At 72.4% G+C, this 57,097-nt stretch carries 44 protein-coding genes and 4 pseudogenes (2 of these 48 only partly in view); 20 read left to right on the top strand and 28 right to left on the bottom strand.

Annotation, left to right across the window (positions count from 1 at the left end):
- Positions 1–273 carry the 3' portion of an aminotransferase class I/II-fold pyridoxal phosphate-dependent enzyme gene (locus ACIBTS_RS36375; RefSeq protein ID WP_399324955.1) on the top strand. It extends 1,047 nt beyond the left edge of the window, so only the last 273 of its 1,320 coding nucleotides appear in the window; the start codon falls outside the window, past its left edge; its stop codon occupies positions 271–273.
- A 24-nt stretch (positions 274–297) separates the two neighbouring features.
- Here the strand turns inward: ACIBTS_RS36375 and ACIBTS_RS36370 are convergent, their stop codons facing one another.
- Positions 298–2,265 carry an acetoacetate--CoA ligase gene (locus ACIBTS_RS36370; protein WP_399324954.1) on the bottom strand — a complete coding sequence of 656 codons (1,968 nt, stop codon included), beginning with the start codon at positions 2,263–2,265 and terminating at the stop codon, positions 298–300.
- Between the two features lie 214 nt (positions 2,266–2,479).
- Between ACIBTS_RS36370 and ACIBTS_RS36365 the strand changes: the two genes are divergently transcribed.
- The gene (locus tag ACIBTS_RS36365; protein ID WP_399324953.1) at positions 2,480–4,846 is read left to right on the top strand and encodes a TIM-barrel domain-containing protein; all 2,367 of its coding nucleotides are present in this window, start codon (positions 2,480–2,482) and stop codon (positions 4,844–4,846) included.
- A gap of 2 nt (positions 4,847–4,848) precedes the next feature.
- Here the strand turns inward: ACIBTS_RS36365 and ACIBTS_RS36360 are convergent, their stop codons facing one another.
- Positions 4,849–5,385, bottom strand: coding sequence for an NUDIX domain-containing protein (locus tag ACIBTS_RS36360; RefSeq protein ID WP_399324952.1), 537 nt, complete (start codon positions 5,383–5,385; stop codon positions 4,849–4,851).
- A gap of 47 nt (positions 5,386–5,432) precedes the next feature.
- Entirely contained in the window at positions 5,433–6,242 is an 810-nt protein-coding gene (locus ACIBTS_RS36355) for a M15 family metallopeptidase (protein ID WP_399324951.1), read from the bottom strand.
- 98 nt (positions 6,243–6,340) lie between these two features.
- On the opposite strand from ACIBTS_RS36355, the gene ACIBTS_RS36350 reads away from it, so the two are divergent.
- The 5 genes and pseudogenes from ACIBTS_RS36350 (at position 6,341) to ACIBTS_RS36330 (ending at position 11,795) form a co-directional block, all read left to right on the top strand.
- Entirely contained in the window at positions 6,341–6,766 is a 426-nt protein-coding gene (locus ACIBTS_RS36350; RefSeq protein ID WP_399324964.1) for a Zn-ribbon domain-containing OB-fold protein, read from the top strand.
- Positions 6,763–7,953 (top strand): lipid-transfer protein, encoded by a 1,191-nt coding sequence (locus ACIBTS_RS36345; RefSeq protein ID WP_399324950.1) that lies wholly within the window; start codon positions 6,763–6,765, stop codon positions 7,951–7,953. The genes ACIBTS_RS36350 and ACIBTS_RS36345 overlap by 4 nt, the downstream gene beginning before the upstream one ends.
- A 131-nt stretch (positions 7,954–8,084) precedes the next feature.
- A pseudogene (locus ACIBTS_RS36340) lies at positions 8,085–9,759 on the top strand (EAL domain-containing protein).
- Between the two features lie 427 nt (positions 9,760–10,186).
- Positions 10,187–10,315, top strand: a pseudogene (locus tag ACIBTS_RS36335) (aquaporin family protein); the annotation flags it as partial.
- Positions 10,316–10,362: 47 nt separating this feature from the next.
- Positions 10,363–11,795: pseudogene (locus ACIBTS_RS36330) on the top strand (FGGY family carbohydrate kinase).
- A gap of 150 nt (positions 11,796–11,945) precedes the next feature.
- On the opposite strand, the gene ACIBTS_RS36325 reads toward ACIBTS_RS36330, so the two are convergent.
- The 5 genes and pseudogenes from ACIBTS_RS36325 to ACIBTS_RS36305 form a co-directional block, all read right to left on the bottom strand.
- Positions 11,946–12,551, bottom strand: coding sequence for a GTP-binding protein (locus ACIBTS_RS36325; protein ID WP_399324949.1), 606 nt, complete (start codon positions 12,549–12,551; stop codon positions 11,946–11,948).
- Positions 12,532–16,187: pseudogene (locus tag ACIBTS_RS36320) on the bottom strand (hydantoinase B/oxoprolinase family protein). The gene ACIBTS_RS36325 and the pseudogene ACIBTS_RS36320 overlap by 20 nt, the downstream one beginning before the upstream one ends.
- 24 nt (positions 16,188–16,211) lie before the next feature.
- Positions 16,212–16,607, bottom strand: a complete 396-nt coding sequence (locus tag ACIBTS_RS36315; protein WP_399324948.1) for a DUF742 domain-containing protein — start codon at positions 16,605–16,607, stop codon at positions 16,212–16,214.
- A 9-nt stretch (positions 16,608–16,616) separates the two neighbouring features.
- Positions 16,617–17,048 carry a roadblock/LC7 domain-containing protein gene (locus ACIBTS_RS36310; protein WP_399324947.1) on the bottom strand — a complete coding sequence of 144 codons (432 nt, stop codon included), beginning with the start codon at positions 17,046–17,048 and terminating at the stop codon, positions 16,617–16,619.
- Positions 17,045–19,966: a nitrate- and nitrite sensing domain-containing protein gene (locus ACIBTS_RS36305; RefSeq protein ID WP_399324963.1), complete on the bottom strand. Its 2,922-nt coding sequence runs from the start codon at positions 19,964–19,966 to the stop codon at positions 17,045–17,047. The genes ACIBTS_RS36310 and ACIBTS_RS36305 overlap by 4 nt, the downstream gene beginning before the upstream one ends.
- A 420-nt stretch (positions 19,967–20,386) precedes the next feature.
- On the opposite strand from ACIBTS_RS36305, the gene ACIBTS_RS36300 reads away from it, so the two are divergent.
- Complete coding sequence (locus tag ACIBTS_RS36300; RefSeq protein ID WP_399324962.1) at positions 20,387–21,028, top strand: hypothetical protein; 642 nt, start codon at positions 20,387–20,389, stop codon at positions 21,026–21,028.
- Positions 21,029–21,108: 80 nt separating this feature from the next.
- On the opposite strand, the gene ACIBTS_RS36295 is transcribed toward ACIBTS_RS36300, so the two are convergent.
- The 4 genes from ACIBTS_RS36295 to ACIBTS_RS36280 form a co-directional block, all read right to left on the bottom strand.
- On the bottom strand, positions 21,109–25,731 hold the full coding sequence (locus ACIBTS_RS36295) for a hypothetical protein (protein WP_399324946.1): 4,623 nt from the start codon (positions 25,729–25,731) through the stop codon (positions 21,109–21,111).
- An 87-nt stretch (positions 25,732–25,818) separates the two neighbouring features.
- Positions 25,819–26,697, bottom strand: a complete 879-nt coding sequence (locus ACIBTS_RS36290; protein ID WP_399324945.1) for a hypothetical protein — start codon at positions 26,695–26,697, stop codon at positions 25,819–25,821.
- Positions 26,698–26,785: 88 nt separating this feature from the next.
- Positions 26,786–28,315: a hypothetical protein gene (locus ACIBTS_RS36285; protein ID WP_319671793.1), complete on the bottom strand. Its 1,530-nt coding sequence runs from the start codon at positions 28,313–28,315 to the stop codon at positions 26,786–26,788.
- 132 nt (positions 28,316–28,447) lie between these two features.
- Positions 28,448–29,149, bottom strand: a complete 702-nt coding sequence (locus ACIBTS_RS36280) for a GntR family transcriptional regulator (protein ID WP_079663587.1) — start codon at positions 29,147–29,149, stop codon at positions 28,448–28,450.
- 136 nt (positions 29,150–29,285) lie between these two features.
- Between ACIBTS_RS36280 and ACIBTS_RS36275 the strand changes: the two genes are divergently transcribed.
- From ACIBTS_RS36275 to ACIBTS_RS36255, 5 genes are read left to right on the top strand one after another with little or no spacing between them, the layout of a single operon-like run.
- Positions 29,286–30,587: an MFS transporter gene (locus ACIBTS_RS36275; protein WP_399324944.1), complete on the top strand. Its 1,302-nt coding sequence runs from the start codon at positions 29,286–29,288 to the stop codon at positions 30,585–30,587.
- Positions 30,584–31,438 (top strand): putative hydro-lyase, encoded by an 855-nt coding sequence (locus ACIBTS_RS36270; RefSeq protein ID WP_399324943.1) that lies wholly within the window; start codon positions 30,584–30,586, stop codon positions 31,436–31,438. The genes ACIBTS_RS36275 and ACIBTS_RS36270 overlap by 4 nt, the downstream gene beginning before the upstream one ends.
- A gap of 19 nt (positions 31,439–31,457) precedes the next feature.
- The gene (locus ACIBTS_RS36265; protein ID WP_399324942.1) at positions 31,458–32,234 is read left to right on the top strand and encodes a LamB/YcsF family protein; all 777 of its coding nucleotides are present in this window, start codon (positions 31,458–31,460) and stop codon (positions 32,232–32,234) included.
- 2 nt (positions 32,235–32,236) lie between these two features.
- A complete protein-coding gene (locus ACIBTS_RS36260; protein ID WP_399324961.1) occupies positions 32,237–32,890 on the top strand; it encodes an allophanate hydrolase subunit 1 in 654 nt (217 codons plus the stop codon).
- Positions 32,887–33,756, top strand: coding sequence for a biotin-dependent carboxyltransferase family protein (locus ACIBTS_RS36255; RefSeq protein WP_399324941.1), 870 nt, complete (start codon positions 32,887–32,889; stop codon positions 33,754–33,756). Before ACIBTS_RS36260 ends, ACIBTS_RS36255 begins: the two co-directional genes overlap by 4 nt.
- Positions 33,757–33,786: 30 nt before the next feature.
- Here the strand turns inward: ACIBTS_RS36255 and ACIBTS_RS36250 are convergent, their stop codons facing one another.
- The 5 genes from ACIBTS_RS36250 to ACIBTS_RS36230 all read right to left on the bottom strand — a co-directional run bounded on the left by ACIBTS_RS36250 (position 33,787) and on the right by ACIBTS_RS36230 (position 39,460).
- Positions 33,787–34,686: an SGNH/GDSL hydrolase family protein gene (locus tag ACIBTS_RS36250; RefSeq protein WP_399324940.1), complete on the bottom strand. Its 900-nt coding sequence runs from the start codon at positions 34,684–34,686 to the stop codon at positions 33,787–33,789.
- Positions 34,683–35,978 (bottom strand): glycosyltransferase, encoded by a 1,296-nt coding sequence (locus ACIBTS_RS36245; RefSeq protein WP_399324938.1) that lies wholly within the window; start codon positions 35,976–35,978, stop codon positions 34,683–34,685. Before ACIBTS_RS36245 ends, ACIBTS_RS36250 begins: the two co-directional genes overlap by 4 nt.
- Entirely contained in the window at positions 35,975–37,102 is a 1,128-nt protein-coding gene (locus ACIBTS_RS36240) for a glycosyltransferase family 4 protein (RefSeq protein WP_399324937.1), read from the bottom strand. The genes ACIBTS_RS36245 and ACIBTS_RS36240 overlap by 4 nt, the downstream gene beginning before the upstream one ends.
- 219 nt (positions 37,103–37,321) lie before the next feature.
- The gene (locus tag ACIBTS_RS36235) at positions 37,322–38,743 is read right to left on the bottom strand and encodes a HEAT repeat domain-containing protein (protein WP_399324936.1); all 1,422 of its coding nucleotides are present in this window, start codon (positions 38,741–38,743) and stop codon (positions 37,322–37,324) included.
- Between the two features lie 324 nt (positions 38,744–39,067).
- Positions 39,068–39,460: an ankyrin repeat domain-containing protein gene (locus ACIBTS_RS36230; RefSeq protein WP_399324935.1), complete on the bottom strand. Its 393-nt coding sequence runs from the start codon at positions 39,458–39,460 to the stop codon at positions 39,068–39,070.
- Between the two features lie 261 nt (positions 39,461–39,721).
- Here ACIBTS_RS36230 and ACIBTS_RS36225 point away from each other — a divergent pair, with 261 nt between their 5' ends.
- Positions 39,722–39,916, top strand: coding sequence for a hypothetical protein (locus ACIBTS_RS36225; RefSeq protein ID WP_319334652.1), 195 nt, complete (start codon positions 39,722–39,724; stop codon positions 39,914–39,916).
- 44 nt (positions 39,917–39,960) lie between these two features.
- Entirely contained in the window at positions 39,961–41,523 is a 1,563-nt protein-coding gene (locus ACIBTS_RS36220) for a hypothetical protein (RefSeq protein ID WP_399324934.1), read from the top strand.
- 457 nt (positions 41,524–41,980) lie between these two features.
- On the opposite strand, the gene ACIBTS_RS36215 is transcribed toward ACIBTS_RS36220, so the two are convergent.
- On the bottom strand, positions 41,981–43,480 hold the full coding sequence (locus ACIBTS_RS36215; RefSeq protein ID WP_399324933.1) for a PLP-dependent aminotransferase family protein: 1,500 nt from the start codon (positions 43,478–43,480) through the stop codon (positions 41,981–41,983).
- A 99-nt stretch (positions 43,481–43,579) separates the two neighbouring features.
- Between ACIBTS_RS36215 and ACIBTS_RS36210 the strand changes: the two genes are divergently transcribed.
- The 4 genes from ACIBTS_RS36210 to ACIBTS_RS36195 all read left to right on the top strand — a co-directional run bounded on the left by ACIBTS_RS36210 (position 43,580) and on the right by ACIBTS_RS36195 (position 47,053).
- Positions 43,580–44,233: a YitT family protein gene (locus ACIBTS_RS36210; protein WP_399324932.1), complete on the top strand. Its 654-nt coding sequence runs from the start codon at positions 43,580–43,582 to the stop codon at positions 44,231–44,233.
- Positions 44,230–44,997: a glycerophosphodiester phosphodiesterase gene (locus tag ACIBTS_RS36205; RefSeq protein WP_399324931.1), complete on the top strand. Its 768-nt coding sequence runs from the start codon at positions 44,230–44,232 to the stop codon at positions 44,995–44,997. Before ACIBTS_RS36210 ends, ACIBTS_RS36205 begins: the two co-directional genes overlap by 4 nt.
- 53 nt (positions 44,998–45,050) lie before the next feature.
- A complete protein-coding gene (locus tag ACIBTS_RS36200) occupies positions 45,051–46,400 on the top strand; it encodes an MFS transporter (RefSeq protein WP_319676277.1) in 1,350 nt (449 codons plus the stop codon).
- Between the two features lie 278 nt (positions 46,401–46,678).
- Positions 46,679–47,053, top strand: a complete 375-nt coding sequence (locus ACIBTS_RS36195; protein ID WP_020128921.1) for an RNA polymerase-binding protein RbpA — start codon at positions 46,679–46,681, stop codon at positions 47,051–47,053.
- A 195-nt stretch (positions 47,054–47,248) separates the two neighbouring features.
- Here ACIBTS_RS36195 and fxsA read toward each other — a convergent pair whose 3' ends face one another.
- The 4 genes from fxsA to ACIBTS_RS36175 all read right to left on the bottom strand — a co-directional run bounded on the left by fxsA (position 47,249) and on the right by ACIBTS_RS36175 (position 51,385).
- Complete coding sequence (gene fxsA, locus ACIBTS_RS36190; protein ID WP_399324930.1) at positions 47,249–47,788, bottom strand: FxsA family membrane protein; 540 nt, start codon at positions 47,786–47,788, stop codon at positions 47,249–47,251.
- Between the two features lie 46 nt (positions 47,789–47,834).
- The gene (locus ACIBTS_RS36185) at positions 47,835–48,725 is read right to left on the bottom strand and encodes a polyprenol monophosphomannose synthase (protein ID WP_399324929.1); all 891 of its coding nucleotides are present in this window, start codon (positions 48,723–48,725) and stop codon (positions 47,835–47,837) included.
- Positions 48,726–49,293: 568 nt separating this feature from the next.
- The gene (locus tag ACIBTS_RS36180) at positions 49,294–50,895 is read right to left on the bottom strand and encodes an amidohydrolase (protein WP_399324928.1); all 1,602 of its coding nucleotides are present in this window, start codon (positions 50,893–50,895) and stop codon (positions 49,294–49,296) included.
- A gap of 49 nt (positions 50,896–50,944) precedes the next feature.
- Positions 50,945–51,385: an Lrp/AsnC family transcriptional regulator gene (locus ACIBTS_RS36175; RefSeq protein WP_079663570.1), complete on the bottom strand. Its 441-nt coding sequence runs from the start codon at positions 51,383–51,385 to the stop codon at positions 50,945–50,947.
- 230 nt (positions 51,386–51,615) lie between these two features.
- On the opposite strand from ACIBTS_RS36175, the gene ACIBTS_RS36170 reads away from it, so the two are divergent.
- Positions 51,616–52,080: a hypothetical protein gene (locus tag ACIBTS_RS36170; protein ID WP_399324927.1), complete on the top strand. Its 465-nt coding sequence runs from the start codon at positions 51,616–51,618 to the stop codon at positions 52,078–52,080.
- A gap of 28 nt (positions 52,081–52,108) precedes the next feature.
- On the opposite strand, the gene ACIBTS_RS36165 is transcribed toward ACIBTS_RS36170, so the two are convergent.
- From ACIBTS_RS36165 to ACIBTS_RS36140, 6 genes are all read right to left on the bottom strand, one after another.
- On the bottom strand, positions 52,109–53,218 hold the full coding sequence (locus tag ACIBTS_RS36165; protein ID WP_399324926.1) for a phosphotransferase family protein: 1,110 nt from the start codon (positions 53,216–53,218) through the stop codon (positions 52,109–52,111).
- Positions 53,219–53,249: 31 nt separating this feature from the next.
- Positions 53,250–54,365 (bottom strand): hypothetical protein, encoded by a 1,116-nt coding sequence (locus tag ACIBTS_RS36160; protein WP_399324925.1) that lies wholly within the window; start codon positions 54,363–54,365, stop codon positions 53,250–53,252.
- Positions 54,366–54,773: 408 nt separating this feature from the next.
- Positions 54,774–55,946, bottom strand: coding sequence for an acyl-CoA dehydrogenase family protein (locus ACIBTS_RS36155; RefSeq protein WP_399324924.1), 1,173 nt, complete (start codon positions 55,944–55,946; stop codon positions 54,774–54,776).
- A 106-nt stretch (positions 55,947–56,052) separates the two neighbouring features.
- Positions 56,053–56,712 (bottom strand): TetR/AcrR family transcriptional regulator, encoded by a 660-nt coding sequence (locus ACIBTS_RS36150; RefSeq protein WP_079663565.1) that lies wholly within the window; start codon positions 56,710–56,712, stop codon positions 56,053–56,055.
- A gap of 74 nt (positions 56,713–56,786) precedes the next feature.
- On the bottom strand, positions 56,787–56,927 hold the full coding sequence (locus ACIBTS_RS36145; protein ID WP_107472667.1) for an SCO1431 family membrane protein: 141 nt from the start codon (positions 56,925–56,927) through the stop codon (positions 56,787–56,789).
- Between the two features lie 90 nt (positions 56,928–57,017).
- On the bottom strand, positions 57,018–57,097 hold the final stretch of the coding sequence (locus tag ACIBTS_RS36140) for a peptidase C39 family protein (protein WP_399324923.1). 1,312 nt of this gene lie beyond the right edge of the window; the window shows 80 of its 1,392 coding nt (coding positions 1,313–1,392); the start codon falls outside the window, past its right edge — the gene reads right to left on this strand; it ends in the stop codon at positions 57,018–57,020.

The raw sequence follows: 57,097 nt of genomic DNA, 5'->3' as shown, positions 1-57,097 counted from the left end.
AGGGATGTGCTGCTCCGGGAACTCGCGGCCCGGGGCATCGACGGCCACGGTGTGAGTGGGATGAACCTGTGGGTGCCGGTGCGGGACGAGTCGGCCGTCGTGAACGGGCTGCGGTCGCACGGTTGGTGGGTCGCGGCGGGAGCCCGGTTCCGGTCGGCGTCCGGTCCCGGGGTGCGGATCTCCGTCGCCGAGCTGGAGCCGGCCGACGCGGTGCGGTTGGCCTCGGACTTCGCGGCCGTGCTCGGCGAGTCCGAGGCCACCTACGGCGGCTGAAACGTCGTCTCTCGCGAGGTGCTCTCAGACTCGCTTGCGGGCGAGGTCTTCGTAGAAGTGCAGGAGTTCCAGGTTGTCGACGGAACCCGGGTTGACGGCCTTTTCCAGTGGGGTGCCCTGGAGGAGGCGTTTGACCGGGACCTCGATGCGTTTTCCGGTGAGGGTGTGCGGGATTCCGGGCACCTCGATGACCTCGTCGGGGACGTGGCGTGGCGAGAGGTGTTCGCGGATGGACTGTTTGATGCGGCCCAGCAGTGCCCCGTCGAGGACAGCCCTGGGCGCGAGGTGCACGAAGAGGGGCATCCAGTAACCGCCGTCGGCCTGTTCGATGCCGATGACCAGGGATTCCTTGATCTCGGGGAGCCGTTCGACGACCTCGTAGATGTCGGCCGAGCCCATGCGCACGCCCTGCCGGTTGAGTGTGGAGTCGGAGCGGCCGTGGATGACGAGGGAGCCGCGCGAGGTGACGGTGATCCAGTCGCCGTGCCGCCATACGCCCGGGTAGGTGTCGAAGTAGCTGTCGTGGTAGCGGCTGCCGTCGGGGTCGTTCCAGAAGCGGACCGGCATCGACGGCATGGGGTTGGTGACGACGAGCTCACCGACCTCGTCGATGACCGGGTGACCGTTCGGGTCCCAGGACTGCAGGTCGGTGCCCAGGCAGGGGGCCTGGAGTTCGCCTGTGTGGACCGGGAGCGTCGGGACCGCCCCGGCGAAGCAGGAACACACGTCCGTGCCGCCGCTGACGGAGGCGATCCACAGGTCGTCGCGGACCTCGTCGTGCAGCCAGCGGAAGCCGTCGGGCGGGAGCGGCGAGCCCGTGGTCGCGACGCACTGGACGCGGGAGAGGTCGAATGCGCGGGCCGGGTGGACCTCCGCCTTGCGGCAGGCCATGACGTACGCCGCCGAGGTGCCGTAGAGGGTGGCGCCCGTGCGTTCGGCGATGCGCCACTGGGCGCACGTGTCGGGGTAACCGGGACTGCCGTCATAGAGGATGATCGTCGTACCGGTCAGGAGACCGGAGACGAGGAAGTTCCACATCATCCAGCCGGTCGAGGTGTACCAGAAGAAACGATCCTCGGGGCCCAGGTCGCAGTGCAGGCCGAGCTGCTTGAGGTGTTCGACCAGGATGCCGCCCTGGGAGTGGACGATGGCCTTGGGCAGGCCGGTCGTGCCGGAGGAGTAGAGCACCCAGAGGGGATGGTCGAAGGGGACCGGTTCGAAGACGGGTTCCTCGTCCGCGGCCGTCAGGGCCGACCAGTCCAGGGCTCCCTGGGGCGGTTCGGTGCCCAGGAGGGGGATGTGGATCACGGCGCGCAGGGTGGGCAGTCCGGCTCGGAGTTCGGCGACGACGTCACGGCGGTCGTGCTCCTTGCCTCCGTAGCGGTAGCCGTCGACGGTGAACAGGACGACGGGTTCGACCTGCTGGAAGCGGTCCAGGACGCTGCGGGCGCCGAAGTCGGGGGCGCAGGAGGTCCAGACGCCGCCCACGGCGGCCGTGGCGAGGAGGGCCACGACGGCCTGCGGGACGTTCGGGAGGTAGCCGCTGACCCGGTCGCCGGGGCGCACGCCGAGGGCGCGCAGTTCGGCCGCCAGCGAGCCGACCTGGCGGCGCAGCTCGGACCAGGTCACCGGACTGGGTTCGTGGGTCTCGTCGACGTACAGCAGGGCCGGTTCCGCCGGACGGGTGGCCGCGGCGCGCAGGGCGTGCTCGGCGTAGTTCAGCGTCGCTCCGGGGAACCACTGGGCGCCGGGCATGGCGCGATTGCCCAGCACGCGCGCGTAGGGTGTCGAAAACCGTACGTCGAACCACTCCGTGACGGCTTTCCAGAACGTCTCCAGCTCGTCGACGGACCAGCGGTGCAGTGCCGGATAGCCGCCTTCGGAGGGGGCTCCGTGTTGCTCGGCCGCCCAGGTCTGGAACTTCGCGACCTGGGTCTGGGCGATGCGCTGCGGATCGGGCCGCCAGAGCGGCTCGGGGTTCACGGTCGGCATGGGGCGGCTCCCGGACTCTGCGCGTCGTGTGCGTCGCCCGCGCACGAGCTGGGGTGGAGCGCGTGACGCGGCTGACACGGACGATGCCATGTGATCGACTTCTGCACCAGGGTGGGTTGCGCACAGTCCGTGTCGTGAAGATGTGGCCCCACCCCGGGTGAACGCAAGTTGAACGACCCGCGCGCGTGGCGCGGTCAGTGACAGGGTGAACAGCATGGACGGTCGTGACCTGGTGCGTTCGATGAAGCGGGTCGGTCCCGCGGGTGCGGGCCGGGGGTTGCGCACGGTGCGGGCCGCGTGGCGCAGGAGGCGCGCCGATGCCACCGGGCTGCCGGTGCGGGGTCCCGAGCGGGCACGGGTGCCGGGTCTCGTGCAGGAGGTGGAGCCGGGACCCGGCGGTGGGACGCTCCGGTTCAGCCGCTCGGAGCTGACGATCCGCGTCGCGGTGAACGGGGCCGTGTTCTGGGGCTGGGACGGTGCCGGGCCGGAGCCGTCGTACGCGCTGGCCGGCCGCTGTCCGGAGCCGGATCCCCGGGCGGTGCTGGAACCGGACAAGGACGGTGGATGGCGGGTCGTCGCCGAGCGGGTGACGGTCGTGGTCTCGCGGCACGGCGCCGTGGAGGTGTGCACGCCGGGAGGCGTGGTGCTGCGCCGTGATCTGCCGCCCCGGTGGTGGGAGCCGCAGGGCGGAGGACCGGCGCGCTGGATGCAGCGCTCGGAGGTCGCGGCCGACGCGCGCTTCTTCGGTCTCGGCGGGCGGGCGTCCGGGCCGCGTCTGCGCGACGGGACGTACCGGCTGTGGAACACGGATCCCGGGCACGCGTTCGATCGCGAGGACGATCCGCTCTACCTCACGATGCCGGTGCAGCTGGTGGTGGCCGACGCGGGCACGCACCTGGTGTTCCACGACACCTCCTGGGACGGCTCGGTCGCGCTGCAGGAGGGCGAGGAGGGAGCCGGCTCGGGACATGACCGGTCCGGTGGGTGCGAGGTGCGGATGGACGGCGGACCGTTGCGCTGCTGGGTGATCGTGGGCACCCCCGCGCGCGTGCTGCTCGCCTGGGCCTCGCTCACCGGGGCGCCGGCGCTGCCGCCCGCGTGGGCGCTCGGACACCATCACGCGCGCTGGGGCTTCGGCAGCGAGCAGGAGGTGCGCCGGATCGTGGCGGGCTATCACGAGCACGGCCTGCCGCTCGACGCGGTCCACCTCGACATCGACCACTACGACGAGCACCGGGTGTTCACCGTCGACGAGGACCGCTTCCCGAAGCTGTCGGTGCTCGCCGAGGAGTTGCGGCGGGACGGGATACGACTCGTGTCGATCGTCGACCCGGCGGTCAAGGCCGCGCCTGGCAACGCCGTGTACGACAGTGGGCTCGCAAAGGACGCGTTCGTGCGGGACGCGTCGGGGCGGCTCGTCGAGGGCGTCGTGTGGCCGGGGGAGGCCGTTTTCCCGGACTTCACGCACGCGCGCGTGCGGCAGTGGTGGGGAGGTCTCTACGCCGAGCGGCTCGCCCAGGGGTTCGCAGGCTTCTGGCACGACATGAACGAGCCGACGTCGTTCGCCGCTTTCGGGGAGTCGACGTTGCCCCGGTCGGCCCGGCACTCCCTGGAGGGGCGCGGTGGTGATCATCGCGAGGCGCACAACGTGTACGGGCTGTGCATGGCCCGGGCGGCCTACGAGGGGCTGCGGGAGCTGGTGGCGGACCAGCGTCCGTTCGTCTTCTCCCGGTCCGGCTGGGCGGGCCTGCAGCGCTACGGCGGCACCTGGTCCGGGGACGTCGCCACGGGCTGGCCGGGACTGCGGGCGTCGCTGTCCCTGGTGATGGGGCTCGGGCTGTGCGGGGTGCCGTATTCGGGGCCGGACGTGGGGGGTTTCGACGGCAGTCCGTCTCCGGAGCTGTATCTGCGCTGGTTCCAGCTGGGCGCGTACCTGCCTCTCTTCCGCACGCATGCGAGTCTGCGGGCGGGACGCCGGGAGCCCTGGGAGTTCGGTCCCGAGGTGTTGGAGCACGCACGCGTGGCGCTCGTCGAGCGTCGGCGGCTGTTGCCGTATTTCATGACGCTGGCGCATCTGGCCCGGCGTACGGGAGCCCCTTATGTGCGCCCGGTGTGGTGGGGAGCGCCCGGTATCCGGGCGTTGCGGGACTGCGAGGACGCGTTCTTGTTGGGTGACTGCCTGCTGGTGGCGCCGGTGCTCGACCCGGGCGCCGACCGACGTGCGGTGCAGCTGCCGCGGGGGCGCTGGTACGACACGGCGACGGGGCGGGCGTACGAGGGACCGGGGCAGGTGCTCGTGGACGCTCCCCTGTCGCGTATTCCGGTGCTCGCGCGCGCGGGTGCCGTCATGCCCGTGCGGGGAGACGACGGCGCTGTGGAGCTGGAGGTGTGGGCGCCGGTCCGGGGGCGGACGGGTGGTGGTCTGGTGGTGCGGGACGCGGGCGACGGCTGGGCGGAGCCGGAGATCGAGCGGTACGTGGCCCGCTGGGAGGGCTCGCGGGTCGTCGTCGAGCAGGAGGGCGAGGACGGCGTGCGCGTGCCGTCCCACCCGGTGCGCATACGCGGGCTCGACGAGCGTTGAGCTCAGATGTAGCGGCCTTCGAAGAACGCCCGCACGGCGTGCGTGTGCAGGGGGAAGGCGAGCTCCTCGGCCCTGCGCAGGAGGTGCCAGCCCTCGGTCTCGTCCGTGGCGGCGGACGTCGGGAGGCGGTCCGCGGGACGCTCCGGAAGGAGCCCGAACAGCAGCAGATGGCCGTCGGGGGAGCTCATGGCGTCGGCCAGCCGCACCTCACGTGGCGTCGCGGCTATGCCGGTCTCCTCCATGAGTTCGCGGACGACTGCCTGCCGCCAGTCCTCACGGTCGTCGATGTAGCCGCCGGGCAGTGCGACGCCCCCGCGCGCGGGGGCGATGGTGCGGGTGATGACGACCAGGGCGGTGCCCTTGGTGTCGTACACCGGCTGGAGTGCGACGGCCACCGGCAGCGGGTTGCGGTAGGCCACGGCGGCGCAGGCCCGACAGGTGCGGGGCCAACCGGTGGCGCCCTCCCCGTAGGGCGATCCGCAGCTCGAACAGTGGGAGTCGCGCGCGGAGTTCGAAGTGGAGTGCAGAGTTTCGGACACGCGGCGGAGCGTATCCGATCTTGGGGAGGGCGTCGTACGGAGGCGGTTCAGTGCTCCCTGGGGAGGGAGCCGGCGGACACGGGGAAGTCGAAGTAGGTGTCCGGATAGGGCTCGGGTTTGAAGGTGTAGTGCCACCACTCCTCGGCGAGGTTCACGAAACCGAGGTGCTCCAGGGTGCTTTTGAGGAGCAGCCTGTTGGCGCGCTGTTCGCCCTGGATGCGCGGGTCGAGGGTGTGGGCGAGGGTGTCGAAGCAGTCGAACCCCGTGCCCATGTCGACCGTGTTGTCGGGGAAGCGTTGCTGTGGTGGGGCGTAGCAGGGAACGAGGGGTTCACCGGGGACATAGGGCCTGGTCGGTGTGGCCGGGAGCCGCACGATGGTGAGGTCCGTCGTCGAGCCGCGGCTGTGACCGGACTTCTCGGCGATGTAGCCGTCCTCGAACAGACGGGATTTGTCGACGTTCGGGTAGAACTCCCCCTTCATGCCCTGGGCGTTCAAGTCCTCCGCCCAGCGGACGAAGTGGTTCACGGCGCGCTGGGGCCGGTAGCAGTCGTACACCTTGAGTGTGTATCCCTGGCGCAGCAGCTTCGTCTGGGCCCGGTGGAGCGCCTCGGCCGCCGACCGGGTGAGGATGCAGATCGGCTGCCGGTAGCCGTCGATGGTCTCTCCGACGAAGGTGTGCGGGGTGACGTAGCGCATCTCCTGAAGGATCGTCGGGTCCACGGTTCTCAGGGTCACGAAGTCCGCGGGGGCCTTGGGGGCGGTGTGGGCCCGCGCGGTGACGGTGGCGGTGGTCACGGCCAGCAGGGCAGCCACTGCGGCGACCACACCGCGTACTGCGCTCGAGAGTCGTGTCATGTCTCCTCCCTGCCCAATTCCGGAGGGGCGTGCCACACTCCTGACGTATCGTCAGATTCCGTGGCCGGGAGGGAACCTTGTCGCGTACACGCACGCCCGTGGTCGCCGGGTGGTTCACCGGGGACGGGGAGGACTTCAGGTTGCTGGGGACGCGCTGTTCGGCATGCGGCTCGGTCTTCTTCCCGCGTGAGGACACGCACTGCCGTAATCCGGGCTGCCGGGGCGGCGCTCTGGAGGAGGTCCCGCTCTCACGACGCGGGCGGGTCTGGTCCTATACGGACAGCCGATACCGTCCTCCGTCACCCTACGTGACCGATCCGGAACTTCCGTGGGACCCGTATGCGTTGATCGCTGTGGAGCTGGAGTCCGAGCGGATCGTGGTGCTGGGACAGGCGGTTCCCGGGGTCACTGTCGCCGATCTGACAGTGGGCATGGAGGTGGAGGTCGTCCCGGGCGTGCTCGACGAGGATGCGGAGACGACCTGGACGACCTGGCGATGGCGGCCGACGGGGGTGGCGGGATGACAGCAGAGGTGGCGGTGCTCGGCGCGGGGATGCATCCGTGGGGCAAGTGGGGGCGCAGTTTCGTCGAGTACGGCGTGACTGCGGCGCGGGCGGCCCTCGCCGACGCGGGCGTGGACTGGCGAGAGGTCGGTTCGATCGTCGGCGCGGACACGGTGCGTGGCGGCTATCCGGGGTACGTGGCCGGGGCGACGTTCGCGAAGGCCCTGGGATGGCAGGGAGCCCGGGTCTCGAGCGTGTACGCGGCGTGCGCGTCGGGGGCGCAGGCGATCAACACGGCCCGGGCCCAGATCCTCGCGGGTCTCGCGGACGTGGTGCTCGTGGTGGGGGCCGACGCGGCCCCCAAGGGCTTCTTCCGTCCGGCCGGCGGGGACCGGCCGGATGACCCCGACTGGCTGCGGTTCCGGATACTCGGCGCGACGAATCCGACGTACTTCGGGCTGTACGCGCGCAGGCGCATGGCGGTGCACGGGGACACACCGGAGGACTTCGCCCAGGTCAAGGTGAAGAACGCGGCCATGGGGGCGTTGAATTTGAACGCGCGCTATCGGAAGCGGGTCACCTCCCAGGAGGTGGCGGCGTCGGCTGTGGTCGCCGATCCGCTCCGGCTGCTGGACATCTGCGCGACCTCGGACGGCGGGGCGGCCCTGGTGCTCTCCAGCATGGCGTTCGCCCGTCGGCACGGGGCGGCGGAACCGGTGCGGATCAGGGCCGTGTCCACCGTCACGCCCCGTTACCCCAACACAGTGCTGGACCTGCCGGACATGGCGACCGATTCCGCGTCGGCGGCGGAGCCGGCTGGTGAGACCTTCCGGGCCTCGATCGCCCGAGCCGCCTACGAAGAGGCGGGCATCGGTCCCGAGGACCTGTCCCTGGCCGAGGTCTACGACCTGTCCACCGCCCTGGAGTTGCAGTGGTACGAGGACCTGGGGCTGTGCGGCGACGGTGAGGCCGCCAAACTGCTGCGGGACGGAGCGACGGCTCCCGGTGGCCGTATACCGGTGAACACGAGCGGAGGACTTGCCTCCTTCGGCGAGGCGGTGCCGGCGCAGGCGATCGCCCAGGTCTGCGAGGTCACCTGGCAGCTACGGGGAGAGGCGGGAGACCGCCAGATACCGGGCGCGCGCGTGGCCGTCACGGCGAACCAGGGGCTGTTCGGGCATGGTTCGGCGGTGGTCGCCGTACGGTGAGCGGAAGGGAGCCCTCGGCGTGACACGGCCGTCCAGCCGACCTTTCACACACACTGCGATCGCCCCAAAATCCTGCGTGAACGTCTCATGAACTGCGCCTGGGCGCGCGCCCGCAGCGCCATCATGCTCCCGTGCACTCCTGGACGGACACTCTCCGCTTCGCCTTCCAGCCGGTGGTCAACCTGACCACCGGAGGGGTCGTGGGGCTGGAGATACTTGCCCGCCCCGAGGCCGGCGACATCCTGGCACGGGCTCGCCGGGAGCCGGAACTCGACGGCCGGCTGGCCGTGTTGGCGGTTCGCGCGGCGGTTCGCAAGGAGACCCTGCTGCCCCTGCACGTGAACGTCTTCGCCAGCACCCTCGCCGATCTCGGCGGGCTCACCGCGCTGCACGACGCCGTGCGCGAGGCAGGGCGGCTGCCGTGGGAGGTGACGCTGGACGTCGTCCCGCCCTACACGCACGTCCCCCAGCGCGCGCTCCTGGACGCCGTGGACGCACTTCGGGGCCACGGCTTCCGGATCAGCGCGGACGGGGTCGGGGACGGGGACGCACCCCTGCGGCTGCTCGTCGACATCGCGCCGGACCTGGTGAAGCTCGACGCCTCACTCCTGGCACGGCCCGCGGCGGTACGCGCGATGCGGACCCTGTGCGACGAGCTGAAGGCGTTCCTGGTCGTCGAGGGCGTGGAGACCGAACTGCAGTGCGCGGCCGCGCTGTCGGCGGGGGCACAGCTGGCGCAGGGTGCACTGTTCGCACCGCCCAGCCGCTTGCCCGCCGCCGACGTGTACGTTCCGCCCCTCGGCCGCGGCCCTGCACCGGCGCCCCCGTCGGGGCCCTCGGTGCGGGAGTTCGTGCGACCGGCCGCGCTGCTGCCGGCGACCGCCTCCGCCGGACAGGTACGGGCGCTGCTCACCGGGTCCCCGGATGTGTCCGGGGTGCTGCTCGTGGACCGCGAGGGGGTTCCGGTCCGCTCGGTGCACCGGTCGCGCTTCCTGCTGTCGATGTCGGGGCGCTACGGCCACGCCCTGTACGCGGACCGCCCTGCGGCCAGACTGGGCGATCCACCGCGGACGGTGGGGGCGGACGCGACGGCCTGGGAGGTACTGGACGTGGTCGCGGTCGGCGACCGGGACCGCGCCTCCGACGATGTGGCCGTCGTCGACCACAGCGGGCGATGCATAGGCGTGGTCCGGCTCGCGGACCTCGTCCGGGCGCTGGCCGAGACCCGGGTCGAGGAGGCGGCCGGGCTCAATCCGCTGACCCGGCTGCCCGGTTCGGACGCGATCACCGGGGAGGTGGACCGGCGGATCGCGGAGGGGCGGACGTTCGCGTTGAGCTGGCTGGACATCGACCACTTCAAGCAGGTCAACGACGAGGCCGGGTTCGTGGCGGGTGACGAGCTGATCCGGTCGGTGGGAGCGGCTCTGCGGATCGCGGTGACAGGGCATGCGCGCTGGGGACAGCACGCGCGCGTGGGGCACATCGGTGGGGACGACTTCCTGGTGCTGGCCGATCCGGAAGGCCTGGATCCGCTGGCGGCCTCCGTGCTGGACGCGCCCTGGTCGGCAGGCGGACGGCCGGTCACGCTGTCGCTGGCCACGGTCCTGTGCCGGCCGGGCAGCGTGAGCGATCACCGGCAGGCGGCGGCGTGTCTGGCGCCCTTGAAGAAGGCTGCGAAGTCGTTGAGCGGCGCGAGTTGGGTGATGGGGCCACGCCGGGCTGGCCGGATGCGAGATCCGGCGCGGTTCGCAGCCGATGGCTCCCGCGGGTACGGGCGCGGTCGGGGCGGAGCCCGGGATGAACTGACCTGACGGTCGGGAGCTCACACTAGGCGGCCGGGCCGTGGAAGCCGCCCCCGGTTCTGGGCTCGGATGGGCGCCCTCTCCCCCCGGGTGCCCGCGCCCCCAGGCGTCGGCTTCCATGGTCCGTGCTGCACACCCCCCAACCGTTGCTGTCGGCCTCCTTGACGCTCTCTGGGCACCGGTGAACACTTCCCGGTGTCAGCCGACATCGCCGTACATTCTCGGCGTATCCAGGCGCGCGCCAGGGGGCTCCCCGACGGAAGTCCTGCTCCCCCACAGGCGATTCGGCTACGACGGCACGCTCGTCACGGACGCCGGGTGGGGCGCGGGATCTCCCTGCCCCGGCCGAAGCAGCCACGGGAACCGCACCCTGCACGGAGCACCGGGGTCGATCCGCCTCGGACCGGGCCAAGGAGCCGCCATGAGCAACGCGCATCGTGCACACCTTCCTGCCCATCCCGAACAAGGGCACCTCGGACTGGGGTTACGCCTGGATCCCGGTCGTGGGTCCGCTCGTCGGCGGAGCGCTCGCGGGGCTCCTCTACAACGCGGCCTTCTGATCGTCCGACACCCGTGCAGCCTTCTCAACCCAGCCCAAGGGGTAGCCATGACGGACAACGCCGAGAAGTACGTCGCCGCAATCGACCAGGGCACCACCTCCAGCCGCTGCATCGTCTTCGACCACCACGGCGCGATCGTCGCCGTCGACCAGCGTGAGCACCGTCAGATCTTCCCCAAACCGGGCTGGGTGGAGCACGACGCCACCGAGATCTGGTCCAAGGTGCAGGCGGTGGTCGCCGGGGCGCTCGCCAAAGCCGGGCTGCGCGCCGATCAGATCAGCGCCCTCGGCATCACCAATCAGCGCGAGACGACCGTCCTGTGGGACCGCGCCACGGGCAAGCCGGTGCACAACGCGATCGTGTGGCAGGACACACGTACGGCGGCGCTCTGCGCTCAGCTGGGCGGATCCGACGGGCCGGACCGATTCCGTGAGCAGACCGGGCTGCCGTTGGCCAGCTACTTCTCGGGGCCCAAGGCGGCCTGGCTGCTGGACAACGTGCCGGGCCTGCGAGCGCGCGCCGAGCGCGGCGAGATCGCCTTCGGCACCATCGACTCATGGCTCATCTGGAACCTCACCGGAGGCACCGACGGCGGCCGGCACGTCACCGATGTCACCAACGCCGGACGCACCATGCTGATGAACCTGGAGACCCTCCAGTGGGACACCTCCATCCTGTCCGCGATGAACGTGCCGGAGGCCGTCCTGCCGGAGATCAGGTCCTCCGCCGAGGTGTACGGCACTGCGGTCGGCCAACCACGTACGGGACGGGGAGTTTCCTGCTGCTCAACACCGGTAACCGGCCGGTGGCCTCGAAGAGCGGGCTGTTGACGACGATGGGGTACAAGATCGGCGGTGAGGTGCCCGTCTACTGCCTGGAGGGTTCGATCGCCGTAACGGGTGCGCTCGTGCAGTGGTTCCGGGACCAGCTCGGCATCATCCGTACGGCTGACGAGATCGAGAGCCTGGCGGCGAGCGTCGACGACAACGGCGGCGCGTACATCGTGCCCGCGTTCTCGGGGCTGTTCGCGCCGTACTGGCGCTCCGACGCGCGCGGCGTCGTCACCGGACTCACCCGCTACGTCACGAAGGCCCACCTCGCACGGGCGGTGCTCGAGGCGACGAGCTGGCAGACGCGCGAGGTCGTGGACGCCATGTTCCAGGACTCCGGGGTGCGGATCACCACCCTGAAGGTGGACGGGGGCATGACCAAGAACAACCTGCTGATGCAGCATCAGGCGGACGTGCTCGGCGTGCCCGTGATCCGGCCGCGGGTCTCCGAGACGACCTGCCTGGGCGCGGCGTACGCGGCGGGCCTGGCCACCGGCGTGTGGAACGACCTCGACGAGCTCAAGACGCACTGGCAGAAGGACGCCGAGTGGTCTCCGTCGATGGAGGCGTCGGTGCGCGACCGCGAGTACCACAACTGGCGCAAGGCCGTGGAGAAGAGCTTCGGCTGGCTGCAGGACGGTGAAGGCTAGGGCGTGCACGTGCGGCTGATCCACTGCACGCGCGCGTGTGTCTCGCTTGTGCCACACACGCGTGCGGCTCCTCGCGCCGCGCTTCCCCCTGAACCACGGCCCGTACCCCGGTCGGCGGGGGTACGGGCCGTGCCGGTCGGCGGCCGTCCCTCAGGTGGTGACGGCCTCGCGACGTTCGGCGCCGTAGTCCATCGCGTGCTGGACCACGCCGACCAGCACGTCCCGGACCGACCTTCGGTCACGGGCGTCGCACAGCACCACCGGTACGCCGTCGTCGAGGTCGAGGGCCTGGCGCACGTCTGCCTCCGGGTACCGGGCGGCTCCCTCGAAGCAGTTGACGGCGATGAGGAAGGGGATGGAGCGCCGTTCGAAGTAGTCGACGGCGGCGAAGCAGTCCCCCAGGCGGCGGGTGTCGGCGAGCACGATGGCGCCGAGCGCGCCCTCGGAGAGCTCGTCCCACATGAACCAGAACCGTTCCTGGCCGGGCGTCCCGAACAGGTACAACACCAGATCCTCGCGCAGGGTGATGCGGCCGAAGTCCATGGCGACGGTGGTGGTGTGCTTGCCCTCGACGCCGGTGGTGTCGTCGACCGGGCGGCCGGCCTCGGTGAGGTACTCCTCGGTGCGCAGCGGCTTGATCTCGCTGACGGCGCCGACCAGAGTGGTCTTGCCCACGCCGAAGCCGCCGGCCACCAGGATCTTGAGCGTGACGGGCTCGACCGGGGGCTTGCCGCGCTCAGAACGCCCGGAGATCATCGATCACTTCTCCTGCTTGATGGCTTGACTGGGGGTGTGGGGCGGCGGGCCGTAGCCTCCGCCTCCAGGGGTCTCGATGACGAGTACGTCGCCGGGGCCGACGTCCACGGAGTCGCTGCCGCCGAGCCGGACCACCGTGCCGTCCGCGCGTTCCACCCGGTTGGCGCCCAGCGCGCCGGGGGCGCCTCCCGCGAGACCGTACGGGGGGACTCGGCGGTGCTGGGACAGGGTGGAGACGGTCATGGGCTCGTGGAACCGGATGCGGCGGACCGCACCGTCCCCACCACGCCATCGCCCCGCCCCTCCGCTGCCCGGCCGGACCGCGAACTCCTCGAGTCGGACGGGCAGCCGCCACTCGAGGACTTCGGGGTCGGTCAGCCGGGAGTTGGTCATGTGGGTCTGGACCACGCTCGCGCCGGGGAAGCCGTCACCCGCGCCGGATCCGGAGGCGACGGTTTCGTAGTACTGGTGGCGTTCGTTGCCGAAGGTGACGTTGTTCATGGTGCCGGAACCCTCGGCCTGGACACCGAGGGCAGCGTAGAGGGCGCCGGTGATCGCCTGGGAGGTCTCCACATTCCCGGCCACGACGGCGGCGGGCGGTTCGGGCGCGAGCAGGGAACCGGGCGGCACGACGATCCTCAGGGGGCGCAGGCAGCCGTCGTTGAGCGGGATGTCGTCGGCGACCAGGGTCCGGAAGACGTACAGGACGGCCGCGTTGACGACGGAATAAGGCGCGTTGAAGTTGGTGGTCAGCTGCGGTGAGGTGCCGGTGAAGTCGACGGTCGCGCAGCGGTTCTCGCGATCCACGCGCACGCGTACCCGGATGACGGCGCCCGAGTCGGTCTCGTAGGCGTAGGCGCCGTCGTCCAGGGCGTCGATGACGCGGCGCACGGCTTCCTCCGCGTTGTCCTGGACGTGCCTCATGTAGGCCTGTACGACGTCGAGCCCGAAGTCCTCGATCATGCGGGCCACCTCGTCGACGCCCTTGTGGTTGGCGGCGATCTGGGCGCGGAGGTCGGCGAGGTTGGTCCGGGGATTGCGCGAGGGGTACGGCGCTTCGGTGAGGAGACGGAGGGTCTCCTCTTCGCGGAATCGGCCGTTCTGCGCCAGCAGCCAGTTGTCGAAGAGGATGCCCTCCTCCTCGATGGTGCGACTGTCCGCCGGCATGGACCCGGGGGCGATGCCGCCGATCTCGGCGTGATGGCCGCGCGAGGCGACGTAGAAGAGGAGCTCTTGCTCACTCTCCGTGACTTCGGCCTGCTCGGCCGTGCCGGCGCCGAAGACGGGGGTGATCACCGTGACGTCCGGGAGGTGTGTGCCCCCGTGGTAGGGGTCGTTGACCGCGTAGGTGTCGCCGGGGCGCATGGAGGTGCCGCGGCGGCGGATGACCTCCTTGACGCTCGTCCCCATCGATCCCAGGTGGACGGGGATGTGCGGGGCGTTGGCCACCAGGTTCCCGTCGGGGTCGAAGAGGGCGCAGGAGAAGTCGAGGCGCTCCTTGATGTTGACGGACTGGGCTGTGGACTCCAGTCGGGCGCCCATCTGTTCGGCAATGGACATGAAGAGGTTGTTGAAGACTTCAAGGAGAACCGGGTCGACTTTTGTGTCGAGATCGGAACTCTGCGTAATCGCCGCGCGTTCCATGACCAGATGCCCGTCGTGGCTCGTCGTGGCCTCCCAGCCGTCGTCGACCACGGTGGTGGCACTGGCCTCGGTGATGATCGCGGGGCCGGTGACGGTCTCGCCGGGAGGGAGGTCCTCGCGGCGGTGGAGGGGGACGTCGCGCCAGGCGCCGCCGGTGTGGAGGCGGACGGTCCGGGGTGCGGCGGTGTGGCCTTCGTACGGGGCGAGGGCGGACAGATCGGGGGGTTCGGTGATGCCAGTGGCTTCCACGGAGAGTGCCTCGACGACGATCGGGCGGTCGAGCGTGAAGGAGTACGTGGCGCGATGACGTTCTTCGAAAGCCCGCCTCATCACGGCGGGTTCGGTGAGTTCGACGGTGAGGGCGGTGTCGGTGCCGTCGTAGCGGAGCTGCGCACGGCGGGTGATGCGGACGCGGTCATCGGGGATGTCCTCGGCGCGCAGTTCCGCGCGGGCCGCCGCTTCCAGATCGTCGGCGGTCTTGAGGATCGCGGGCAGTGCGGCGGCCTCCAGGGGCGCTTCCACGGACTGTTCGCGCATGGCCGTCGTGTCGGCGAGTCCGATGCCGAGCGCGGACAGCACGCCCGCCATGGGGGGCACGAGCACGGTACGGATGCCGAGGAAGTCGGCGACCCTGCACGCGTGCTGTCCGCCCGCACCACCGAAGGTGGTGAGGGCGTAGCGGGTGACGTCGTGGCCCTTCTGGACGGAGATCCGCTTCACCGCGCCCGCGATGTTGGCGACGGCGATCTGCAGGAAGCCCTCCGCGACCTGCTCCGGCGTGCGGTCGTCGCCGGTCTGCTCATGGATCTCGCGCGCGAGGGCGGTGAAGCGGTCGCGTACCAGGGCGTCGTCGAGCGGCTGATCGCCGTCGGGCCCGAACACCTTCGGAAAGTGGGCGGGTTGGATGCGGCCGAGCATCACGTTGGCGTCGGTGACGGCGAGCGGGCCGCCGCCGCGGTAACAGGCCGGCCCGGGGACCGCGCCGGCCGAGTCCGGTCCCACCCGGTAGCGGGAGCCGTCGAAACGGAGGACGGATCCGCCGCCCGCGGCGACGGTGTGGATGTCCAGCATCGGGGCGCGCAGCCGTACGCCCGCGATCTGCGTGGTGAAGACGCGTTCGTACTCGCCCGCGTAGTGGGAGACGTCCGTGGAGGTGCCGCCCATGTCGAAGCCGATGACCCGGTCGAAACCCGCGAGCTGGGACATCCTGGCCATGCCGACGATGCCGCCCGCGGGCCCGGACAGGATGGCGTCCTTGCCCCGGAACTGGCTCGCCTCGGCAAGACCTCCGTTGGACTGCATGAACATCAGTCGCACACCGTGCAGCTCGTCGGCGACGCGCCGGACGTAGCGGCGCAGCACGGGCGACAGGTAGGCGTCGACGACGGCCGTGTCCCCGCGCGGGACGAGCTTCATGAGCGGGCTGACCTCGCTGGACAGCGAGATCTGCGCAAAGCCCGTGCGGGCGGCGAGCTGCCCGACGGCCTGTTCGTGGGCGGGGTGGAGATAGCTGTGCATGCACACGACGGCGACGGCCCTGATCCCGTCTTCGTACGCCTCCCGCAAAGGTCCCGCGAGGGCGTCCAGGTCCGGGGCGCGCAGGACGCTGCCATCGGCGGCGATGCGCTCGTCGACCTCCAGGATCCGCTCGTACAGCAGCTCCGGGAGCTCGATCCGGCGGGCGAAGATGTGGGGGCGGTTCTGGTAGGCGATGCGCAGCGCGTCGCGGAACCCGCGGGTGATGACGAGCAGCGTGCGCTCGCCCTTGCGTTCCAGCAGCGCGTTGGTCGCGACCGTCGTGCCCATGCGGACGGTCTCGACGGGGTCCGGTGCCCCGGCCAGGAGGGCGCGGACTCCGGCGACCGCCGCGTCGGCGTACCGCGCCGGGTTCTCCGACAGCAGTTTGTGCGTCAGCAGCCGGCCGTCGGGGCGGCGCGCGACGATGTCGGTGAAGGTGCCGCCCCGGTCCACCCAGAACTGCCAGCCGGTCACGTCCTCACCTCGCTTCCGCGCTGCTCACAGCGCTCGGAGGCCGTTGATCACGTCGCGCAGAATACTCTCGTCGGGCAGTTCGGCAGGGGGGACCGGTCGGTTCACATGGACGAAATCCGCGTCCACGAGGTCTCCGATGAGGACCCGCACCACTCCGATGGGCAGGTTGAGTCCGGCGGCGAGTTCGGCGACCGACTGCGGTGCGTCCTGGCACAGCTCCACGATGCCCACATGCTCCGGGGACAGCCCGGGATCCTGTTCCGCCTCGTCGGCGTGGGACTCGGCCACGACCACCGCGATCAGATCCAGGCGGTGCTGCATCGCACTGGTGGTACGGCCGCGCGTCATGGCGTACGGACGCACGACCGGTCCGGCCTCGTCGTCGAACCAGCGGCTGTTTCCCTGACCGTCTGTGCTCATGCCATCCCACTACCCGCCCGAGGGCAGATCGGTGCGCGGGGTGGTGCCCAGATGTACGCCGACCCGCTTGACGAGGAGCGTCATCTCGTACGCTACCTGCCCCACGTCCGAGTCCGCGTCCGAGAGGACGGCGAGGCAGCTGCCGTCACCGGCGGCCGTGACGAACAGAAAGGCGTCATCGAGTTCGACGACAGTCTGGCGGACGCTGCCGGCCTCGAAGTGGCGACCGACGCCCTTGGCGAGGCTGTGGAAGCCGGAGGCGACGGCGGCCAGGTGCTCGCCGTCCTCCCGGGACAGGTCCTTGGACACGCCGGTCGGCAGGCCGTCGCCGGAGAGGACGACGGCCTTGCGGATGCTGGCGACACGGTCGACGAGTTCGTCGAGGAGCCAGTTGAGCTCGCCGTTGGTGGTGCTGTGGCCGGTCGTCTTCGGTGCGGTCATCGACCGTCCCCCTTTGTCGTTCCTTGTGGTGCTGTGCCGCTGTGGGCGTCGTCGCCCGCGGCGTTCTCTACACGGCCACGCTGCCAGCCCCGCTGGAGCGAGGCCATGCGGCTGCGTACCTCGTCGGCGTCCCGATCCGCGGGGTCGGCACGGTTCTCGGTGCGCGGATCCGGGCCTTGCCGAAGTTGCGGGGCCAGGTTCGCCTGGCGCACGCGCCGTGGCAGCGCTCGGGTGCCGGAGCCGTTGTCATGAGGCGCGGTTCCTGGGTTCCGGGTGCCGCTGCCCCAGTCACCGGCCTGTGCGCTCCCGTGCGTCCCGGCGGCCTCGGTCGCAGCGCGCCCGGCCGTGTCGTCGGGGCCGGTGGGCAGCGCAGGGGTCTGCCGGCTGCGCCGTGGGAGGACTGGAGGCTGGGACTGCTCGTCTGCATCGCGCCCGGGGTGTTCCGGCAGTGCGGGCCGCTCGACGGGGCCGCCGTTGCGGGGGATCTGTGCCGTGGTGCCGCGGCGGCGGGACGGCAGAGGCGCCGGGCCTTCGCCCTCCACACGGCGGGGGCCGGGCCTGGCGGGGGGCTCTGTGTCCGTCTCCGCCCGCCGGGGCCGCTGGTCCGTGACCGGGCGCCCGTGCGAGCTGACCAGCTTGGGCGTGCGCGAACCGGGCAGCAGCGGTACCGGGGCGGCCGGGTCGTCACTGACCGCCGCCTCGGGGTCGCCGAGGCCGTCGGGCAGCCTGCGGTGCTGGTCGAAGGCACCGGCGGCCGGCTCGTCCTCAGCACGGGTGAGGGAGCGGCGCGGACGGAACAGGCCGCCGTGCTCGTCGTCCTCCTCCAGCGCGGCCGGGAAACCTCCGAGGGCGTCCAGGTCGACGGGGGCCTCCAGCTCGACGGGACCGTCGAGCATCGAGGCGGGCAGGCCGGGAAGCTGCACCGAGGCCGCGGAGAGCGCGGCCCTGCGGGTCTCCCCGGACTCCGGCTCCTTCGGGGGCCGGGGGCGGTCGAGGCGGAAGCCGATGCCGTTGGTGTCGGGGACGTCGTCGGTCAGCAGTGCGTCGGGGATGAAGACGATGGCGGTCGTCCCCCCGTACGGCGAGGGCTGCAGGGAGACGCGGACGTTCTGCCGCTGGGCGAGCCGGCTGACCACGAACAGCCCGAGGCGGTCGGTGTCGGACAGCTCGAATTCCGGTGTCTCGGCGAGCCGGAGGTTGGCCTCCAGGAGAGCCTCGGGCGCCATGCCGAGGCCGCGGTCGTGGATCTCGAGGGTGAAACCGTTGGCGACCCGGTCGCCGAACACCTGGACGGCGGTGTGCGGCGGGGAGAACACCGTGGCGTTCTCCAGGAGTTCGGCCACCAGGTGGGTGAGGTCGGCGACGGCCGGGCCGGTCGCCGCAAGGCGGGGCAGGCGGCGGACCTCGATGCGTTCGTAGTCCTCGACCTCGGCGACCGCGGCGCGCACGATGTCCATCAGCTGAACGGGCTTGCGCCACTGCCGGGAGGGGGCCGCGCCGGAGAGGATCACCAGACCCTCGGCGTGTCGGCGCATGCGGGTGGTGAGGTGGTCGAGGCGGAAGAGGTCGGCGAGTTCCTCGGTGTCCTCGGTGCGACGCTCCATGGTGTCGAGCAGGGTGAGCTGCTTGTGCAACAGGACCTGGCTGCGGCGGGCGAGGTTGACGAAGACCTCGGAGACGCCGGCCCGCAGCTCGGCCTGTTTGACGGCGGCCTCGACGGCGGCGCGCTGGAGGGTGTTGAGGGCCTGGCCGACATCGCCCATCTCGTTCTTGTCGTACTCCAGCCGCGGAACCTCGGTCTCCACGTCGACCTGCTCGCCCGCGGACAGGCGGCGCATCACGCTGGGCAGCCGCACACCGGACGCCTCATGGGCCTCCAGCCGAAGCTGACGCAGGTCGCGGATGAGGCCGCGGCCGATGCGCACGGACAGGACGAGGGAGACGAGCAGGGCGATCAGCCCGAAGACACCGGCGACGACCGCCTTGACGATGACCTCCGTCGCCACCGGACCGACACGGTCCTGATAGCGGTCGTTGGCCTGCTCGTCCAGGGTGCCGAGTTCGTCGAGGACGTTTCCGGCCGCGGTGTCCCAGTTCCGGGCGCTGACGCCTCGGGGCAGGCCGCCGGGCGTGGTGGCGACGACAGCCTGTTCCACCGTCCGCAGCGGGGCGGTGGTGGCGTTCTTCCAGAAGCTCTCGTAGCGTTCGCGCTCCGCGGTGGGCAGTTGGGCGAGGCTGATGTCGTAGACCACTCCCCGCTGAGCCGCAAGGTCGGAGACGTCGCGGATCTCCTCGCGGCTCAACTTGCCCACGACCAGGGCGGAGCCGAGCAGGGCATCCTCCTGGGAGAGCAGTTCACGGGCGCGGGCGACGCCGACGAGCGCCCGGTACTGCTTGTCCATCTCCACGCTGTCGACCACGTCCATCTTCGCCAACAGGGCGTAGCAAGGGTCGATCAGCTGGGTGTAGAGGTCGAGGGCCTGGGCTCGGGTGACGGTGCCCTCCTCGACGCTGCGCCGCAGGGAGTCGACGCCGTCGAAGGCGTCGAGGACCGCGGTCAGGCCCTCGCCGTCCTCCTGGTCGAGGACGTCGCGTACGTCGGGGTCCCGGGCGTTCCCTCGGATCTCGGCGAGTGCCTCGTCGGTGGCAGTCCGGGTGCGGCGCAGCGCGGACAGCGCGTCGGAGGCACGGGGGTCGGCAAGGTAGACGAGGGTCTGGCGGCGTTCCTGCTGGACGACGCGGACGGTGTCCTCGATGGGGTAGCCGACCTTCTCGACGAGGGACGACATGGTGAACAGACGGCTCGCCTCACGTCCCGTGAGCACCGTGGCGAAGCCCCAGATCGCGGTCAGGGAAACCAGCGGCACGAGGAGCAGCGCCACGATCTTCCGGCGGATCGACTTCCCGCGAAAGCGCATGGCCTCCCCCAGCTCGAACCCCCACCGACAGGGGGTACGCATGTGCGTCAACAAACGGCGCGAGCCTACTACCGACACACAGGTAACTCGAAGAGCGGTCCGGAAGCTGAACTTCCGTACCGAGGGCGAGACATGGTGTGTTGTCCGGGCATTGTGGGAGATTGCCTCCCCGAATCCGGTGCGCGACTCCAGGCCGGATCCGACCGGCTCTGCAAACGAGTTGGCCAGATTTTTTCGCAACGCGGGAACATTCGGGGCAGGTCGTTCGTCCTACTCATTGGGAATTGGGGGCGGAATCGGCCACACGAGCCGTATGCCGCACCTGGGCGGCGTAATTCAGCGCAAGCCGGGCAGCCACTGGGGAGCCGGGTCTTCGACCCGGAGGCGAGCGGACTGCTGGCGGTGGGGAGTGACACGGTGATGGGCACGGCGGAGCGGCGTGAGGCACCCGAGGACGGCGCGGCGGCGCGCGGTACCGCGCTGCGGGATCCCGAGGCACGGGATCGCGACATTCCGGCGAACAGGCATATGACAGCGGAGCGGCGTGACGGTTCGACGGGCACGCGAGGGTCGGCCGACCGCGGCGTCCCGGCGGCCGCGAAGTCCGTCGGTGCGAAGCGAGAGGGCGCCCGGCAGCCCGGTGCGGCCGCCTCGGGGCAACAGCGGGCGGCCTACCGGCCGTTGTGGGTGGAGGAGCCCGCACGTCGACGCCGAATGCCCGACCCGGTGCGTACGGCGGCCGTGCGTGCGGTGCTCCTCATCGCCGTGACACTGATTCAGGCGATGGTCGCCTTCCTGTGCACACTCGCCGGATCCTGGCTGGCCTTCCCGATGGTGATCAGCGGTGTGGTCAGCACGGTGCTGGCCACCTGGGGCGCGCTGGACGTCTGGGTGACGCGGCAGGTGTGGAACCAGCGCAACGGCGTGGTGTCGACACCGAGCAGCACGGCGCGTTCGTTGCGCCGCGAGCGCCGCCGGGCGCGACGGCAGGCACGGGTGGCCGAACGCCGGCAGGAGCGGATACGCAGGCAGAGCGGCACCGGGCAGCTGTCCCACTCCTGAAGCCGGCCGACGCGTCCCTGAAGCGAGCGGCGACTCAACGGCTACCCCACCTCGGAGTACGCCTTCTGCCTCACCGCCCCTCAGGGGGCGCTGTCGGGTACCGGCCGTTTGAACATGCGGGTCGCCGTGATCTCGCTGTGCACCGCCTCCCCCGCCTGGGGCTGCTGCGGCAGGCCCGGGCGGAGGTGTTCCTCGACGCTGATGTACTTCAGGCCCGCCCGGAGGTCGGCGTCGTTGCGCAGCCGGATGACCAGCGGGAACTCAGCCAGCGCCGTCGTGTCGAACAGGCCGGTCGTGTACAGGAGCTGCACGCCCAGGGCGTCCGAGACGGCGCGCTGGAGCTCCAGCAGATAGGTCGCGTTGGCGCGGCCGATGGGGTTGTCGAGGAACAGCGTGCCCGCGTGCCGATGCTTGTCCCGGCCCCGGTCGTTGCTCCTCAGGGCCGCCATGGTGCAGTACAGGGCGATGGCGGCGGTGAGCAGCTGGCCGCCGGAGAACACGTCGCCCATCTGACCGACGGGGACCCGCTCGGCGCGCAGGACAGCGTCGGGCTTGAGGATCTCGACTGCGACGCCCTTGGGCTCTAGGGCCGCGCCGACCCCGCGCAGCAGCAGGGACATGCCGTCGCGCCGCAGGTCGGAGTTCTTCTTGACGGCCGCCCGGGTCGCGTCGTCGATGACCTCGCCGAGCCGCTCGGTCAGGGTGGCCTGATCCGGTTCCTCGAAGCGGATGCGCAGGAACTCCTGGCCGGACCACTCGCCGAGTCCCTCGGGCAGGCGGGAGAGCCGCTGGGCCGAGCGCAGGGTGGCGAGCGCGGACTCGACGAGCCCCCGCAGCCGGTCCACGATCGAGTCCCTGTTGCGCTCGAGCTGCGCCAACTCGTCCGTCAGGACACGCAGTCGGGGTGCGAACGCGTCGGCCCACTTCTGTGCGTGCTCGGGCAGCGCGGCGGCGGGCAGCTCACGGATCTGCTGGCGTGCGGGGGTGCGGACCTGCTCGTAGCGGGTGGAGTTGGCATGCCGGACGAGGATGTCGCCGGCCTCGCGTACGGCGGACTCGGCGGCGGACAGGTCGGCGGCGCAGCCGCGCAACGAGCGGCGGGCCTCGGCAGCCGAATGGCGGGCCTCCTCCAGGGTGCCGGGGTACGGCTCCGGCTCCTCCTGCTCCTCCTCCTGCGGGTGTTCGCGCAGCAGGTCGCGGAGCATCGCGGCGATCTCGTCGAAGCCGCCGGCCGCGTCCTCGGCGGCCCGGTGGGCGGCCAGCAGTTCGGCGTGCGCCTCGCGGGCCTGGCTCAACGCCTCGGTGCGGGAGGCGAGTTCGGCCGTCGCGGTGCGCAACAGCGCCTGCGCGTGTTCGGCGTCGCGCGGCTGGAGCTCCTCGGCCAGCCCGGTGTGGGCCTCGCCGTCCTCGGGCGCGAGCCGCTCGTGCTCACCGCGCAGTCGCCCGAGCTGCTCGCTCGCGGTGGACATACGGGTCTCCAGGAGCTGCACCAGCTCCTCCGCGCGTGCGGCGGCGGCCTGCCGGGACGGCCCGTCGGAGCCGTCGGGCGACTGCAGCAACTGCTCGGCACGTGTACGGACCTTGTTGCTGAGCCGGTCCAGGTCCGTGCGGGCGGCGCTCTCCTCGCCCTCCGCGCGGGCCTGCTCGGCCCGCAGGTCGGCGCCGACGCCGACCTTCTCGTACAGCTGGGAGGCGGCCCGGTAGGCCTCGCGGAGGGCGGGCAGGGACGCCCTGGACGCGTCCGGGTCGGTTTGCGGTACGTCGTCGGGGGCGCCGGCGATCTCGGCGCGTTCGGCGCGCAGCGCACGGGCGGTGCGGCGGGCGTCGTCGGCGGCGCGCTGGGCTCCGCGGCGATCCTCGTCGGCGGCGCGGGCGCGTTCCAGACAGGACTGGGCGCGGGCCTCCGACTCGGCGGCCTCGTCGGCGAGTTCGCGTACCTTGACCTGCCAGCCGGCCCGCTCGCGCAGCCGGAAGGCGAGTCCGGCGAGAGCGTCGGCGGCCCGCCGGGCCTTCTGCGCGGCCTCCTGGCGCTCGTCGCGCACCTGGGCGGCCTCGGCGGCGGTCTCGTCGGCCTCCGCTCGTACGGTCCGCGCCTCGGCCAGCTCGGCCTCGGACTCCTCGGCGAACTCGCGCGCCTCCCCGGCGGCGTGGGCGAGTTCGGTGAGCCGCCCGGCCGGACAGCCGGTACGCCAGGAGGCCAGCCGGGCGGCCAGCTCCCGGTCCTTGCCGAGGCGCGCCGCGAGCCGGCGGATGTCCTCGTCCCGCTCGGTCGCCCGCGCGCGCAGCGCCTGTCGTTCCTCGTCGGCGGCGTGCTCGTCGTGCATGGCCGGGTTCGGCGGGACGAGGAAGACGTCGTCGCTCCGCGTGTCGGCGGCCGGGGTCGGTGCGAGCAGAGCGGCGGCCGTGCCGACGGCCACCGCCGAGCGCGGCAGCAGCGCGGCCTCACCGAGCGCCTCCCGCGCGCGTGCGTGCGAGTCGGGGTCGGTGATGATCACGCCGTCGACGAGCTCGGGCCGGGCGGCGAGCACGCGCGCGTGGTCCACGGGGTCGACTGCCTGGGCGAGGTAGCGCCAGCCGGGAAGGGCGGGGATGCCGTGCTCACCGAGGAACTCGACGGTGGCCAGCACGTCCGGCCCCGGCGGCAGCAGTCCGCCGTCGCCGAGCGCGCCGAGGATGCGGGAGTCGTCGGCGGCGGCGGTGCGCAGCTCGAACAGCTGCCGTTCGGCGGAGGAGACGGCGTCGTCGAGGAGTTCGCGCAGTTCGTCGGCGCAGCGGTCCAGGTCCTCGGGCGTGAGCGAGGAGCCGTCGTCCGGCTCGCCGTCGTGACGAGGCCGGGGGATCTGCCGGGGGGCGCCGCCGCCGGTCAGGCCGAGCAGTTCGGCGAGCCGTTCCTCACCGGCCAGGGACTCGGCGAGCCGCTGCTCGGCCTCGTACGACCGTTGCGCGGCCGTCGCCGCGTCCGCCGCGCGGGCCGCGGTGAGCTCGGCGCGGGACTCCGCGGAGGCGGCCTCGCGGGCGTGCTCGGAGGCTCTGTGCGAGGCCTCACGGGCGATGTCCCAGGCGGCGACGGCCGTCTTCTCGGCGTCGCTGGCGGCGAGGGCCGCTCGCGCGGGATCGGCGTCGGGCGCGCTGTCGTCGAGCCAGCCCGCGCGCACGGCCTCGGCGGTCTCCTGCTCCACCTCTGCGAGGCGCTGGCGCAGGTGCCCGACCTCGCTGCGGGCGCGTTGGGCGTCGGTGGCGGCGGACGTCGCGTCGCGGTGGGCGGACTCGCCGACGTCCTGGAGGGCGGCCGAGCGCTCCTCCTCCTCGTTGGCGAGGGTCTCGGCGCTCTCGGCGGCCGCGTGCAGGGCCCGGACGAGGTCGACTGCGGCCTTGGCGCGGGCGGCGAGGGCGGGCGCGGCGTCGCGTTCGGCCTCCTGGATGGCCGCGGAGACACGGGCGACGCGGTCGGCGGCGGCGCGATGGCGCAGCACGGCCTCGGCGGCCTGCCAGGCGGAGTGCAGGGTGCGGGCGTCGGCGAGTTCGCGCTTCTGCGCGGCGGCGGACTTCTCGGCGGCGGCGAGCGCCAGCGAGGCGTGCCGGAAGGCGAGTTCGGCGGCGATCAGCGCACTGCGCTCGCGTGCCCCCTCGGAGTGCGTGACGGCGTAGGCGGCGGCCGTGACCCGCTGGGCGAGATCGCCGGCCCGCACCTTCTCGCGTACGCCCCGCGCGGACAGCCGGCGGGCCTGCGCGCGGGTGCGCCGCTCGGCGCCGGCGTGGACGTCACGCGCGCGTGCCCGCGCCTCGGCGGCCTCGACGATCCGCCCCAGCAGGTCCACCGAACCGGCGGTGAAGTCCCGTTCGGCGATCAGTTCGGCGCGGCGGCCCAGCTTGTTGCCGAAGCCGCTGACCAGGTCGGCGAGTCCGTCGGTGTCGCGTGTGTCGGTCACCGCGCGCAGCAGCAGGTCGGTGAAGTCGGAGTCCTTCTTGACCGCGAAGAGGCCGGCGGCCTCGCCCTCGTCGGCGTTCATCTCCCGCTGGTAGCGGAAGAGTTCGGGGTCCAGGCCGAGCTCGCCGAGGTGCTCGATCCACCGGTCGTGGATCTCCTCCCAGTGCACCTCCAGGTGCGGATACGCCTTCCCCGCCTCGGTGAGGGCGTCCCGGAACCCTTTCATGGTGCGCCGCCGCCCCTGCGCCCCGGAGGCTCCCTCCACGGGCGGGCGTACCGCGGTGGACTCGGCGACGGGCAGGTTGTCCAGACTCAGCCCGGGCCCCGGCCGGAACGAGTACCAGGCTTCCGCGAACTTCCGCGGATCGTTGGACACCTGCCGCCCGCGCCACTCGCTGACCTTGCCTACGACGACGCACTCACCAGTGAGCACGTGCTGCCATTCCAGCGCCACGTGTCCGCAGTCGTCGGCGAGCAGGAACTTGCGCAGCACACCGGAGCTGGCGCCGCCGAGGGTGTTGCGGTGACCCGGCAGCATCACGGAGAAGATCAGCTTGAGCAGGACGGACTTGCCGCCGCCGTTCTCCAGGAAGAGCACGCCGGCGGGCGCGGGCCGGCGCGGCGGGCCGACGGGCTCCTCCTCGAAGAACTCCGCCTGCATGGGCGCGGGGTCGGGCACGACGTCACCCACGCCCCGCAGGTCAAGCACGGTGTCGGCATAGCGCGCACCGGCAGGCCCGATGGAGTAGAGGCGGACCCGGGACAGCTCGTACATGGCGGACTCTCGTAAGTCTTCGGCAGATCGGCAGATCAGGGGGTTGGCGGTTCTTCGGGCTTCAGAAACCTCAGGACCTCAGGAGCCTCAGGAATGGAACGGGAGTCCGGCGTCGGCCACCAGTTCCAGATCGTCGGTCTCCTCGGGGGGCAGCAGCGTCGGCGTGCCGTCGGTGACCGGGACGACGCCCAGTTCCAGCAGCTCGGCCATGGCGGCGCCGCCTGCCATGTCACGCACCTGGAGCTGGTAGCGCGCGGTGGTCCGGTAGGTTCCGCCGTTGTCGTCGCCGGTCCGCTGGAGGAACCCGGAGTCGGTGAGGAACCCGACGGCCTTGCCGACGATGCCGGTCGTCGAGCCGGCGAGTCTGCGCGCGTCCTTGGTGGCGCCGGTGGAACTGCGTCTGGCCCAGATCCGCCAGGCCGACTCCAGGCCGGGCGCGTCGGTCGCGGGGTCGGTGTTCTCGCCCTGCTCCTCCGCTCGCTCCTCCAGGCGCCGACAGGCCTGGCGGACGAAGGCGTCGACTCCGTTGACGCTGACCCGCCCGATGTAGCCGTCGTCGGCCAGGTCCTCGGGCCGCGGGAACGCCATCGCGGCGACGGCGAGATGCGCGAGGCCGTGCAGGAAGCGGTCGCCGCCGTCGGCGGACGTACGACGCGCGTAGTCCCCCATCCGCACGGCGAACACCGAGTCCTCGGCGGCGGTCACCGCCATCCCCGCGCGCGGGGACACCTCCAGCACGATCAGACCGAGCCCGGCGGCGACGGCGTCGGCGAGCCGGGCGAACGCCGGGTCCTCCCGGTAGCGCCGCAGCAGCTCCGCGTACTCCTGGTCCCGCGCGGGCTGCAGTTTGGGCTGCAGCCCAAAGGCGACCAGCCGCGCCGCGTCGGCGGCGTCGGCGGGGGTGACGGAGGCGTTCGCCACCAGGGAGGGGGCCTCCGTGTCGCTCCAGTCGACGTGCTCGGTCACGGCTTCGGCTCCTCGGTGTTCTCGTGCTCGTCCATACTGTTCCCGGCTCGGCTCCCGGTCCGAATCCCCGCCCCATTCCCCGCCCGGCTCATGCCGCCTCCGTGCGGTCCGCTGCCATCCCCGCGGCGTCCAGCAGGGCGGTGCCGACGATGAGGTCGGCCCCGCCGAACTCCGGGTCGTCCAGTTCCGTCCCGTCGTCCACGGCGAACAGCAGTTTCTCCTCGCCCTGGCGGTAGGCCGTGCCCACGGCCGGGCTGGCAGCGTGCACCGCCAGCAGTGCCACCAGGTACGGCAGATCGAGGTCGCCAGTGCCGCGCGCCTGCGCCAGCAGTCCGGACAGCCGGCGCGGCGCGTCCGCCGGCAGGTCGAGCAACTCCTTGGCGACCGCCAGCTGTTCCTCGCTGAACCGGCTGTCGTCCGGCGTCGCGATGAGGTCCGGCTCCGGCATCTCCGCCCCCAGGTGCTCCCGTTCCACCGGCGGCGTCAGCAGCAGGTCGACGAGGTCGCCCACCCGCACGGACGCCGGCGTGCGCAGTCCGGTCCCGCGCGCGAAGAACGCGTCCGTGACCCGGACCGCCTGCTCCAGCGGCAGCGGCAGCACGGGCGCGACGAGATGCCCGTACAGGTCTATCCCCGACGAGGTCATGGGGGTGGCGAACGCCTGGCGGTCCTGCTCGGCGCGGAACAGCGGACCGGCCTCCAGCAGCCGGGACTGCAGCAGTGTGTGCCGGCGGATGCAGTCCTTGACGATGTCGACGAGTTCGGCGGCCCGCCGCTTGTTCTCCGCGTCCTCGATCTCGTCGCGGGCCTTGCGGATGTTGGTGAGGATCGCGTTCTCGTGGCGGTAGCGGTCGGCGACGTGGTCGAGGGCCTCGGCGATCATGTCGGGCACGGAGTTGAGCCAGTCCACCGCGCGCACGTTGCGCCGGGTGGCCTCCAGGGCGCGGCGCAGGGTCTCCGAGTACTGCACGGTGCGGTAGCGGGCCTGCTCGGCGGCCAGCTGGGCGTCGGCGAGGCGGCCTCGGCGGATCAGCACCTCGAGCTTGACCTCGGCGGCGATCTGCGCGCTGGTGACGTCGGTGTCGAGGGCGCCCACCAGGACGTTGACCGCCTCGTCGGTGGTGCGGAGGTAGACCGCGCCGCCGTAACCCGGGACCTCCTCGATCAGCTTGAAGTCGTAGTCGCGGCGCACATACGTGCCGTCCGGCGCGAACGTGCCGTAGGCGGCCCGGAAGCCGCGGTCGACGCTGCCGACGTTGATCAGGTTCTCCAGGACCCAGCGAGCCACCCGCTCGTGCTCGGCGACGGGCCGCCGCGGGGCCTGTGCGGCGATGCGCGGCAGGAGACGGGCCACTATCTGGTCGTGGTCTGCGCCGGTGTCGAAGTCCATGTTGAGCGTGACCAGGTCGATGGCGGCGAGGGCGAGCTCCGCCATGCCGTACACCGAGTACTCACCGGCGAGATTGACCTTGCGCGCGTCGAGGTCGTGGATCGGCGCCGTGCAGGCGAGCGCGCGCAGCCGCCGCGCCAGCCCCTCGTCGGCGGCCGGACCCAGCGCGGGGCGCGGCCCCGCGCTGAGCTGGGGCGGAACACGGTCCGTCGAAGCAGGCGAAGTCACGGTGCACAGACTAGGTCCTCGGTCTGACATCGACCCAAACGACGCGGAACGCCTCCGGCGGTCGGGCGGGCGACGACCGGTTGTGTTTCGTCTGCGGGCCGGTGGGGGCCTGTCGCGCAGTTCCCCGCGGCCCTAAGGAGCGCTGTCCTCGCCCACCCTTCGCCGGTACACCTCGACCACCCGCGCCAGCGAGTCGGTCAGGTAGGTCTCGAGCAGCTTTGCCGCCCCCTGCCTGTCGCCGGCCTCCAGGGCCTGCAGGATCTGGCGGTTGCGCTGGAGGTACGGCTCGTGCAGCCGGCGCGGCTCGCCGACGAGGTGGAAGGCAAGCCGCAGCTCGGCGAAGACACTGCGCATCAGCTCGTCGGTGCGAGCGCTTCCGGCCAGGGCCACGAGTTCCCGGTGGAAGTGGAAGTTGGCGGTACCCAGTTCTTTCCAGTCATTCTCGAGAGCTGCCACCTGGCCCTCCGTGACGCTCGCCCGGAGACCGTCCAGCGTGTACGGCGGTTCCCCGAGCCCGCGCACCACGGCGCACTCGACGAGCATGCGCGTGCGGTAGATGTCCTCGACGTCCTCGACGGTCACGACCCGGACGAACACGCCCCGGTTCAACTCGTGGACGAGCAGACGCTCATGGGTGAGCAGCCGGAACGCCTCGCGCAGCGTGTTGCGGGAGACCCCGAGCGCTCCGCCGATGCTGTCCTCCGACAATCGCGTCCCGGGCGGGAAATAGCCCTCGGCGATACGGCTCCTGAGGATGTCCGAAACCCGTTCGGCCGTGCTCGTGCGGCCCAGGAGGGCGCGGTCGTCGGCCAGTCCCGCCAGCTGCTCTGCCATGCCCGGAATTCAACCGCAGTCACGAGAACGAAACAACATGGGTATTGAAGGATCGTTCAACGATCCTCTACCTTCCTTTCCAGGCACGGCACGGCTCACTCCCCGCACCCTCCGTCATCCCTCAGCGAGGTGCCCCATGAGCACGACCCCTCCACCACAGGCCCCGACCACCGACGCCCACGCCACCACGACCGAACACATTCGCAACGACGGCGCACTGGGCTGGCTGCGCGCCCTCGGCCCGCGCGGCCGACGCGCCTTCGCCGGCGCGTTCGGCGGCTACGCCCTCGACTCCTACGACTACTTCACGCTGCCGCTGAGCATGGTCGCGCTGGCGGCGTACTTCGGTCTGGACAGCGGCCAGACCGGCCTGTTCACCACCGTCACCCTGGTGGCCTCCGCGATCGGCGGGGCCGTGGCGGGCGTCCTGGCCGACCGGATCGGCCGGGTCAGGGCCCTGATGATCACCGTGATCACCTACGCGGTCTTCACCGTCGCCTGCGGCTTCGCGCCCACCTACGAGACGCTGCTGGTCTTCCGCTCCCTGCAGGGTGTCGGCTTCGGCGGCGAGTGGGCGGTCGGCGCGGTCCTGGTCGCCGAGTACGCGAGCGCGAAGCACCGGGGTCGCACCCTCGGCGCGATCCAGAGCTCCTGGGCCGTCGGCTGGGGTCTCGCGGCCCTCGCGTACACGCTGGTCTTCTCCTTCTTCGGCGACGACATGGCCTGGCGCGTGATGTTCTGGACGGGCGCCCTGCCCGCGCTGCTCGTCGTGTGGATGCGGCGCCGGGTGCAGGACGCGCCGCAGGCCACGGCCGCCCGCGAACAGAGTGCCCGCAAGGGGTCGTTCCCGGCGATCTTCAAGGGCCCGCTGCTGCGGACGACGCTCTTCGCGGGCCTGCTCTCCACCGGTGTGCAGGGTGGCTACTACACGCTGGCGACCTGGGTGCCGACGTATCTGAAGTCGGAGCGCGGCCTGTCCGTGGTCGGCACCGGCGGCTATCTGACCTTCCTGATCTCGGGCGCCTTCCTCGGCTATCTGACCGGCGGTTACCTCACCGACCGGCTGGGCCGGCGCCGTAACATCTGGCTGTTCGCCCTGCTGTCGGCGGTGTGCATCCTGGCGTACGCCAACATCCCGAGCGGCGCGGACACCCTGCTCCTCGTGCTCGGCTTCCCGCTCGGGTTCTGCATGTCGGCGATCTTCAGCGGCTTCGGATCCTTCCTGAGCGAGCTGTATCCGACCGCTCTGCGCGGCACGGGACAGGGCTTCACGTACAACACCGGCCGCGCCGTGGGCGCCGTCTTCCCCACCGCGGTCGGTTTCCTGGCCGACAGCTGGGGTGTGGGCGGTGCGCTGGTCTTCGGCGCGATCGGTTACGCCATCGCCGCCCTGGCGCTGCTGGGGCTGCCGGAGACCCGCGGGAAGGAACTCGAGTGACCCGTCCGATACTCACGCAGGACCGCCGACCGCCCCGTACCGAAGACCCTCCCGTCACCCTCGTCGACGAGCACGCGCACGCGTGGCGCCCCGAAACCGCCCGGGCCCGCTTCCGGGCGGGCCTGACCGGCCCCACGGCCGGAGTCGCGGCGGGCCACACCCAGGTCAACCTGATCTCGGTGCCCGCGGACTGGGCGTACGACATGCTGCTGTTCTGCCAGCGCAACCCGAAGCCCTGTCCCGTCCTCGACGTCACCGACGCCGGCTCCGTCACCACCGTGCTGGCCGAGGGCGCGGACCTGCGCACCGATCTGCCGCGCTACCGGGTGTGGGCGGACGGGGAGCTGGTGGACGAGCCGACGGACGTGCGCGCGTACTGGCGTGACGACCTGGTGTCGTTCCTGATCGGCTGCAGCTTCACCTTCGAGTGGGCGCTGACCGGGGCGGGCGTACCGATCCGCCACATCGAGCAGGGACGCAACGTCCCGATGTATGTGACGAACCGTCAGTGCCGGTCCGCGGGCCGGCTGCACGGCCCGATGGTGGTGTCCATGCGGCCGGTGCCGCCGCAGCATCTCGCGGCGGCGATCCGGGAGAGCAGTCTGCTCCCGGCGGTCCACGGCAGCCCCGTACACTGCGGCGACCCGGCGGGACTGGGCATCGACGACCTCGGCCGGCCCGACTTCGGCGACCCGGTGGAGGCCGCGCCGGACGACATCCCGGTGTTCTGGGCCTGCGGAGTGACCCCGCAGGCCGCGGTGACGGCCTCGCGCCCGCCGTTCGCCCTCACCCACGCCCCGGGACAGATGTTCCTCACCGACGCCCGCGACGAGCAGTACCGCGTGGCCTGAGAAGGAGACACGGAAAGCCATGACCGCGACGACCGCGACGACCGCGATCGATCTGAACGCCGACCTCGGCGAGGGCTTCGGCCGCTGGCAGCTGACCGACGACGAGCAGTTGCTGTCCGTCGTCAGCAGCGCGAACGTGGCTTGTGGCTTCCACGCCGGGGACGCGGCCACCATGCGGCGGGTGTGCCAGCTGGCGGCCGAGCGGGGCGTGAGGATCGGCGCACAGGTCTCCTACCGGGACCTGGCCGGATTCGGGCGTCGCGCCATGGATGTGCCGAGCGCCGAACTGGCCGCCGAGGTGGCGTACCAGATCGGCGCCCTGGAGGTGTTCGCCCGGGCGGCGGGCGCGCGCGTGGCGTACGTGAAGCCGCACGGCGCCCTCTACAACCGGGTCGTGCACGACGAGGAACAGGCCGGCGCGGTGGTCGACGGGGTGCTCCTCGCCGACGCCGCGCTGCCCGTGCTCGGCCTGCCCGGCTCGCGTCTGCTGGAACTGGCCCGCAAGGCGGGGCTGCCGACCGTCCCGGAGGCCTTCGCGGACCGCGCGTACACCGAGGCGGGCACACTCGTGCCGCGAGGGCAGGCCGGGGCCGTGGTCTGCGACCCGGACGCCGTCGTGGAACGGTCGGTGAGCCTCGCCCGCCTCGGCCGGGTCACCTCCCACGCGGGGTCCTCCATCGAGGTACGCGCGCGTTCCCTGTGCCTGCACGGCGACACGCCCGGGGCGGTGGAGCTGGCCCGCCGAATCCGGCGCCGGCTGGAGAAGTCGGGCGTGCGGGTGGAGGCCTTCGCATGAGTCTGCGCGTCCTGTCCGTCGGCGATGACGCCCTCCTGGTCGAGGTGGCCTCGGATGCCCAGGCAGAGGCCCTGCACGCGGAGCTGCTGCGCCGTCGTGCGGCGGGCCTGATCGGTGCCCGTGAGATCGTCCCGGCCGCCCGCACCGTCCTCCTGGACGGCCTGACCGACCCCGGCCGGCTGGCGGCCGAGCTGGCCGCCGCCGACGTACCGCCCGCGCCGCCACGGGAGCAGGACGTCGTGGAGATCCCGACGCGTTACGACGGCCCGGACCTGGCCGAGGTCGCCGCTCACTGGGGTGTCTCGGAGCGGGAGGTGGCCCGCATCCACGCGGCCGCCGAGTTCCGGGTCGCCTTCTGCGGGTTCGCGCCCGGCTTCGGCTATCTCACCGGCCTGCCCGCGCGCTACGACGTCCCACGCCGGGCCACTCCGCGCACGGCCGTCCCGGCGGGATCGGTGGCGCTGGCGGGGCCGTACACGGGCGTGTACCCGCGCTCGTCGCCGGGCGGCTGGCAGCTGATCGGCACCACGGAGGCCGTGTTGTGGGATCACGCGCGCGTACCGGCCGCCATGCTCGCGCCGGGTACGCGCGTGCGCTTCGTCCCGTCGGATCAGGCGGATCAGGCGGAGCAGGCGCGGCCGGTGGGAGCGGTATGAGCGACCGCGCACTGTGCGTCGTCCGCGCCGGGGCGCTCACCACCGTGCAGGACCGGGGCCGTCCCGGACACGCGCATCTGGGCGTCCCCCGTTCCGGGGCGCTGGACCCGCCCGCGGCGGCCCTCGTCAACCGGCTGGTGGGCAACGCGCCCGACGCGGCCGTCCTGGAGACCACGCTCAACGGCTGTGCCCTCAGGCCGCGTTGCGACGTGGCCGTGGCGGTCGGGGGTGCGCCGTGCCGGGTCAGGGTGGACGGCCGGCCGGTCGCCTGGGGCGCGGCCGTACGCGTACCCGCCGGTGCGGTGCTGGACGTCGGACAGGCCCTGTCCGGTGTACGCGGCTATGTGGCCGTGGCCGGCGGCATCGCCGTCGAGCCGGTCCTCGGCAGCCGCTCCACGGACCTGCTCTCGGGCCTGGGCCCCGACCCGCTCACGGACGGCACGGTCCTGCCCCTGGGGCAGGACCTCGCCCCGCACACGCGCGTGGACGTCGCCCCGCAGCCGGCTCCCCCGGCCGAGCTCGTTCTGCGGGTGACGCTCGGCCCACGGGACGACTGGTTCACCGCCGACGCGGTCCGGGCCTTCACCTCGCGGACGTTCCGCGTGTCCTCGGCGAGCAACCGCATCGGGCTGCGCACCGAGGGGCCCGCGCTGGAGCGAGCACTGAGCGGGGAACTCGCGAGCGAGGGCATGGTCCTGGGCGCCGTACAGGTGCCGCCCGCGGGCCGGCCGGTGGTCTTCCTGGCCGACCACCCGACCACCGGGGGCTACCCGGTGATCGGGGTGGTCCGCGCGACCGACCTCCCGGCGGCCGCCCAGGCGCCACCGGGAACACCGGTCCGCTTCGTGGCCGTACGGCGACGGTGACGGTACGCCGACGGTGACGCCCCGGGCACCTCAGGCGGCGTCCGGCTGCCGTTCCGCCACCGACAGGGCGGCGAGCGCGGCGGACACGGCCGCGGAGGCCCGCAGGTCGAGCCGGGCGCTGGTGCCCCGCACGCGGTGACGCATCTCGTCGGCCGCCAGGGTGAGCAGTTGCGGAAGCAGGTCGGTGCACCGCCGGGCCACCCAGCCGGTGCCCGCGGTCGCCAGCCACCACAGGCTCGCCGACGTCGTGGGCGCCGGGAACTCGGGCTCGGGCGAGGGCGCGGGCCCGCTCGCGAGGCCCGCCTCCGCCAGCACCGCGTGGAAGCGCACGGCCAGTTGCCGGTGCCCCCGTTCGCCGGGGTGGAGCCGGTCCGCGCTCCACATCGCCCGGTCGGTGAGCCAGGCGCCCTCCGAGGCGTGCAGGTGGACGGCGCCGTAACGCTCGGAGAGGGCGTGGACGACGGTGTTGACGGCGCGCTGTCTGCGGGCCAGCGGCCGGGCGAGGGCGCCGGGCAGCCCGAGGGTTGCGCCCGGATCGGGCAGGCACGCGGTGAGCAGGACGGCGCCCTGCTCGGCGAACGCACCGTAGACCGTGTCGAGCCGGGCGGCCACGGCATGGATGTCGAAGGTGCAGCGCAGGGTGTCGTTGACGCCGACGACGACGGAGACCAGGTCGGGCCGCAGCTCCAGCCCGGCCGGGAGCTGCCGTTCCAGCACGTCCCGTGTCTGCGCCCCGCTGACCGCGAGGTTGGTGAACTCCACGCCTGCCGCAGGCCCCTCAGCCCCCTCGACCGCCCTCTCGACCCCTTCGGCCTCACCGGCGAGCCCGTCGGCGAGCAGCGCGGCCCAGCCGCGCCACCCGTCGCCCACGGGGTCCCCGACGCCCTCGGTGAGCGAGTCTCCGAGGGCGACGAAACGCACGCGTCTCATCCGAGGCCTCCGGGCACGAACGGACGGACAGGTGCGGCGGGCGGTGCCGTCGCCGGAGCAGGACCCGGTGCCGGTGCCGTCGCCGGAGCAGGCGCAGCCGGGTCGTAGACGTCGCTCCGGGCGGGCGGCGTCGCGTCGTGCGCGGCGAGAAACGCCTCGACCGCCGTCCCCCAGCCGAAGCACTCCGCACGCGCGCGTGCCGCCTCCCTGCGGGCCGCCGGCGGGCGCTCGAGCAGGTGCTCCACGGCCTCCGCGAAGGCCTCCCCGCGGTCGGCCGCGGTGGCCCCGGCGGCCCCGATCACCTCGGGGAGCGCCGAGGAGGCGCTCGCGACGACGGGCGTCCCGCACGCCATCGCCTCCAGGGCGGCGAGCCCGAACGTCTCCGCGGGCCCCGGTGCCAGGCACACGTCGGCGGAGGCCTGTAGCGCGCCCAGGGCACCGCGGTCGGAGACGTGCCCCAGGAAGGTCACGGGCAGCCCGCCCTCCCGGGCCCGCTGCTCCAGCCGCGGCCGCAGCGGTCCGTCTCCCGCGACGACCAGCACCGCCCGCACACCGCGCCGCAGCAACGCCTCCAGGGCGTCCAGCGCGGTACCGGGCCGCTTCTCCACGGAGAGGCGGGTGCACATCACCAGCAGGGTCTCGTCCGCGCGCGCGTGGACGGCCCGCAGTCCGGCGTCCCGCAGGGCGGGGTGCCGTTCGACGAGGTCGACGCCCAACGGCGCCCGGACCACGTTCCGCGCCCCGATCCGTACGAACTCGCGCTCGGCGAACTCGGTGGTGCACACCACGCGCGCGTACGTGTGCGCCGTACGGAGATTGAGGGCGTCGGCGACGCGTCCGGCCACCGCCTCGGGCACGCCCCAGGTGCGCAGGACGCCGTCCGCGGTCTCGTGGGAGACCATCACGGCGGGTACCCGGGCCCGGCGCGCCCACTTGCCGGTCCAGCGCAGCGTCGTGCGGTCGGAGACCTCCAGGCGGTCGGGGACGAGGTCCTCCAGCAGGCGGGCGACCCGCCGTTTGTCGGTGAGGACGCGGTAGCCGCCGGTGCCGGGCAGCAGTGGCCCGGGCAGGGTGATCACCCTGCCCTGCTCGGTCTCTTGGTCGCTCACCCGCTCGCCGGGCACGATGAGGACCGGCTCGTGGCCGGCCGCGCGGTAGCCCTTGCCGAGCTCGCGCAGGGCCGTGCGCAGCCCTCCCGAGGCGGGAGCCACGAAGTTGGCGAGGCGCACGATCCGCAGCGGCCCGGAGCAGGTGCCGGCGGCGCGGCCCAGGCCGTTCACCTCGGGGCTCATGCCGCCACCACCAGTCGGCGTGCGGCGAGCACGTCCTGGTAGTGGCCGATGAGCCGGTCACCGACGGCGGCCCAGGTGCGCCCCTCGACCATGGCCCGGCCGGCGGCGCCGTAGGCGAACCGTTGTGCGGGGTCGGCGGCCAGCGAGGCCACCGCCTCCCGCACCGCCCCCGCGTCGCGCGGCGGGACGAGCAGGCCGGTGCGCCCGTGGGCGACCAGGTCCAGGGGGCCGCCCGCGGCGGGCGCGATCACCGGGACACCGCTGGCCATGGCCTCCTGGACGGTCTGGCAGAACGTCTCGAAGGGGCCCGTGTGCACGAAGACGTCCAGTGAGGCGAAGATGCGGGCGAGTTCGTCGCCGGTGCGCTTGCCCAGGAAGACCGCGCCCGGCAGGGCCTCCTCCAGGCCGGGCCGGCTCGGCCCGTCGCCCACCACGACGACGCGGACGCCGGGCAGCCCGCAGGCGCCGGCCAGGAGCTCGACCTGCTTCTCGGCGGCAAGCCGTCCGACGTAGCCGACGATCAGCTCGCCGTTCGGGGCGAGGGCGCGGCGCAGTGCCTCGTCGCGGTGGTCGGGGCGGAACCGCACGGTGTCCACGCCGCGCGGCCACAGCTTCACCCGGGGCACGCCGTGCGTGTCCAGGTCGTGCAGGGCCGCGCTGGAGGGGGCGAGGGTGAGGTCGGCGGCGGCGTGGACGGACCGTATCCGGCGCCAGGCCGCGGCCTCGCCTGCGCCCATGTAGGTGCGGGCGTAGCCGCCCAGGTCGGTCTGGTAGACGGCGACGGCGGGGATGCCGAGCCGGGCGGCGGCGGCCATGCCGCGCACGCCGAGGATGAAGGGGCTGGCCAGGTGGACCATGTCGGCACGGTGTTCGGCGATGGCGGCGGCGACGCGTCGGCTGGGGAGGGCGACGCGGACCTGGGGGTAGCCGGGGAGCGGAAGGGAGGGGACTCGGACGACGGGGCAGGGCGCTTCGGCGTCCGGCCCGATCCCGGCGGCGGTGGCCGGGGCGACGACGACGGGGGCGTGACCGCGATCGACGAGGTGTCGGGCGGTCTGGAAGGCGCAATGGGCCACGCCGTTCACGTCGGGGGGAAAGGATTCGGTCACGATGACGACACGCATACCCGTGTTGTCGCCGCCCTGGACGTGGCCGCGTCAAAGTGGATCTTTCCGAAACACTAACGTCCCATGAGCGTTGCGCTGCGCCGTCGGCGCTCACCGGGTGCGCAGCGCGCAGGTCGGACGGCGTCCATGCCCGTACGCCCCACTGGCCATCGGGTGTTCACCCCTCGGGCCGGCCGCCGCCAGGCTCCCCTCCGGCGGCGGCCTGTTCCCCGGGGTTCACATGGCGGAGGCGGCGTCGGGGCCGATCCGGCTCCGTACGGCCGTCTGCACCTCCGCCTCCTCGGCCGGGTCGGCGGCGAGCCGGCGCAGGCGTTCCACGACCCGGGCGTCACCGGTCTCGGCGTGCCGGGCGGCGATCTCGCGGGTGCCCTCCTCGCAGTCCCACAGGCACTCGACGGCGAAGCCGGCGGCGTAGGAGGGGTCGGTGGCGGCGAGTGCGCGGGCGCAGCGACCCCGCAGATGGGAGGAGGCCGTCTCGCGATAGATATGGCGCAAAACCGGTGCCGCGCAGACGATGCCGAGCCGTCCGGCGCCGTCGACGAGGGTCCACAGGCTCGGCGCGTCGCAGCCCTCGCCGCGTACGGCCTCGCGCAGGGCGCCGAGGACCAGGTCGCTGTCCTGGGTGCCGCCCCGGCAGGCGAGCATGCGGCCGGCGGCGGCGCCCAGGGCGTCGGGCCGGTGGACCCAGCCGCGGGCCCGGTCGACCGCGGCGACGCTGCGCATACGTTCGAAGGCGTCGACGGCGGCCTCCACGACGGCCGTCGAGCCGGTGGCGACGGCCTGTTCGATCAGCACGGGGGCGTCGGGATCGTTGCAGTCGGCGAGGTAGCGCAGGGCGGTGCACCGGGCTCCCTCGGTGCCGTCCTTGGCCGCCTGCACGATCTCGGGGCGGTCCTCGGGCCCGGCCACGGCGGAGAGGCAGCGGGCGGCGGGGACATGGAGGGCGGCGCCGCGTTCGACGCCTTGTTGGGCCCACTCGAACACGGCCTCCACACTCCAGCCGGGGCGGGGTCCACCGGGGCTCATCTGCCGTTGCCAGCGGTCGAAACAGCCGGCCTCATGAGCGGCACGCACGCGCGTGGAGATGTGGTCGCGGGGATCCTCGGCCCACAGCCGCCAGGGCCGTGGCTCGAAGGCGTCCCGTACCGCGGCGGCCAGTTCGGCCTCGCCCTCGGCGTCGGTGGCGAACCGCGCGAGCACGGGTGCGGCGAGGGCCCGCAGTCCGGCGTCGTCGTCCCGCAGGGCTAGCTCGTCCAGCGCCCAGGCCCAGTTGGCGCCCGTGGCGGCGTATCTGCGCAGCAGGGCGAGGGCGTCCCGCCGACCGTAGGAGGCGAGGTGGCCGAGGACGGCCAGGGCCAGGCCCGTGCGTGACTCCTCGGTGTCGAAGACGTCCTCGACGTCGAAGAGGTGGGCCTCGATCTCGTCCAGCTCGCCATTGAGGTCGAGGAAGAGTCGGGCGTAGTAGAGGGAGCGGTTCTCCACCTGCCAGTCGTGGCGGGGGTCCCGCAGCACACAGTGGTTCAGCGCCGCGAGGGCCTCGGCCCGCGGGGCGGTGAGCGCGTGCAGCGTGCCGTCGCCGCGGCCCCTCTGGAGCAGGCCGAGCAGCGTACCGCTGGGCGCTATGACCGGATCGAACATGGGAAACAGCCTCACATCAAGCGTCGACGCAACCGGGGACGTGCACTACCTGGCCGCGTGACAACACGTCGGGGCGCCCGCCGTTTCCTGCTTGCTGTAGACCATTTTCCTCTGCCTCTCGTCGGTGGCCCATGCGGACCGCATCACGGCCCGCGCGGTGCGGCAACACCTGCCCAGCCATCGCGTCCGTGAATCACGACGTCATGATGACCCGGCTGTTCTACCTGCCGCGACCGAAATTTCCGGCGGCCTTGTACCGCCTCCCCCGTGGTCGTTGATTTACCTGGTCAGGAACTTCTGTTGACCTGCTCAGGAGGGTCGGCCTCAGTGTGCGCCGAACAGCTCCAGCAGGTCGGTCTTGCCGAACATGCGGGCCGTGTCGACGGCCGAGGGCGTGCCCTGGGAGGGGTCGGCGCCGGCCTCCAGCAGGGCCCCGATGACGTCCGTCTCGCCCTTGAAAACGGCCCCGGCGAGCGGGGTCTGACCCCGGTCGTTGATCCGGTCGGCCTCGGCGCCGCGGGCCAGCAGGGCCCGGACCGCGTCGGCGTGGCCGTGGTACGCGGCGAGCATCATGAGCGAGTCGCCGCGGTCGTTGGTGAGGTTGGCCGGGACGCCCGCGTCGACGTACGCCACGAGCTCCTCGGTCTGCCCCTGGCGGGCCAGATCGAAGATCTTGGTCGCCAGCTCCACGACCTCGGGGTCGGGGGCTTCAATCATCGGCCGGACCGCCTCTCGCTACAACCGTTCAGGTGAATCGCCAGCGTACTGGCTCGTCGGACACATGGCCGGTCCCGTCAGCGGCAAAGATCACGGGCAGCCCCGTTCGACGCAATTCCCCTGCTCAGGCGGCCCAGCAGACCTACCGCCACTTGGGGCAAATCAGTCGAATTTCACCCAGTTGCACCTTTTATCGTATGGATACATCCTGTGAGCCTGGAAGTACTCATGGTGACTGTCCCCGCGAACCAGGAGAACCAAATGATCCTGTCCATGTCAGGCGTGGTCCTGTTCGGCATCATCGTCGTCCTCTTCTTCCGCAAGGACGGGCTCAAGGCGTCGCACGCCTGCGTCTCGGCCCTGTTCGGGTTCTACATGGCCAGTACGGCCATCGCCCCGAGCATCAAGGCCGGCGGCGAGAGCCTGGCCGGCCTCCTCGGCGGCATCAAGTTCTGACGCCGCACGTTCCCCCCTCCGTCACGCACCTACAGGAGACAGCAGTGGCCCGGCGCCCCCTCCCCCGCATCCTGAGCACAGGCAGCGCGCAGATCGCCCGGAGCCGGGAGCTGGCCCGGACGGCGGCGGACGGCGCCTCCGATGTCCTCCATCCGCTGATCACGATCACCCGCGGACTGCGCCGGCTGGCCTCGGCCGGACGGCGCAGGTGGGCCGAGACCCCCAAGGACAAGCGCGGGCCGCTGCTGTTCCTGGCGGCCTCGGCGATCCTGATCGTGACGCTCGTGCCGTACGGCCCGCTGCTCGCCGTCATCACCCTGATGGCGGCAGCGGCCTGGCAGGGCAGGGACCGCACCCCACCGGCTCCCGATGGCCCTGACGAATCGCAGATCCAGCGACTCCAGGTGCTGTACGAGGCCCTGGTCCCGTACTTCTCGGCGGCCGAAGACCCTTCTCCTCTGTACGCCCACGGCGGCGACTGGGAGAAGGTCTTCCCCACCCAGGAGTTCGACGACGAGGACCGCGTCACCCACCTCGTGATCCGCTACCCGGCGTACTTCCCCGACGGTGAGGCCGCCTCCCGCGCGCGGATCGAGCAGCTCCTCGCCGCGAAGTCCGGCCGCGGCCGCGAGTACCTCTTCGTCTGGGACGAGGAGGGCAACGAACTCACGGTCAGCGTCCTCGCCCCCCTCCCCACCGACATCTCCGCCCAGCGCTTCGTCACCGCCCCCGGCGAGACGGTCCTGGGCTTCACCGACCCCTCCCGGGTCCAGCGCACGCTGCCTCTCGCCTTCGGGGAGGATCGGCGCGACGTCCCGCCGGTCGTCTGGCGCACCGGCCTCCGCTCCACCGAGCCGCACCTGCTGGCGGTCGGCCATCCCGGCAGCGGCACGTCGACCCTCCTGCGCTCCCTCACCCTGCAGGCCCTGCAGTACGGCGACGTCCTGATCGTCGAGGGCGGCGGCACCGGCGAGTACGCCTGCCTGACCGGCCGCGACGGCGTCCTGGGCATCGAGGTCGGACTGACCGGAGCGCTGGCCGCCCTGGAGTGGGCCGCCGGCGAGACCGAGCGCCGGCTCATCGCCGCCAACCACGCCCGGCAGTCGGGTCACGCGCCACCGGACGACACCAAGCGGCCCCTGTGGATCGTGCTGGACCGCCCCACCGCCTTCACCCACCTCGCCGAGGCGGACGGCCGCAAGGACCCGCAGTCCCTCCTTCAGGTCCCCCTCCGGCACGGCCGCGCGGCCGCCGTCACGGTGGTGGTGGCCGAACAGTTCGACGCCCTGGACTCCCTGAGCGACGCCGTACGGCAGCACACGCGCGCGCGTGTCGTGCTGGGGCCGGCGTCGAGGGGGCAGCTGGAGACGGTGCTCGGGGCACCTCCGCACACCACGCCCGTCGACCAGGTCCCGCCGGGGCGCGGCTACGCCCGGCTGGGGTCGGGTCCGGTGCACCGGCTGCAGGTGCCGGCGACTCCGGATCCGTACGACGACGCGACGAGCGACGCCCATCGCGGGGCGGTGCTGGATCTGCTGCCGCCGCGGTCCACACCGGCCGACACAAAGTCGCCGCCGGTACCGGTCGAGGCCGTGGCCGCGGAATAGGGCACAACGGGCGCCCACGCGGGCGGGCAACACACCCGCCCGCCTCACGAACAGAACCGCCCGCCCGCTCCACCCCCGAACGCGGGCGACCGCCGACCGCGCGGCCGCCACCGACGAAGGCCTCGCTCGCACAAGCCACCGTCGCGGAGCGGACCCGGAAGGCAGGCACCCCGACACCCGGCCCACCCGCGACACGACCACCGCCGCCGGACGCCATCACCGCCGAACCCGCCACCGCGGACGACAGGCCGAAAGCAGGCGCCCGCCCCGGCATCCTCGCCCACCGACTGCACGACGAACGTGCACGGCCCCTCACCGCCCGCCGCGCCTCGCTCGTCACCACCGCACGCAAAAACCACCCGTGCTTCCGCCGCCGACGGAAGCCATCACCGCCGAAGCCACCACCACGGACGCGACGCCAAAGCAGGCCACCACCCCGTGGCGCTCCACCCACCCGCTACGCGACAAACGTGCGCGGTCCCTCTCCGCCCGCTGTGCCGCCGCTCTCGACGATGCGTGCGGCGGCGGCCAGCCGTGTGGCGGCCTCCTCCGCGACCGCGCCGCCCACCGTGAACGGCAGCCGCACGTACCCCTCGAAGGCGCCGTCGACCCCGAACCGGGGCCCGGACGGCACTCGCAGGCCCACCCGCTCCCCCGCCTCGGCGAGCCGCGACCCGGAGAGCCCTCCCGCCCGCACCCAGAGCGTCAGCCCGCCCTTGGGCACGGCGAACTCCCACTCCGGCAGTTCCCGCCGCACCGCCGCGACCAGGTCGTCCCGGTTCACCCGGGCCTGGGCGCGGCGCAGCTCGACGGCCTGCGCCCAGCCGCCGGTGCTGAACAGCCAGTTCACGGCCAGCTGCTCCAGCACGGGGGTGCCCAGGTCGGCGTAGGCGCGCGCCGCGACCAGGCTGCGGATGACGTCCGGAGCCGCGCGCACCCAGCCGATGCGCATCCCGGCCCAGAAGGCCTTGCTCGCCGACCCGACCGTGATCACCGTCGACCCGGCGGGGTCGAAGCCGCACACGGGCCGCGGCATCTCGACATCGTCGTCGAGCCACAGTTCGCTCATCGTCTCGTCCGCGACCAGGACGGTCCCGGCGGAGCGGGCCGCCTCCACGAGCCGGCGCCGCTGGTCCTCGTCGGCGAGCGCGCCGGTCGGGTTGTGGAAGTCGGCGACGACGTACGCGATGCGCGGCGCGGCGTCGCGCAGGACCTGGCGCCAGCGGTCCATGTCCCAACCGGCGAGCCCCTCCGCCATCGCGACGGGCACCAGCCGCGCGCCCGCCTCCCGCATCAGCTGAAGGATGTTGGCGTAGGAGGGCGACTCGACGGCGATGCGCTCGCCGCGCCCGCCGAACAGATGGCAGATGGCGTCGATGGCCCCCATCGCCCCGGTGGTGACCATGATCTGCTCGGGCATCGTCGGTATCCCGCGCGCGGTGTACCGCTCGGCGATCATCGCGCGCAGCGCGGGCAGGCCCGCCGGATAGTCGCCGTGCGTGTGGGCGTACGGCGGCAGCTCCTCCAGCGCGCCCTGCACGGCGCGGGTGAGCCAGGGCTCGGGCGCGGGCAAAGCCGCACAGCCCAGATCGATCATGGAACCGAGGGTCTCGGGCGGCAGGGGCTCCAGGCCGCGCGCCGGGACCGGCTTGCCCGCCGGGACGGCCGTCCAGCTGCCCGCCCCGCGCCGGGACTCCAGGAACCCCTCCGCGCGCAGCGCCTCGTAGGCGGCGGCGACGGTGGTACGGCTCACAGAGAGGGCGAGGGCCAGCTCGCGTTCGGCGGGCAGACGGGCGGCGACGGGGACGCGGCCCTCCAGCACCAGCAGCCGGACGCCGTCGGCGAGCGCGCGATAGGCGGGCGGGCGGCGCGTGCCCGGGCCCGCGGGGCGGTCCTGCTGGGACTTGAGCAGCCGCGCGAGCTGTGCGGCCCCCACCGCCGAGGTCCACTGCGCCATGGTTACCAGTCCACCTTCCCCGAATTGGCCATGGATGGCGTTCGCTTCCAAGCCACAGAGTGTCACGGGTCAGGCCACTACGACCACAGGGGGCACCTCTTGGCGACCCGGGGACATCTCACCCGACGGCTGGTCCAGCTGTACGCCGGTCTCGCGCTGTACGGCGCCAGCTCGGCCCTGCTCGTGGAGGCGGGTCTGGGCCTGGAGCCCTGGAACGTCCTCCACCAGGGACTGGCCGAGCTCACCGGCCTGACGATCGGCGTGGTGTCGATCTTCGTCGGCGCGGGGGTGCTGCTGCTGTGGATCCCGCTGCGCCAGCGCCCGGGCCTCGGCACGGTCTCCAACGTCTTCGTCGTGGGCCTCGCGATGGACGGCACCCTGGCGCTGGTCCCGGAGGCGCACACCCTGGCCGTGCGCGTTCCGCTGCTGGTCGCGGGCGTCGTGCTGAACGGCGCGGCCACCGGCCTGTACATCGCCGCCGACTTCGGCCCCGGTCCGCGCGACGGGCTGATGACGGGGCTGCACCGGCGCACCGGGCGCTCGATCCGGCTGATGCGGACGGCGGTGGAGGCGGCGGTCGTGGTGACCGGGTTCACCCTCGGCGGCACCATCGGCGTCGGCACGCTGCTCTACGCGGTGTCGATCGGCCCGCTGGCCCAGCTGTTCCTGCGGGTTTTCGCCGTTCCCGCGGCATCCGGCGGCAGCACGGTCGTTGCCACCGGGACACCCCGGGGAGCGATACTGCGTCCGTGACCACGCTCATTCGCCACCCCTACCTCGACCATCCGGGGCCCATTCCGTTCGCGCACCGCGGCGGGGCCGCGGACGGCCTGGAGAACACCGTGGCGCAGTTCCGGCGCGCGATCGAGACGGGCTACCGCTACCTCGAGACCGATGTGCACGCCACCCGGGACGGCAAACTCGTCGCCTTCCACGACGCGACGCTGGACCGGGTGACCGACGGCGCCGGCCGCATCGCCGACCTCCCGTGGTCGGACGTACGCCGCACGCGCGTGGGAGGCAAGGAGCCGGTGGCGCTCTTCGAGGAGCTGTTGGAGACCTTCCCCGAGGCGCGCTGGAACGTCGATCTCAAGGACGAGCCCGCGCTGCACCCCCTGCTCGACCTGATCGCACGCACCGACGCATGGGATCGCGTCTGCGTCGGCTCGTTCTCGGAGGCCCGCGTGGTGCGCGCCCAGCGGCTGGCGGGGTCGCGGCTGGCGACGTCGTACGGCACCCGGGGCGTGCTCAACCTGCGGCTGCGGTCCTGGGGCGTGCCCGCGGCGCTGCGCCGCTCGGCCATAGCCGCGCAGGTGCCCGAGGCCCAGTCGGGCATTCAGGTCGTGGACCCGCGCTTCGTGCGTGCCGCCCACGCGCGCGGGCTGCAGGTGCACGTGTGGACCATCAACGACGCGGATCGGATGCACCGGCTCCTGGACCTGGGAGTCGATGGCATCATGACCGATCACATCGACACGTTGCGCAAGGTCATGGAGGACCGGGGCGTCTGGGCCTGACCCCTCGGGCCACCGCCCGCGCGCGGTTGCGGCAGCGGAAAGCGAGGGCTCGGGTGGGCACCGACACCGTGCGGGCGGCGGCCTTCGACGAAGCCGCCGAGCGGCGGCGCGAACAACGCGGCTGGTACTTCTACGACTGGGCGTGCTCGGTCTACTCGACGAGCGTGCTCACCGTGTTCCTCGGCCCGTACCTGACGTCGGTCGCCAAGGAGGCGGCGGACTCCGGCGGATATGTGCATCCTCTGGGCGTCCCGGTCCGGGCGGGCTCCTTCTTCGCGTACTCGGTGTCCCTGTCGGTGATCGTGGCCGTCCTGGTGATGCCCCTGGTGGGCGCGGCAGCCGACCGCTCAGGGCGCAGGAAGCCGCTGCTGGGCGCCGCCGCCTACGTCGGCGCCGCGGCCACGACGGGCATGTTCTTCCTCGGCGGCGACCGCTACCTGCTGGGCGGTGTGCTGCTGATCGTGGCGAACGCCGCCCAGTCCGTGGCGATGATGCTCTACAACTCCTACCTCCCACAGATCGCCCCGCCCGAGGAACGCGACGCGGTCTCCTCCCGGGGCTGGGCCTTCGGGTACGTCGCGGGCTCACTGGTCCTGGTCGTCAACCTGGTGCTGTACCTCGCGCACGACTCCTTCGGCGTCTCCGAGTCGATGGCCGTCCGCATCTGCCTGGCCTCCGCCGGCCTGTGGTGGGGCGGCTTCACGCTCGTTCCGCTGCTGCGGCTGCGCGACCGGCCGTCCGCCGTGCGGCCGGAGGCGACCGCTCCGGGGCTACGGCAGCTGGCGGCGACGGTCCGTGACATGCGCCGCCACCCGCTGACCCTGGCCTTCCTCCTCGCGTACCTCGTCTACAACGACGGCATCCAGACCGTGATCTCCCAGGCCTCGGTCTACGGCTCCGAGGAGCTCGGCCTGAGCCAGTCCACACTGATCGGCGCCGTCCTGCTGGTCCAGGTGCTGGCCGTGGCGGGCGCGCTGGGCATGGGGCGCCTGGCCCGGACGTACGGCGCGAAGCAGACGATTCTCGGCTCGCTGGTGGCGTGGACGCTCACCCTGAGCGCGGGGTACTTCCTGCCCGCCGGGGCGCCGATGGGTTTCTTCCTGCTGGCGGCCGCCATCGGACTGGTCCTCGGCGGCAGCCAGGCCCTGTCCCGCTCCCTCTTCTCCCATCTGGTCCCGCCGGGCAAGGAAGCCGAGTACTTCTCCGCTTACGAGATGAGCGACCGGGGGATGAGTTGGCTGGGGCCACTGCTGTTCGGCTTCACCTACCAGCTGACCGGTAGTTACCGGGACGCGATCGTCTCGCTGGTGGCCTTCTTCGTCATCGGGTTTCTCCTGCTCGCGCGGGTGCCGGTGCGGCAGGCGATCGGCAACGCGGGTAACCCGGTACCCGAGAAGATTTAGCGCTCAACGCGAAAGGGCGGTAGTGTACGCGTTTGGCCTGCCAGGCGTACCGTTACTGCGCGTCAAAGATACCGAAACGCTGGGTGACATCTCCTTTCAGATGTGACAAACCGGGCGCCGGTGGGTACTGCACTGGTTGACAAGGCTGCGGCTACGACGGCGACGCACGACCCGGAACGGGACACGGAACGGGAATCTTTACCGCCGACCGGACGTTGACCGGATGACGACGACAGCGACACCTGTCCTGTGGGCGACAAGCCCGGGAGGCACGATTCATGAGTGAGCGAGCTCTTCGCGGCACGCGCCTCGTGGTGACCAGCTACGAGACGGACCGCGGCATCGACCTGGCCCCGCGCCAGGCCGTGGAGTACGCATGCGAGAAGGGGCACCGCTTTGAGATGCCCTTCTCGGTCGAGGCGGAGATTCCGCCGGAGTGGGAGTGCAAGGTCTGTGGAGCCCCTGCACTCCTCGTGGACGGCGACGGCCCTGAGGAGAAGAAGGCCAAGCCCGCGCGTACGCATTGGGACATGCTGATGGAGCGGCGGACCCGCGAGGAACTGGAAGAGGTCCTCGAGGAGAGGCTGGCCGTTCTGCGGTCCGGGGCGATGAACCTTGCGGTGCATCCCCGGGACAGCCGCAAGTCCGCGTAGCGGGAGGCCGGCAAGAAACGCGCGCCAATGACCGCGGGCGCCGTACGCGAAATATGCGTACGGCGCCCGCGGTCGTTGTGCTGCGTGCGCTCCGCCGGTCCCGGCTGACCGGCCCTGGGGCTTCCCCATCAGGACCCGTCGGCCCGGGGCAGGCCCCCGGGCCTCGTCATCGAACGCCGGACAGGCCGGGTGGTGTTACTGCTCGTCCCTGATGACCTCGCCCTGGACCACCTTGCCGTCCGGGCGGTGGATGCGGGCCTGCTGGAAGGCGTCGCCCAGGCTGCCCGAGCTCGCCTCGCGGAGTTTGCGGTCGACCGTGCGTTCCGCGTAGGCGCCCACGGCCTTCTGGACCGGCGGGAGCAGCAGGAGCAGGCCGAGCGCGTCGGAGGCCAGGCCCGGGATCATCAGCAGCAGGCCGCCGAGCATCATCAGGCCGTTGCCGCCGCCCCGGGTGGGGGCCGTGCCGCGCTGGAGCGCCTCGTTCAGTTGCTGGAAGGCTCGCCGGCCCGCGCGCTTGATGACCACCGAGCCGAGCAGGAACCCGGCGAGCAGCAGCAGGAAGACGGTGAATCCGCCGGCCACGCCCGCGACCACGGTCAGCAGCCAGATCTCCAGCACCAGCCACGCGGCGAGCCCCAGCGGCAGGAACGTCCGCAGACGGGAGCGGCGGGGCCGGGTGGGGGCGGATGCTGATGCGGAAGCGGGGTACGTCGGGATCGGAGCGCCAGTCGTCATGCCCCCAGTGTGCCCGGACCCGGCTCAGAGCGGCATAAGAGGGCGTTCAGCCGCCCCTGTGAGGCTCCGCACCCTTGGGAGGCTCGTCCTTGGGGGGCTCCGCGTCCTTGGGGGGCTCGGTGGCGCTGAGCGGCTTGGCGGACGGCTGGTCGGCGGAACGGCCGGTGATCTTGCCGACCCGCTCCCCCACGCCCCACGCGGTGACCCGCCAGAGCGCCTCCACAAGGATGTCGCGGCTCATCTTGGAGTCACCGAGCTCGCGCTCGACGAAGGTGATGGGGACTTCGACGACGTGGAAGCCGGCCTTGACCGCGCGGCGGGCGAGGTCGACCTGGAAGCAATAGCCCTGGGAGGCGACCTCGTCGAGCCCGAGGCCCTCCAGGGTCTCGCGGCGGAAGGCGCGGTAGCCGCCGGTGATGTCGCGCAGGGGGAGGTCGAGGGCGAGGCGGGAGTAGAGGCTGCCGCCGCGGGAGATGACCTCGCGGGACTTGGGCCAGTTCACCACCCGGCCGCCCGGCACCCAGCGGGAGCCCAGGACCAGGTCGGCGCCCTTGAGCGCGGTGAGCAGACGGGGCAGTTCCTCGGGCTGGTGGGAGCCGTCGGCGTCCATCTCGATCAGCACGCCGTAGCCGTTCTCCAGGCCCCAGCGGAAGCCCGCCAGGTAGGCGGCGCCGAGGCCTTCCTTGCCCTTGCGGTGCAGCACCTGCACCTGGTCGTCCCCGACGGCCAGTTCGTCGGCGAGCTTGCCGGTGCCGTCGGGGCTGTTGTCGTCGGCCACGAGGACGTGGGCCTCGGGGACAGCCTTGCGGACCCGGTCGACGATGCTCTTGATGTTCTCCGCCTCGTTGTAGGTCGGAATGATCACCAAGGCGGTGCCGAGCGGACCGAACTGCCTCCCTCGGTCCTGTGCCGCGAGGGTCCCGTCGCCGTCGTTCACTGCTGCCCCTTCGTGTCCGTACGCAGGGGACCACCATAGTGGCCCTCGCCTGCGCCGACATGACAGGACGACCGACTCCTGGTGTCGAACGGGCGAGAGCCGGGTATGTACGTGCTTTTGAGCTTGTTTGTACACGTCTACCCCGCACGCGTGCGTACGAGCCTGCTGCGGATGGGGGCCCGGCGCCCTTCGGGCCGGCCCGGGACCCGCTGGCTGCGGGTCGACCGAATGCCGTTGTCTACTGAGCGCCCGGGCCCCACCCGGGTCACACCTCCCCGACCGGCCGGAACGTTCCCACGTTGCGGCGCGGGCGCTGAGCCTGGCTGCCAGTGGCGGTGCGCCGGTGCGGCACACCGTCCCTGACCCAGCGGCGCCGCGGCGAGTGCGCGGACATTCCCCGGCGAGGCGTCCGGTGGTGGACTCCGCCGAACCTACCGGCCTTCCGCCGTCGGCTGTCAACAGCCGTTCGACCTGCGGGTATTTCACCAATGCCCTGGTCAGCGGGGCGCAGACGCAGGTCGTGCGACGACGGGCGGACGGGTGATCCTCCCCGCGCCACCCCGGGAGATCACTCGCTCGGCCGCACGAACACGGTCCGGCCGCCCACCACCGTCCGAAGGCATACCGGGAGGTCTGCGCCGGGGGTCAGATCGGGCAGTCCGGGGGTGCCGGAACGAGGGTCGGTGGACCAGCGGGCGACCCGGTCGTCGGGGGCCTGGACGACCAGTTCCTCCGTACGCCAGACCGCGTAGTCGGCGGGGGCGCCCGGGACCAGGACGCCCGCGTCGTCGCGGCCGACCGCCCGCCAGCCACCGCGCGTGTGGGCCGTGAACGCGGCGCGTACGGAGACGCGGTGCTCGGGCGTGCGGTGGAAGGCGGCGGCGCGGACCGTGCCCCACGGGTCGAGGGGGGTGACCGGGCTGTCGGAGCCGAAGGCGAGCGGAACACCGGCGCGCAGGAGGGCCGCGAAAGGGTTCAGGGTGCGGGCCCGCCCAGCGCCGAGGCGCTGGGCGTACATGCCCTCCTCACCGCCCCACAGGGCGTCGAAGGCGGGCTGGACGGAGGCGGTGAGGCCGAGCTCGGCGAAGGCGGCGATCGTCTCGGGTGTGAGCATCTCGGCGTGCTCCACTCGGTGGCGGGCGGCGCGGATCCGGGCGAGGCCGACCTTCTCCGCGGCGGCCCGCACGCCGTCCACGACGGCGGTCACGGCGGCGTCTCCGATGGCGTGGAAGCCCGCCTGGAGGCCGGCCTCGGTGCAGGCCGTCACATGCGCGGCGACCTCGGCGGCGCCCAGGTAGGCGGCGCCGGTGTGTCCGGCGTCGGTGTACGGGGCGTGCAGACAGGCGGTGTGCGAGCCGAGGGCCCCGTCGACGAACAGGTCACCGGCGGCGCCGAGCGCGCCCAGCTGCCGTGCCTTGTCGACATCCTGCTCGGCCCAGTAGCCCACGACCCGCGGGCCGCTCTCCTCGGCGGCGAGCCGCAACAGGTCCGTGAAGTCGTCCTCGGAGGAGATCTCGGGGCCGGCGCACTCGTGGACGGAGCCGATGCCGAGGGAGGCGGCGTGCGCGAGGGCGGCCCGCTGGGCCTCGGTGCGCTGCGCGGGCGTCACAGCTGCGAACGCGGCGGCACGTACGACGTGGTGGGCGTCGGCGGTGAGCGGGCCGTCCGGTGCGCCGAGGCCGGGGGTGAGGTCCAGCAGGGCCGTGGTGACGACCGCCGAGTGGACGTCGATGCGGGACAGGTAGAGGGGACGGCCGCCGGTGGCCGTGTCGAGTTCGGCGCGCGTCGGGGGACGGCCGCCGGGCCAGCGGGAGGCGTCCCAGCCGTGCCCGAGCAGCACCTTGTCCTGCGGTCGGGCTGCCGCGAAGTCCCGTACGCGGGCGAGGGCGGCCTCCAAGGAGGGGGCGGAGGAAAGGTCGAGGCCGGTCAGCGCGAGGCCGGTGGAGGTGGTGTGCACATGGGCGTCGGTGAACGCCGGGGTGACGAGCGCGCCGTCCAGGTCGACCACCTCGTCGACGCCGTCCGCGAAGGCGTCGGCGGCGCCCTCGGAGCCGACCCAGGCGACCTGGCCGCGCTCGACGACCATCGCGGTCGCGAACGGGTCGGCGGGGCTGTGGACCTCTCCTCGGCGGAGCAGGACGGTCTTCGACTGGGGGGCGCGCTCACTCATGGGCAACAGTCTCGCGCCTCTCCCCCGGCCGCCCGGCACGGGGGACCCCTCAGATCTGCGGCGGCCGGGCCTCGTAGGGGGTGGACAGGACGACCGTCGTCCGCGTCGACACCCCGGCGAGCGCCCGGAGCCGCCCGAGCAGCTCCTCCAGCTCGTGCGGGGTGGCCACGCGCACCTTGAGGATGTAGTTCTCGTCACCGGCCACGCTGTGGCAGGCCTCGATCTCGGGTACGCCGGCCAGCCGGTCCGCGATGTCGTCGGGGGCGCTGGGGTCGAAGGGTTTCACCGAGATGAAGGCGGTCAGGGGCAGCCCGACGGCCTCGGGGTCGACGACGGCCGCGTACCCACGAATGACGCCGCGCTGTTCCAGCCGGCGCACTCGTTGGTGCACGGCCGACGTGGACAGGCCCGTGGCCTTGCCCAGATCGGTGTAACTCATCCGCCCGTCCTTGACGAGCAGCTGCACGATTTGTCGGTCCAGCTCCTCCATGACGCAAGAACCTACAGTGCGCCCGATCTCCGCGTATACCTATGCACCCCAGGTCATAGCCGGTTTACGAGAGAGCGGCACCCGGCACCTGCATGCGGCATGTGACGAATGCCACAGCACCCGTCAAGGCTTCGTGATGCCCTCGTGATTACCGCCGAGACGGGGTGGGAAGTGCTTGCTGTGGTCGAGGCCGCAGTGCCTTCACGGCCCAGCCCGAGGGGGAGAATCCCATGCAGAGTCTTAAGCGCCCTGGTCGCACCGCGCCCAAGCGGCTCCAGTCGGTCGTCGAGCCCCAGCCGGAGGGCGTCGTACCCGCCGACCTGGACTACTCCGACAGCTTCGACGCCGACGAGCCCGACGACTTCGACGCGTACGACACCTTCGAGATGTACCGGGTGATCTGCCCGGACTGCGCGCAGCCCATCGCGCTGCTGGCGGACGAGGAGAGCCTGCCGGAGCACGCGCTGTGCGCCTCGCCGTGGAACCCGTTCGGGCTCACGGTCTGCGCCGGGACGGGGCGCGCGGCAACCGAGGCCCGGCCCGCGGACGAGTCCGTGGAGCCCCAGGAGCAGGACACCGCGCTCCTGCTGACGCTCCCTCAGGGGCTGGACTGGCGTACGCAGCCCTTCTCGCACGTCGGTGGCCCGGCCTCACGCCCGATGCGCGTGCCGACGTTGCCCCGCGCCGCCGCCTGAGCGCCGTTTCCGCGCTCGCTTCACCGGCTCAACTCCAGTAGCTGCCCTGCACCATGGCCCGCAGGCTGCCGTGGTGCAGGATCAGGCCGTCCGGATCGGCCGGGACGACGACCTCGCCGAAGTACACCTGCCGGTAGGCGACGCGCAGCATCACGATCGCCTGCCGCAGTGCGGCGTACAGGGTGTAGAAGTCCATGTCCCGCGGGGTGTGTCCGGTGAGCCGTGCGTAGCGTTCCTCGACGCGTTCGCGGCGCAGGAAGTCGGGCAGTCCGCGCCCGCCGGAGACCACGGTGAGGTCGTGGAAGAAGCGGTGCAGATAGATCGTCCAGCCGAGGCCCACCTCGCGCGGGGCGAGGGCCGCCATCTCCCAGTCGAGGACGGCCGCGGGCTCGAAACCGTCGTAGATCACGTTCCCGATGCGGGCGTCGCCCCAGGTGAGCACTGGTGTGCCGGGATCGCGCGGCCAGAGGTCGGTGAGCCTCTCGAACGCGTCCTCGATGAGCGGTGAGCGGGGCAGAGCGTCGACGACCCAGTGGTAGTAGGCGCGTTGGGCCTCGACATGGCGGTGGAGTGCGTCGCCGTCACCGGAAAGCGCGAGGAACTTGGCCTCCTCCAACGGCACTTGATCGTGCAGCCGGGCCAACAGGCCGATCGTGGCCGCCTCCAGGTGTGCGCGCTGGGCGTCGCTCGCCGCGTGCAGCCAGTTGCCCTCGTAGGTGTACGGCATGACGTCGGGCGGTACGCGCCCCTCGATGCGCTGCATGACGAAGAACGGCGCGCCGAGCGGCCCGGGGTCCTCCTCCAACCAGAGCACGCGCGGCACGGGCACGTCCGTGTGCTGGGCCACCAGGCGCATCGTGCGGTACTGGCGGACCATGTCGTACACCGGGAACACCGTGTACGCCGACGGGTCGGCCGCGAGCCTCAACGCGCAGGCCCGGAAGGGTGGTTGAAGCCGCCTCGGGTGCTCGATGTCGAAGAGCAGGGTCTCGCTGGACATCCCGTTGGAGGCGGGGACGGTGACGTCGACGGCCCGGGCGCCGGGCAGACGGGCGGCGAGCCAGACCGTGAGCCGGCCGGCGATCTCCTCGGGGTCGCGGGTGCTGGTGCGGGGGCGGGGGCGGGGTGTCGTGGCCATGTGACCTCCAGGGGGCCGAGCTGCGACTGCCTTACGGCGCGACCGAGTCGAAGCCGGTGAAGCCGCTCGGGTCGTGCCGGCCGAACGAGCCGTGTTCGAAGATCCCGTGGCCGGTCCGGCCGTCGAGGCGGAAGCGGGCGGCGTGGTCGGTCACCCCGTACCCGGCCAGGGGGTGCGGGCTCGACAGGTCGTAGCTGCGGCGGTCGGTCCAGCGGGGGCCGCGCCAGGTGCCGTGCTGCCAGTCGTCGGCCGGCGGGTAGCCGGCACCGATCGCGAGCGGGGAGGAGGTGAGGATCTCCGCCTCGAGCTCCAGCGGCTTGCGGAGGTCCCCGAGGTGGATGAGGGCGTGCTCCGGGTGGCGGGTGCCCGGCCGGTAGGTGATCTCGGCCTGGGGCCAGCCGAGTTGGCGGTCGCGGCGGCCCGGGCGGACGAGCGTGGCGTCGTTCAGGGAGCGGTATCCGTCCGCGTCCTCCTGCATGATGACCATCAGGAAGCGGTCGTCGAAACGGACCGGGCACCAGATCCAGTGGAAGCCCTCGGTCGGGTGGTCCCGGGCGAGCCGCCCGCCCTCCTCGCCGGGCACGGGCCGCACGCCCCAGCTGCGGTCGCGGGTGCCGGTCCATGCCCCGGCCGTCAACCGCGTCAGCTCGCCGCCCGCGCGCAGCCATCCCACGCACCGGCCCGCCTGCACGAACCGCTTACCCTCCAGCGTGAGCCGCCCGCCGCGCCGCTGCTGGTGGTGCGGCTCCCACAGGGCCGGGAAGTCCGCCGACCAGTGGATCTCGTACGACAGGCCTTCGGGGTCGTCCGGGTCCGCCGCGCAGCTCAGCACGAAGTCGCGCAGCGGGCGCTCGACCTGGACGCGCAGGGGGCCGACCTCCAGCCGCATACGGTCCTCGCCGAGGGCGTCGGAGGCGCGGACGGCGTGCAGGCGATCACCGACGCGCAGGGTGGCGTAGGCGTCGATCACGCCGAGGTTGGGGTAGACCCCGAGGCCGGCGATCAGCAGGGCTCGCCCCTGGTGGTCGAGGACGTGGAAGATGCAGCGGTCGTAGGCGTTGCGGTCGCCGGTCGCGACGTGCTTCATCGACAAGGGCACCTGATGGACGGGGTACTCGTCGAGCGGCACGGGGCGGTCGTCGCCCATGAGCACACCTCCCTGGGGGCAAGGAATTTGACGGTACGTCAGGCGTGGCCCCCGGAACAGACGCGTACCGGCCCGGAACGGGGGCACGTCCCGAACTGACGCTCGATCGCATCTTTCGGTGACCTGTCGTCATACCTCCGCGTTGCCCCGGTATGACCCCCATTTCTTCGGCTGCGCCCGGGCGTCACCGCACGCTCTTCGTCCCCATGCGCCCGCGGCTCGTCCGTGCGGAATCGGTTCAGCCTGCTCCGCCTGCTCTGCCTGCTCTGCCTGCGCCGCTGCCCCCGCAGGACCCGCCGATCTACCGTGACCTGCTGCGTGTCTGGGCCGACCGGGGCCGCACGCTGCCGGGGCGCCACGACCCGGAGTGGGTGCGGCTGGCGGCCCCGCAGGTGCGACCCGGACAGTTCAGCGGGTTTCCGGACCCAGCAGGTGACGGGCGATGACCATCCGCTGGATCTGGTTGGTGCCCTCGACGATCTGCAGGACCTTGGCCTCGCGCAGGTAGCGCTCGACCGGGAAGTCCGCGGTGCAGCCGTATCCGCCGAGGACCTGAACGGCGTCCGTGGTGACCTGCATGGCAGCGTCGGTGCAGTGGAGTTTGGCCATGGCGGCCTGCCGGGCGAAGGGCCGGCCGGCGTCCCGCAGCCGCGCGGCCGCCAGGTAGAGCGCCCGGCCCGCCTCGATCCGGGTCGCCATGTCGGCGAGCAGGAAGCGCAGCCCCTGGAAATCGGCGATCGGCCGCCCGAACTGCCGCCGCTGCCTCGCGTAGGCGACGGCCTCGTCGAGGGCCGCCTGGGCGACGCCGACCGCGCAGGCGGCGATGCCGAGCCGCCCGGAGTCCAGCGCGGCCAGGGCGATCGCGAAGCCCCGCCCCTCGTCGCCGATGCGGCGCGCGTCGGGGATCCGTACACCGTCGAAGTGGACCTGGGCGGTGGGCGAGCCCTTGAGTCCCATCTTCCGCTCGGGGGCTGCGGCGCTCAGGCCCGCGGCGTCGCCGGGCACCAGGAACGCGGTGATCCCCCGGGCGCCCTCGCCGCCGGTGCGGGCCATGACGGTGTAGAAGTCGGCGATCCCGCCGTGCGTCGTCCAGGCCTTGGTTCCGGTGATCACCCAGTCGTCGCCCACCCGTACGGCCCTGGTCCGCAGCGCGGCCGCGTCCGAGCCGGAGGACGGCTCGGACAGGCAGTAGGCGCCGAGCAGCCCGCCGCCGAGCATGGCGGGCAGATACGCGGCCCGCTGCTCGTGCGTGCCGTGAGCAGCGAGGGCGTATGAGGCCAGGGTGTGCACGCTGACGCCGAGCCCGACGGTGAGGCGGGCCGCGGCGAGCTCTTCGAGGACCTGGAGGTAGACCTCGTAGGGCTGCTCGCCGCCGCCGTACGCGGAGTCGTACGGCAGACCGAGCAGCCCCGATGCGGACAGAAGGGTGAACAGCTCGCGCGGGAAGCGGCCGGCCTCCTCTTCCTCCGCTGCCCGCGGCGCGACCTCGCGGCGGGCGAGGTCACGGACGAGGGTCATGAGGTCCCGGGCCTCGGCCGTGGGCAGCGGCCGGTCCACCGGCGTCGGCGCGCGCTGGGGCATGGCGGCCTCCTCCTCCCTGGCCGGCCGACGGCCTCGCGCTGTGAGTATGCGCGCGGGACGCCGGCGCCGCACGGGGAGAAGGACAAAGGAGAGGCAAGGACCCGCGTCAGTCCTCGCGGCGGGCCGGTTTCGGCGCCGGGAAGGAGGGGTCGAGTTCCTCGATGGCTCGCAGGGAACCGCCGAGGGTCTTCACCAGCAGGTCGCCCATGACCTCGCGGGAGAGCCCGGGGCGGTCGATCCATTCGAGAGTGGCTCCCTCGACGCTGCACACCCAGGAGAGCAGGCCCATGCGGGGCAGCGGCGGGATGTCGCCGCGGCCGTACGCGCCCTCGGCGATGGTCGCCACGATCGCCGCGCGCACCCCGTCCCGGATCGCGTGCACCTCGGTGTCGAAGCCGACGCCGCCGCTGACGATCGTCCGGTAGGCGGCCTGGTTGTGCTCCGCGTAGCGCAGATAGCTGTCGATGGTGCGGTGCACCCGGTCCACCTGCGGCAGTTCGAGGCCGCTCGCCGCGAAGGAGACCAGGTCGGCGACGGAGTCCTGGATGATCGCCAGGTAGTAGCCGCGCTTGGACTGGAAGTAGTAGTAGATCAGCCCCTTGGCGACGTGCGCCTGCCGGGCGATGTCGTCCATCGACAGCGCGTCGTAGGACGTGTCGGCGAACAACTTCCGTCCGATGGAGATGAGTTCGGCGCGGCGCGCCAGTGAACGCTCGGTGCCGCGTGCCCGGGGACGGGCAACTTCGCGCTGTTCGCTGATATTCAATTTCGACCCTGGTCTCGGGCGGTCGGCGGGACATCCGCAGTATGTCAGGTCAACCGTGGGTCAAGTCACACCCGTCAGAGCAGTCCGAGTTGGGTGACCAGCATCGCGACGACCGCGACGAGGACCCAGCCCATGACGTGCTCGAGGACCTTGGGGCCGTCGGCGTCGGGGCCGCCCGTGCGGGCGCGGGCGGTGGTGGCTGTCTGTGCGGTCATGGTGTCTCGCTGAGGTCGGACGTCGAGTGGATCCCCCCACCGATCCGTCCACCTTGCCACCCGTCGGGGCTTTTGCGGCCGAGACCTTCCTCACACGGGCACGCCCACCGCCGTGAGGGCCGCGCACTGGGGCGCGGTCGGACGCGCCGGGAAGTAGAGGTAGCAGACGC

This window comes from Streptomyces sp. NPDC050121, assembly GCF_044460385.1.
GTDB classification, from domain to species: Bacteria; Actinomycetota; Actinomycetes; order Streptomycetales; family Streptomycetaceae; genus Streptomyces; species Streptomyces soliscabiei.
This window is presented reverse-complemented; position numbering and strand designations above follow the sequence as displayed.

Coding starts and splice junctions, on each gene's coding strand:
- ACIBTS_RS36325 (WP_399324949.1), bottom strand. CDS start 12,551: ATGATCTCCGGGCGTTCTGAGCGCGGCAAGCCCCCGGTCGAGCCCGTC.
- ACIBTS_RS36250 (WP_399324940.1), bottom strand. CDS start 34,686: ATGAGACGCGTGCGTTTCGTCGCCCTCGGAGACTCGCTCACCGAGGGC.
- ACIBTS_RS36370 (WP_399324954.1), bottom strand. CDS start 2,265: ATGCCGACCGTGAACCCCGAGCCGCTCTGGCGGCCCGATCCGCAGCGC.
- ACIBTS_RS36195 (WP_020128921.1), top strand. CDS start 46,679: ATGAGTGAGCGAGCTCTTCGCGGCACGCGCCTCGTGGTGACCAGCTAC.
- ACIBTS_RS36165 (WP_399324926.1), bottom strand. CDS start 53,218: ATGGCCACGACACCCCGCCCCCGCCCCCGCACCAGCACCCGCGACCCC.
- ACIBTS_RS36240 (WP_399324937.1), bottom strand. CDS start 37,102: ATGCGTGTCGTCATCGTGACCGAATCCTTTCCCCCCGACGTGAACGGC.
- ACIBTS_RS36225 (WP_319334652.1), top strand. CDS start 39,722: ATGATCCTGTCCATGTCAGGCGTGGTCCTGTTCGGCATCATCGTCGTC.
- ACIBTS_RS36215 (WP_399324933.1), bottom strand. CDS start 43,480: ATGGCGCAGTGGACCTCGGCGGTGGGGGCCGCACAGCTCGCGCGGCTG.
- ACIBTS_RS36145 (WP_107472667.1), bottom strand. CDS start 56,927: ATGACCGCACAGACAGCCACCACCGCCCGCGCCCGCACGGGCGGCCCC.
- ACIBTS_RS36305 (WP_399324963.1), bottom strand. CDS start 19,966: ATGCGCTTTCGCGGGAAGTCGATCCGCCGGAAGATCGTGGCGCTGCTC.
- ACIBTS_RS36170 (WP_399324927.1), top strand. CDS start 51,616: ATGCAGAGTCTTAAGCGCCCTGGTCGCACCGCGCCCAAGCGGCTCCAG.
- ACIBTS_RS36280 (WP_079663587.1), bottom strand. CDS start 29,149: ATGGCAGAGCAGCTGGCGGGACTGGCCGACGACCGCGCCCTCCTGGGC.
- ACIBTS_RS36365 (WP_399324953.1), top strand. CDS start 2,480: ATGGACGGTCGTGACCTGGTGCGTTCGATGAAGCGGGTCGGTCCCGCG.
- ACIBTS_RS36265 (WP_399324942.1), top strand. CDS start 31,458: ATGACCGCGACGACCGCGACGACCGCGATCGATCTGAACGCCGACCTC.
- ACIBTS_RS36255 (WP_399324941.1), top strand. CDS start 32,887: ATGAGCGACCGCGCACTGTGCGTCGTCCGCGCCGGGGCGCTCACCACC.
- ACIBTS_RS36160 (WP_399324925.1), bottom strand. CDS start 54,365: ATGGGCGACGACCGCCCCGTGCCGCTCGACGAGTACCCCGTCCATCAG.
- ACIBTS_RS36275 (WP_399324944.1), top strand. CDS start 29,286: ATGAGCACGACCCCTCCACCACAGGCCCCGACCACCGACGCCCACGCC.
- ACIBTS_RS36230 (WP_399324935.1), bottom strand. CDS start 39,460: ATGATTGAAGCCCCCGACCCCGAGGTCGTGGAGCTGGCGACCAAGATC.
- ACIBTS_RS36235 (WP_399324936.1), bottom strand. CDS start 38,743: ATGTTCGATCCGGTCATAGCGCCCAGCGGTACGCTGCTCGGCCTGCTC.
- ACIBTS_RS36245 (WP_399324938.1), bottom strand. CDS start 35,978: ATGAGCCCCGAGGTGAACGGCCTGGGCCGCGCCGCCGGCACCTGCTCC.
- ACIBTS_RS36295 (WP_399324946.1), bottom strand. CDS start 25,731: ATGTACGAGCTGTCCCGGGTCCGCCTCTACTCCATCGGGCCTGCCGGT.
- ACIBTS_RS36155 (WP_399324924.1), bottom strand. CDS start 55,946: ATGCCCCAGCGCGCGCCGACGCCGGTGGACCGGCCGCTGCCCACGGCC.
- ACIBTS_RS36180 (WP_399324928.1), bottom strand. CDS start 50,895: ATGAGTGAGCGCGCCCCCCAGTCGAAGACCGTCCTGCTCCGCCGAGGA.
- ACIBTS_RS36175 (WP_079663570.1), bottom strand. CDS start 51,385: ATGGAGGAGCTGGACCGACAAATCGTGCAGCTGCTCGTCAAGGACGGG.
- ACIBTS_RS36315 (WP_399324948.1), bottom strand. CDS start 16,607: ATGAGCACAGACGGTCAGGGAAACAGCCGCTGGTTCGACGACGAGGCC.
- fxsA (WP_399324930.1), bottom strand. CDS start 47,788: ATGACGACTGGCGCTCCGATCCCGACGTACCCCGCTTCCGCATCAGCA.
- ACIBTS_RS36300 (WP_399324962.1), top strand. CDS start 20,387: ATGGGCACGGCGGAGCGGCGTGAGGCACCCGAGGACGGCGCGGCGGCG.
- ACIBTS_RS36345 (WP_399324950.1), top strand. CDS start 6,763: ATGACAGCAGAGGTGGCGGTGCTCGGCGCGGGGATGCATCCGTGGGGC.
- ACIBTS_RS36355 (WP_399324951.1), bottom strand. CDS start 6,242: ATGACACGACTCTCGAGCGCAGTACGCGGTGTGGTCGCCGCAGTGGCT.
- ACIBTS_RS36310 (WP_399324947.1), bottom strand. CDS start 17,048: ATGACCGCACCGAAGACGACCGGCCACAGCACCACCAACGGCGAGCTC.